The organism is Streptomyces sp. SAJ15 (assembly GCF_007595705.1).
In the GTDB taxonomy this organism is placed as follows: Bacteria; Actinomycetota; Actinomycetes; order Streptomycetales; family Streptomycetaceae; genus Streptomyces.
On sequence record NZ_NISY01000009.1, the window covers coordinates 171,578 to 229,248 of the forward strand.

The window sequence follows — 57,671 nt, forward strand, 5'->3', positions numbered from 1 at the left end:
CTGCCGGTGAGCCGCCAGCCCTCCGGGAGCCTGTCGTCGGAGTGGGCCTGGGGGGTGGACGATATGGGCTCGGCCGATGGCTGCGCGTACGCGAGCACCGGCAAACCCACGGCCAGCGCGAGTGCCGCCGTACCGGCGGTCACCAAGCGCGGGACACGGATCACAGTCGTTCTCCTTGCTTTCTGCCTTGCTCAGGCACCCCAGAGATCCCTGGGGGCTCCCCCGCGTCCCCGATGACGGGGAACGAACGCCAGAGGTTGCCTCAATTCGGGCGCGATTTTTCTCATGTTGAGCAGGAAGAGACTTCCGGAGTCGATATCGGTCAGGAGGGCCACGGCGTCGGGCCGGCACACTCTGGACGCACGGGGTCCGGCGACACACACACGGGGCGCACGGACACGGTGCACACGGACGTCGGGCACACGGACGTCGGGCACACCGACTCAGGACACGGACTCCGGGCATGCGGACGCCGAGCGCATGGACTCGGGAGGGGCGAGCTCCAGCCGCTGACCGCTGAAGGCGGCGCGCAGCCGCCGGTCGTGGGTGACCAGCACCACCGTGCCCGGGTAGCGCGCCAGGGCGGCCTCCACCTCCTCCACCAACGCCGGGGCGAGGTGGTTGGTCGGCTCGTCCAACAACAGCAGGTCCAGCGGCAGGGCCACCAGCCGGGCCAGTTCCACCTTGCGGCGCTGGCCGGCCGAGAGGGTGCGGACGGGTCGGGCCAGGTCCGCGGGGGTGAGCAGGCCCAGGGCCACGACCTGTTCGGCGTACGTCTCTCCGTACGCCTCCACGACGGACCGTCGCTCCGCCCAGCCCCGGTCGTCCTGACGCAACAGGCCGACCCGGCGCGGGGCGCTCACCGTCCCGGAGTCGGGGGCGAGTTCGCCGGCCAACACCCGCAGCAGGGTGGACTTGCCGGCGCCGTTGGGGCCGGTGACGAGCAGCCGTCGTCCCGGCTCGACGCGGAGGCGGTCGAGCGCCAGCCGGCCGGAGACCCGCACCCCCGCCAGCTCCACCGCCGTGTCGGTCCCGGCGGCCGCGAACCGACCCTGGAAGCGCAGCGGACGTGGGGGCGGCGGAACCGGGTTCTCGGTGAGGCGCTGGAGGCGTTCCCGGGCGTTGCGGACGCGGCTCATCGCGCCGTGCGCCCGCGAGCGAGCCCGGAAGGCCCCGGCCCCGCTGAAGGCGGCGGGCGCCTTGCGCGGAATCTCGGCCAGCCGCCCGATGGCGCCGTCCGCGAGCCGCTCCGCGCGGGCCGTCTCGGCCTGCCACTCCTCGTACTCCCGCGCCCAGCGGGCCCGGGCCGCCGCCTTGGCCGTGAGGTATCCGGCGTAGCCGTTCCCATAGCGGTGGACGGTGCGCAGATCGCCGTCGACCTCCAGGACGGCGGTGGTGATCCGGTCCAGGAAGGCCCGGTCGTGCGTGACGGCCACCACCGTGCCGCGGTGGGTCCGCAGGCGCTCCTCCAGCCAGGCCACGGCCTCGTCGTCGAGGTCGTTGGTCGGCTCGTCCAGCAACAGCAGTTCGGGGTCGGCGGCCAGGGTGGCCGCGAGCGCCAGCCGGGAGCGCTGTCCGCCGGAGAGCGTGCCCAGCGGTCGGTCGAGTTCGAGGGCGCGGCGTTCGCCGAGCCGGTGCAGGAGGGTCCGCACGCCGCGGTCGGCGTCGCGGCCGCCGCGCGCCTCGTACGCGGCGACGAGCGCCCCGTACGCGTGGATCTCCGCCGCCCCGGCCAGGTGCAGTCGGCTCTCGGCCGCCCGGATCCGGCGCTCCATCGCGCGGAGTTCGGCCAGCGCGAGATCGATCGCGTCCCGGACCAGGGCGGTGCCGGGGAGGTCCAGGGTCTGGGCGAGGTGGCCCAGGCCGCCGGGGGCGCGGACGGTGACCGTGCCGTTGTCCGGAAGCTCGCGACCGGCCAGGAGCCGGAGCAGCGTCGACTTGCCGGAGCCGTTGTCACCGACCACGCCGACCCGTTCGCCGGGCCGCACGCCGCAGGTGACGCGATCGAGGACGACACGGTCGTCGTATCGCTTGGTGACGTCGGTCAGAACGATCTGGGTATCGGCAGGGGCAGTGCGCAAGAGCGCGCTCCTTCGCTGGGAAACGGGGAAAGTGAGTGAGACGATACGATCCGTCTCGTTCACGAGCGGCAACACTACCTCGCACCCGAGCCTCACGCAAGACGTCTCGTCTCGCCACCGCCCGCCGACACGGACCTGTTCATCAGATCATCGACTCCATAAGGTTGTTGATCATCAGTCAGTGAAGCGGCGGCCACGCGGCCGCCGTGCTCGGGGGTTTCTTCTGTGTCGCTACGCTTCCTGCCGCCCGCCGGCGCGCCGCGCGTCCTCGCCGCGGCGCAGCTGGCCAACTCCATCGGCGACGGCGCCTTCTATGTGTGCTCGGCGCTCTACTTCACCCGCGTGGTCGGCCTCTCGGCCACCCAGATCGGCCTCGGTCTGACCCTGGCGTGGGCGGTCGGCTCCGTGGCGGGGGTACCGCTGGGCGCGCTCGCCGACCGCCGGGGGCCGCGCGGAACGGCGGTGCTGTTCGCGCTCGCCACCAGCGCCTCCGTCGCCTCGTTCCTCTTCATCCGGTCCTTCGTGCCGTTCCTCGTCGCCGTCTGTCTGTACGCCACCGCGCAGTGCGGTCTGGCCGCGGCCCGTCAGGCGCTGCTCGCCGGGCTCGTGGAACGCTCGGCCCGCACCGGCGCCCTCGCCCACCTCCAGTCGACGCTCAACGCCGGGTTGGCCGTCGGCGCGGCCCTGGGCGGTCTGGCCCTGCACGAGGGCACCCGGCGGGCCTATCTCGCGGTCTTCGCCCTGGACGCGGTGGCCTTCCTGCTCTGTGCGGCGGTGCTGCTCCGGCTGCCGGCCGTCGCCCCGGTCCCGACCCGGACGGGCGGCGAGCCGCTGTTCGCGGTGGTGCGGGACCGCCCGTACGCCACGCTGACCGTCCTCAACGCCGTCCTGTTGCTGCGGATGCCGCTGCTCAGCCTGGGTATCCCGCTGTGGATCGTGGAACGTACCGAGGCGCCGAGCTGGCTGGTCTCGGCGCTGTTCATCCTCAACACCCTCGGCGTGATGCTCTTCCAGGTCCGGACCGCCCAGGCGGTGACCGACCTGGGCACCGCCTCCCGGGCCGTGTGGCGGTCCAGCCTGATCATGCTGGTGTCGTGTGGCGTCTTCGCGCTGACCGCCGCGGAGATGCCGGTGTGGGCGGTTGCCGTGGTGCTGGTCGCGGCCGCGGTACTCCAACTCGTGGCCGAGATGCTCCAGTCGGCCGGCTCCTGGCAGATCAGCTTCGACCTGGCGCCGGCTCACCAGGTCGGCCAGTACCAGGGCTTCTTCGGCACGGGCGTCCCGGTGGCGCGCACCCTGGGCCCACTGCTCCTCACCACGCTCCTGGTGGCCTGGGGTGTCGCGGGCTGGCTGCTGCTCGGGGCGCTCTTCCTGGCGGCCGGGCTGGCGACGGGGCCCGTGGTGCGCTGGGCGGAGCGGGACCACGCGCGGCGCGGCGGTCCGGTGACGGCCGCGGCGGAGTCCCCGTCACGGTAGGCAGCGTCGTGGGGGCTCACTACGGCTCCTCCGCCCACGTCTCCGGGCCGCCTCCCCGCCACTCCACACACCTCGGGTCGGTCAGGTCCAGGTCCTCCGCGCCCGTCCTCCCGGCGGCGGCCGCGAAGGCGGCGACATCGGAGGGGCGTTGGGCCACCCCGACGTCGCTTCCCTCGTAGCGCACCCGGCGCCGCCCGTTCTCGTCGGGTGGGTAGACGACCAGTTTGGCGGACATGAGGCCAGCCTCCACCCCGCTCCCGCCGCCGGCACCCCGCCACACCCGTACGGGTGGCCCGGTGCCGTGGGCCGACGCCCGGCGGGAGTGGTACCCGGGTGCGCGGGCGATCCGGACGGGCTCCGTGTCGCGGCCGCGCGTCAGCGCGTCTTCAGCAGGCGGCACGGGCCGGCTCGGCGGGCGAGACTCCGGCGGGTGAGGCTCCGGCGGTCGCGGGGGTCACGGCGGTCGCCGAGGGCGAAGGCACCTCGACCACCTCGTGGGCGGCGGGTGCCTCGGCGGCAGCCGGCGCCCCGGGGACGGCGGTGCGCCGGGCGACGGCGGGTGCCAGGGCGCCGAGGGCGAGGGCGGCCGCCACTCCGGCGACGGCGCTGAACCACCACACGACGGCCGGGCCCACCGTCGCGTAGACGGTCGTGCCGAGCGCCAGCGCGGTGAACCGGGCGGCGCCCCACGTCCACTGGTAGCTGCCCTGGTAGCGGCCGCGGGCGTCCTCCGGGGCCAGGCTCGCCACGATCGAGCCGGCGACGCCGCCGACCATCGCCTCACCCAGCGACCAGAGCACGACGGTTCCCGCGTACGCCCACACGGTGGAGGCGACACCGGTCAGGGCCACGCCGAGCGCGACCAGGACGCTGCCGCCCATCTGCACGGAGAGCTGGGGAAAGCGGCCCAGCAGGGTCGTGGCGAGCGGCTGGAGGGCGACGACGAGCACCGCGTTGAGCGTGGCCATCAGCCCCAGCGCGGTGGTGGGGAGGCCGTGGTCGCGGATGGCCAGCGGCAGCGCCACCTCGGTGAGCGTGTAGATCACCATTCCGACGTAGAGGAGCGGCAGCAGCGCCCGCATCAGCGGGTCGCGGAGGACCACCCCGTATCCGCCGCCGCCTCCCTTTCTTTCGGCGGCCCCGCCCTCGGCGCGGGCCGGCGTCTCGCGCCCGGCCGGCAGCAGGAGGGCGACGATCAGGGCGTAGCCCAGCGAGGTCACCACGTCCACCGCGAACAGCAGCCAGTAGCCGCGCTCCGCGAGGAACCCGCCGAGCATTCCGGCCACCGCGGTGCCGATGTTGATCGCCCAGTGGAACAGCGAGAACGCCGAGCGGCGGCGCTCCGGTTCGACGGCGTCGGTCAGCAGCGCGCCGGCCGCCGGGCCGACCATGGTGCCGGCGGCGCTGAGGAGCACGGCCGCGGCCGCCAGCAGGGCGATGTTCGGGGCGGCGAAGAGCAGGCCGTGTGCGGCGGCGGTGCCGACCAGCCCGGTCAGCATGGTGCGCCGGCGGCCCAGTCGGTCGGCGAGCAGGCCGCCGACCATGGGGCCGATGAGGTTGCCGGCACCCAACGCGCCCAGCACATAGGGGATCTGCGCGGTGGAGAGTCCGCCCGAGCCCAGGTAGAAGACGAGGAACGGGGTGACCAGGTAGCCGAGTCGGTTGACCACGGTCCCGGCGAAGACGATCCAGGCGGTGCGCGGAAGCCCGCTGAAGGTGGAGAGCATGGCGCGATCCTGCGCGCGCCGTGAACGGCGGACCATTGATTAAGCTGCACCTTAATCAAACGGATGACGGGGGTTGTCGGTGCTCTCCGAACTGGCCTTTTCCGCTGACGATCTGGCGCTCACCCGCTTCGCGATCTCGCCGATGTGGGAGGTGGCGACCAGCTTCCGGCTGCTCGTCTCCGGCGTGGCCCACCCGGTGCACCGCGGCTGGGTCGAGCAGGTGCGGCCCCGGGTGGCCGCGGCCGGGTTGGACTCCGGCTGGCTGTCCGAGCTCATCCCGCCGGACCGCTATCTCTGCGACTTCCTCACCCCCTTCCCGAGCGAGCCGACCCCCACGCTCGCCGCCGAGTTGGCCGCGATCCGCGCCACCCCGGCCGAGCGGGTGCGGGCCGATCTGGACACGCTGGGCCGGGCCACCCCGCCGTGCGCCGCCCTGCGCTCCGATCCGGAGGCCGGGCTGGCCCGGGTGGCGGAGGAGATCGAGACCTACTGGGAGCTGGCCCTCGCGCCCTACTGGGCGAGGATCCGGGCGGTGCTCGACGCCGAGGTCTTCCACCGCGCCCGGCAGGTCGCCGAGCAGGGGGCGGGACAGCTCTTCAACGACCTGCACTCCACGGTGAGCTGGGACGACAACACGCTCCGGATGGCCCGCCGGCACTGCGGCATCTCCCGGGAGACCGTGGGAAGCGGACTGCTGCTCATCCCCTCGGTCTTCGTCGGCCGGATCCTGACCTGGACCAGCCCGCCCAACCCGCCGCAGCTCGCCTACCCCGCGCGCGGCACCGGCACCCTGTGGGAGCGCCGGCCGATGCCCCGGGCCGAGGCGATCAGCGCCGTCCTCGGCCGTTCCCGGACCCGACTGCTGACCGAGTTGGAGGCCCCCGCCTCCACCACCGAACTGGCCGGCCGCACCGGCATCTCCGCGGCCGGCGTCTCCCAGCACCTGGCCGCGCTGCGCGGCGCCGGCATGGTCAGCGCCCACCGGGCCGGCCGCTCGGTCCTCTACGCCCGTACGGCGGTCGCGGAGACCCTCCTGACGGCTTCCCTGTGACAACCCTCCTCACGACTGCGCTGCGACCACCCTCCCCACGCCCTCCCTGCGACAGCCGTCCTCCACGACTCCCCCGTCAGCCCGGGCGGGGCGGGTCCGCGGCCGTCACACCCCTCCGGCATGATCGATCCCGCCCGAGAACCACCGGAGAGAGGTACGCCCTTGTCCGCGTCCGTCGCGTCCCTGACCGCCGCCATACCCGCCTTCGCCCCGTATGTGCGGTCGGCGACGCTGCTGCGGCCCACGGAGGGCGACCCCGGCCTCCACGACAGCTCCGTGGGCGGCCCGCTGCTGTGGCCCGAGGACGAGCCGTGGCCGCTGTGCCGCGCCCCCCATCTGGTGGTGGTGCGCGAAAAACTGACGGAGGAGGAGCGCGAGACCTGGCAGCGCATCGACCGGGACATGAAAGAGCGGCGCCGGCGGAACCCCGGGCGGGCCTACGAGGTCACCGAGGAGGAGGCCCGCGTCCAGCGGGAGATCATGGACGGCGCGTCGGGGCTCGACCTGATCGCCTGGGAGCGGACGCGCTATGTGGAGGACACCTCGGGCCCCGGCGTGCCGATGGTGCCCGTGCTCCAGCTGCACGCCCGGGATGTGCCGGACTCCCCCTGGCCGGGCGGGGCGGACGTCCTCCAGATGCTGTGGTGCCCGAACGACCACAGGGAGCCCCCGGGCCAGCCGCGCTACTGGGGGCCCACCGTCGAGCTGCGGTACCGCTCCGCGTCCGCCGTCGGCGCCGTGCTGGACCCGCCGCGGCCGGACCACGCCCACGACGGCTATCTGCCCCGCCCCTGTCTCCTCGACCCGCTGGAGGTCGCCGATCTGCCGGCCGTGGACGAGATTCCGGAGAAGCTGTACGACGCGGGCTGCCACTGGGCGGAGGCGCGCGGCGTCGAGTACGACCGCGGTCTGGCCTGCCGGCCCGGCTGGAAGCTCGGGGGCTGGCCCAGCTGGCACCTGACCGACCTCACACCCGTCGACTGCGGCTCCTGCGGTGTCCGGATGCGGCTCTTCCTCACGGTCGACAGTAGCAACGACGGCCCGGAGGTCACCGTGGGACGCTTCGGCGAGCTCCGAGTCTTCGTCTGCCCGACCGATCCGGCCCACGCCATCCGTCTGAACATCCAGTGACTGCCGGGGATCGGTAGGCCGTCGCGGGACGGGCCGGGTCCCGCGGCGGCCGATCGTCGCTCACGTCTGGCCGGCGAGCGCCGTCACGAGGTCGGAGGCGGCCAGCAGGCGGACCGTGCGCGGGTCGAGGTCGGCCGGGTGGAGGGCGTACGCCTCGGCTCCCCGCGGCAGCGGGATGTCGCCGCGCAGCAGGTAGGCGAGGTGGGCAGTGGCGAGGTCCGGGGCGGGCGTCCCGTCGGTGGCGGGTGTGCCGATGCGGGCGGCGAAGGCAGCGGGGTCCTCGGCGGCGCGCCGTCGGTAGACGCTCCGCGATCCGTCGAGGTGCCGGACGACGACCGTGCGCGCGCGGGCCGCGGCCTGCCAGGTGGCGAGCTCGCCGAGGCCGACGCGGGCGCCGGAGGTGAACAGGCCGGTGAGGCCGTGGCCGAGGGTCGTCAGCTCGTCGGCGTGCCGGTGCACCGCGTGGTGGTCGCCGGTGACGCCGCTGGCGACGTCGAGCCATCGCATGGTGCCGCCGGCCACGTCGACGACCATGGGGACGCTGGTGTTGGACGGGCTGGTCAGGTCGAAGCGCTGCTCGACCTGGCGGGGGTCGAACGCCGGGCCGGTCGCGCCGGGTTGGTCGCGGACCATGAGCCCGGCGAAGGCGTCGCCGAGGAGGTCGAACGGCACGCTGTTGTACGAGAAGACCACGGTGACCAGGTAGCGGACGCCGGCCGCGGCGAGCTTGTCGAGGTCCAGGTCGACGAACTCGGTGGAGCCGTCGGGCGCGGGGGCGCTGGTGAGGTCGCCGGAGTGCACGGCGGCGTCGTCGGCGTACCGGAGGTTGGTGTAGTCACAGGTCCCGATGTACTTCCAGGCGGCGTCGAAGAGCGCGACGGAGAGGTCGAGGTCGGTGACGCCGGACGTGTCGCTCTCCGTCCAGTGGAGGAAGAGCCGCAGGGTGCGGCCGGCGGGGACGGGCAGTTCGCTGCCGCGGGGCAGCGTCACCAGGGCGCGGGAGGCGGTGCGCTCCGCGAAGGGCGCGACCAGGCCGTCCAGGGCGGCGTCGACGACGGCGAGTTCGACGGGGGGCAGCGTGCCGGCGCGCCGGAGCACCTCCGCGGTGAGGGTGTCGACCGCGCGGGTCACCGTCTCGGCCGGCAGCGGAGCCCGCTCCTCGGGGACGATATGCGTCTGCGCGCGGCCGCCCTTGGGGAAGAAGACGCGCTCGTCGCCCTTTCGGGCGCGGGTGCGGAGCGCGCCGAGGGCGGACAGCAGCACCGCCGGGGAGACCCGGCCGGCCACCTCCCGCACGGCGGTCAGCACGGTCTCGACGCCGTCCTCGTCCGCCAGCCGCAGCAGGTGGTCCAGACGGCGCAACAGCTGTCCGGGGCGCCGGGTCAGCAGCGCGACGGCGGTGTCGACGTCCGCCGCGGCCAGGGCGGCCTCGACCCGGGCGGGCCAGTGCGGGAGGCGCAGCCGGTCACCGTCCGCCCGGGCCGACGGGGTGTGCGCGGCGGTGGCGCGCAGTCGGGCGGAGAGGGCGTCGTCGGTGAGGCGTATGTCGCGCAGCGCCGCGACGGCGAGGGTCGCGTGGGGGTAGCGCCGGGCGTACTCGAAGGCGTGCAGCCGCTCCGCGAGGTGCTTCCACTCCCGTGGGTGGCGGCGCATGTCCTCGACGGCCAGGGTCGGGTCGAGTCGGTCGAGGGCGGCCAGGAGTGCCCGGCGCAGGGGGCGGGCGATCGGGCCGAAGCGACCCACCGCGACCAGGCCGGCGTCTCCTCCGGAGAGGGCGACCGCCAGTCGCAGGATGTCGGTGGCCGTGTCGATGAGCGCGGTGGCCGCCGGGATGGTCACCGGATGCGCGGCCGGGTCGGCGAGCAGCCAGGCGAGGACGCGGGCCTTGGTCTCGCGGGCCGGGATGGCGGTGGGCAGCCAGGAGAGTTCGGTGCGCTCCCGGGTGGTCAGCAGGGCGTGCAGGTCGTCGGTGTCCTGCGGGCTCAGTGCCCCGGTGCGGCCCAGCAGGGTGGTCAGTTCGCGGCCCGCGTCGGCCGTCCGGACCATGTGGTCGCCGCCGTGGTGGAGGACGCGCAGCCGGGCCGGCAGGGCGCGGTCCGGGTGGGCGGGGCGGCGGGTGCGCTCCGGACGCAGAAAGGGGTCCCGGGCGTCGATACGGCGGTGGCACAGGGGGCAGGCGGAGAAGTCGGCGCCGTCGAAGCACGCGGCGCACACCAGGTGTGCGCACGGCGACAGGGCGCGGACGGTGGTCTCGGCGCCGCAGAGCACGCAGGGCTGCTCGGGGGCCTGGAGGAGGAGGGCCAGCACGCGGTCGGCGTAGAAGGCCACCGTGTCCGCGGGCGTGGACTCCGGGAAGTTCCGGAAGAGCGGGGTGTGGTCGCGGTCCGCGCCCAGGGCGTGGTCGAGGTCGGCGAGCAGGGCGCGGCCCTCGGCGGCCAGGGTCTCGGGGTCCAGCGCGGTGAGGGCGTGGCGCAGTGCGGGGGCGGTCAGCCAGCCGCGGTCGAGGAGTTCGAGCTCCAGCAGCGTGACCCCGGCGGCAACGAGGGGGTGGGGCGCGGTGTCCGGCCGTGGGCCGGCGGCCGCGGGCAGGTAGACGGCGCCGCGGCGGGCGAGCAGCGTGGCCGCGAGGCCGCGGCGGGCGCCGGTGGTACGGGTCGAGGCGGTCGCTGCCGTCATGGCCTTCCCTTCCTGGTCCCGGCGGTCCGCCGAGGGGTGGCGCGAGGTCGGCGGCTCCGGGCCGTACGAACCGCGCGGTGCGGGGCGAGGGGTGGGGTGGTCGCCTCACGTGGGGGGAGCCGACGGTCGACCGCTCGCGACGCGCAAGGTACCAAGTCGAACGGACGGCCGCATGCGCATTGTCCGTGCGGGGAGACGGACGTGTCGGCGGGGTCCGACCGCGCGGGGTGGTGGTCGGGGAGTGGGTCGTGTGCGCCCGTCGGGGCGTCAGGACGACAGAGTGCGGGGCGGGAAGTGAACGCGCTCGGTTCTTTTAGGAGAAGAAGTGAGAAGGAAGCACATTGCGGAGCCGCCCCGCGGCGGGAGATTACCACGCTCGACTCAGGCCGCGCTCTCCAACAGCGGGTGGGAGGCCAGCCGCTCGAGCAGCTCGCGGAGGTGCTCCCGGTCCCCCGGATCGAGGGGCAGCAGCGGGGGTCGCGGCGGACCGGCGGGGCGGCCCTGGAGTTCGAGCCCCGCCTTCACGGCCCGGGGCAGGCCGTGACGGACGATGAACCTCAGGAAGGGCAGTTGGGTCACCCACAGGGCGTCGGCCCGGTCCGGCGCGCCCCCGCGCTCCGCGGCGTGGAGCTCCAGACACCATCGGGGCAGCAGACAGGGTGCGGCGGTGCACCAGCCGACGGCACCGGCTCGGAACGCGTCGAGGGCGAGGGTGTTGCTGCCGTTGTAGACGGAGAGGGCATCCCCGGACAGCTCTCGGATGGCGCGGATGCGGGCGGCGTCGCCGGAACTCTCCTTCACCATGGTGAGGTTGGGGATCTTCTCCGCGATCGCGACGATGGTGTGCGGCAGCAGGTCGACGCCGCTGGTGCCGGGGTTGTTGTAGAGCATCACCGGCAGGTCGGTGGCGGCCGCCACCGTCGCGAAGTGCCGTTCGAGTTCGGCGTCGGTCAGCTTCCAGTAGGTCGGGGCCAGCACCATGAGCGCGCTGGCGCCGTTGCGGGCGGCGACGCGGGCGCGGCGCACGGTGGTCTCGGTGCTCCAGTGCGCGACACCGACGAGCGTCGGCACCCGTCCGGCCACGGTCTGGAGGGTGGTCTCGCAGACCGCGTCCCACTCGTCCTCCCGGAGGTAGGCGCTCTCGCCGGTGCTGCCGAGGGGGGCGATGGCGTGGCTGCCCGTGTCCACGAGGCGGTCGACGAGCCCGCGCAGCGCCGGCAGGTCGAGTTCGCCGGTGTCGGGGCGGAAGGGGGTGACGGGGTAGGAGATGATCCCTGCGAGCGGGGGCACGGACATCACACGGCCGTCCCTTCGGTCAGGCAGTCGGGGTGGTTGCGCAGGGCGCGGCGCGCGTAGTAGGCGAAGTTGGCCTGGTTCCGGCGGTCGGTGGAGGTCCAGTCGTGCGCCTCGCGCGCCAGCGCCGGCGGCAGGGGTCGGATCGTTCCCGCCGCCATGGCCAGGAGTTGCAGCCGGGCGGCGCGTTCGATGAGGATCGCCAGGTTGCACGCCTCTTCCACGGTGCGGCCGACGACGAGCTGCCCGTGGTGGGCGAGGAGGATGGCCCGCTTGTCGCCGAGGGCCGCCGAGATGATCTCGCCCTCCTCGTTGCCGACCGGGACGCCCGGCCAGTCCTTCAGGAAGGCGCAGTCGTCGTACAGCGGTGTGGTGTCCATCTGGGAGATCTCCAGCGGGACCTCCAGCATGGCGAGGGCGGCCGTGTGCAGCGAGTGGGTGTGCACGACGCAGTCGACGTCCTCGCGCACACGGTAGATCCAGGAGTGGAAGCGGTTGGCGGGGTTGGGCATGCCCTTCCCCTCCAGGACGTTCAGGTCCTCGTCCACCAGCAGCAGGTTGTCCTCGGTGATCTCGTCGAAGCCGAGGCCGAGCCGCTGGGTGTAGTACGTTCCGCGCTCCGTCCCGCGGCCGGTGATCTGGCCGGCGAGTCCCGAGTCATGACCGCCGTCGAACAGGATGCGGCAGGTCAGCGCCAGCTTCTGACGGGTGGTCAGGGTCGAGTCGGCGAAGTGTTCGCGCATCTGTCGCTCGGCGCGGCCGACGAGCGCGGCCTTCGCCTCTCGCAGTGTCGTTGCCATGGTCTGCTCCACTTCCGGGCGCCGGTCCTCCGGCCACCCCGTCGGCCGGCGGCAACGCTCCACGGCGCCACACCGGCAGGAAACTTGCATCACTATATGACACAAGGTTTCCTGAAGGAAGGTCGCCTCCTCGGGCGCACGGCCACCACTCCCCCACGTTCGGCCAGGAAACGACCGGAAGAGGGCGTATTAGGATGCACGCCTGACCGCTCACCGCCGACGGGGCGGCGGGGCAGCGGGCTGGCACGAAGGGACGACGCGGTGATCAATCGGGTACGACAGCTGCGCAAGGAACGGCTGATGACCCTCGAAGTCCTCGCGGAGCGCGCCGGAGTGACCAAGAGCTATCTGTCCAAGGTCGAGCGCGGCCAGAGCACGCCCTCCATCGCCATCAGCGCCGCGCTGGCGCGCGCCCTGGACGTCCCCCTCGACACCCTCTTCGCCGACGCCGAGGAGCTCACCGACGTCACGGTGACCCGGGCGCACGAGCGCCAGCCGCTCACCCCCGACCAGGAGGTCGGCTCCCACTACGAGGGCATCGCGCTCCAGGCCAGCAACAAGCGCATGACGCCGTTCATGCTGCGGCCCCCGCATGACGCCGGCCCCGTGCCGTTCCGGGACCACCCCGGCGAGGAGTTCCTCTTCGTCCACGAGGGCCGGGCCGAGCTGCTCTTCCCCTCGCGCTCGATCGAGCTCGGACCGGGGGACTCCGTCTATTTCAGGGCCACGGCCCCGCACAAGGTCCGCTCGCTGAGCGCCGAGCGCGCCGCCGTACTGCTGCTGGTCTGCGACGACCGGAGCGGGCCGGAGACCCCGCACCCCCATCTCCCCTGACCGGCCCCGCCCACCAGGCCCCGAAGGATCCGCTCACATGGCGGCGACGGGGAGGTCGCCGGCGTGCACGACGTTGGTGAGCCGCACGGCGCCGCGCAGCACCCGGGCCAGCGCGACGGCGTCGTCCACCGCCCAGATGTGGACGAAGAACAGACGCGGCTCGTCCGTCAGGCCGTGGTTGTGGAGTTCGACGACGTTGACGCCGCCCTGGGTCAGGGCCCTGAGGACGCTCTGAACCTCCTTGGCGACCATGGCGAAGTCGCCGTTGAGCGCGGCGCGGCCGCCGCCCAGGGGCTGGAAGTTGAAGGCCGTGGTCGATCCCAACCCGGGTGGCAGCACCATGCCGTTGTCGGTGATCTGCTCGCGCCGGACGAAGAGGCACTTGTAGATGCCGTCCTCGACATAGCCCTTGGCCTCCAGCGCCGCGTCGATCCCCTCGCGATCCAGGTCCATGCGGGCGGAGGGCTCCACGGGGACCGGCGGCGGGGTGGCGGTGCGGTCGAGGGCCGCGCGCAGTCCGCGGGCCAGGACCAGCGGGTCGCCGCCGTGGGCGTGGACATGGGTCCACCAGACGTCGGGCACCTGGGAGAGCAGGTGCTTGTGGATCGCGGTCTGCTCGATCCCGTGCTCCTGGAGGGCCGCGGTCACCTGTTGCAGTTCTCCCTCCTCGACCACCACGTCGCCCATCATCAGGGTGTGGCCGTCGGCGTAGCGCACGAAGCCCACATGGGTTCCGAGGGCGAGCGCCGGTGCGACGGCGACGCCGTGGGAGGCCACGCTGAGGTCCCGGCGGGGGAAGCCCGTGTGGTAGACGGTGCCGCGCATCATGTTGCCGGCCCGGCCCAACGCGCCGGCGACGCCCTTCCAGTCGGCCTCGGTCGTCGGCACGGGCTCGATCAGCTTGCGACGGCGCGCCCCAGCCGACTCGCCCGCGTCCGCCCGGGACGACAGGGCCGTCCCGGCCGCGGCCCCGGCGGCCACCGGCGCCAGGGCGGCGGCCACCACCCACCGCCGCGAAGCGAACCTCCGGGCATCGGCGTCCCGCTGTCGGTCTCCACTGCTCACCTGGCCACCTCCGTGAGGAGATGAGATCACGCCGAGGGGATGAATCATGACAGACATGGCCGAAAACCCCGACGATCGACCGGGTCGGACGTGGGCGTAGCCGGCGGCCGCGGCGCCCCGGGCGCGATCAAGGCCCGGGGGCCGGGGTTCCGGGTTCGGGGCCGGGGGCCGAGTCCGGGGCCGGAGGGCCGGGGTTGACCCCGGCCTGGACGGCGAGCACATTGGAAGAGAAGGCATTTATCCCAATTTGCCGTATTTTTCAACCACTTTGCCGTATTTTCAACTACCACGCACCAGTGACCAGTGAGGTGGGCATGATGCGCCAGTACTACCACCGTGACCGTCTGGTCGAGGTGGAACAACTGGACGACGTGATCGCGGTCCGCGTCGACGGAGACGCCCGCGGCGCCGCCGCCCCCGGGGCGGACCTGGGGACGAGCGCCCGTGGAGCGCTGCGCGAGGCCCACATCGACGAGGAGACCACCGCGGCCTTCGCGCGGGCCCGCTGGCAGTTCATCACCCCCAGTGCGCGCGCCCGCGAGACGCTGGCCGCCGGTGAGGGTCTGCCCGGGGCGACGGCGGTCGGTACGGTGATCCGCCGACCCAACGGCAGGGTCGGCATCGCCACCGACCTGTTGAACGTCCAACTGGTCCCCTCGCTCTCGCCGGCCGAGGCGGAGCGGGAGATGGAGGCGGCCGGCCTCCAGGTGGTGAACAGGCTCACCTTCGCGGAGAACCTCTACGAGGTGCGCACCACGACGGCCGAGGACGCGCTCGCGGCGTCGACCGCCCTGCACGAGAACGGGAGTTTCGTCTTCGCCGAGCCCTCCTTCGTGGAGCATGTGCCGCCGCGGTCGGCCCCGACCGACCCCCGGTACCCGGAGCAGTGGCAGTGGCACAACACCGGAGCCGCGGGCGGCACCGCCGGGGCGGACGTCAACATCGAGCCGGCCTGGGACCGCACCTCCGGAGCCGGCCTCCGCGTCGCGGTCATCGACACCGGCTTCGACACCGGGCACGAGGACCTCGCCGCCGGAGTGGGTCCGATGTCCGGCTTCTACCGCAGCGGAGTGGCGGGAGCGACCTTCCGGCAGGGCACCGCGGACATGCCGGACAGCGACCACGGCACCTTCTGCGCCGGCATGGTCGGGGCGCGGCGCGACAACGGACTCGGCGGCGTCGGCGCGGCCCCCGAATGCGAGCTGACGCTGCTGGCGTGCCTGGAGGACCAGGTCGACACCCAGACCACGCTCGCCCGCGCGGTGGCCTACGCGGCGAACCCCGCGACGGAGCTCCCCGGGGCCGACCCGGCGGATGGGGCGGACGTCCTCGTCTGCAGCCTGGGGCCGAACGGCGCGGACTGGGATCTGACCAGCACGCTGGAGCTCGCCCTCGAGGGCGCCGCCGCGGGCGGCCGCCAGGGGAAGGGGCTGGCGATCTTCTGGGCGGCGAGCAACGGCAGGAACGTCGATGTCATGAAGGACGAGGTCGTCTCGCATCCCGATGTGATCGCCGTGGTGCGGTCCACCCGCAAGGACCTCGAGGACAACGCCGCCCGGGGTCCGGAGGTCGAACTGATCGCCCCCGGGGTCGGCGTGTTCAGCACCGAGTCGGGCGACGCCTACGCCACCGACACCGGCACCAGCTACGCCGCGCCGTGCGCGGCGGGCTGCGCCGCGCTGGCGCTGTCGGTCAACCCCGAACTGACCCGAGATCAGCTGCGCGCGATCATGCGCGACTCCGCCGACAAGATCGGCGGGGTGGCCTACCCGGCCGGGCACAACGACGACTACGGCTTCGGGCGCGTGAACGCGTGCGAAGCCGTGCTGCTCGCCGCCACGGCCGTGTGACGGGCGGCGCGCACCGCCGCGGCGTGGCGGGCGCGCCCCCGTAGTCGAGCACGCCGACGAGTGCACACAGGGACATGACCATGAGCGAAGAACCTCCGGCGGAGGAGCCGGTCCTGCGATGCCATGTGGTGGCCCGGACCACGGAGGAGCTCCGGGCGTTCATCGACGAGGTGCGGCCCGACGTCGGCTGCCGGGCCGTCGCCCGGGCCTCGGGGGAGGGCGTCGGCATCGATCTCTACCTGAAGCAGGGTCAGCTCGACCGGGCCCGCTCGGCCCGGTCGGCGCCGGCCGTGACCATCATGCCGGTGGAGAACGTCACCGAGAACTGGACCGCCCGCAAGGGGGAGGTCGGCCACGGCGACCGCTACGCGCGCCGCGGGGCGGTTCCGCACGGCCTGGGACGAAAGGAGTGAGCGGTGTATCTCAACGTGGCCGAGATCGAATCGGCCATCACCAGCCTGGAGGGCGCCTACCCCGGGATGGCGGAGATCGTCGTCCCGCCGTATCCCACCCATGAGGGGCGTACGACCTCGCTCCTGCGCGTCGGCGCGCACGCCGCCGAGGCGGTGGACGGCGTGTTGATGCTCGGCGGGGTGCACGCCCGTGAATGGGTGCCGCCCGACGCGCTGGTGTCGCTCGCCGCCGACCTGCTGGAGGCGCGGGCGAACGGCACGGGGCTCTCCTACGGCGGGTCGTCGTTCACGGCGGGGCAGATCGAGGGGTTGCTGGACACCCTCAACCTGTTCTTCTTCCCCTGCGTCAACCCCGACGGCCGGGCGCACAGCCAGACCACGGCGGGGATGTGGCGGAAGAACCGCCGGCCCGCCCCCGCCGGGCACACGGCCCCCTCCTGCGTGGGGGTCGACCTCAACCGGAACTTCGATTTCCTGTGGGACCACGTGGTGAAGTTCGCCGCCGACTCGGGCGTCCGGACCTCGGCCGACCCCTGCGACCCCCAGGTGTACCGGGGCCCTTCGGCCGGTTCGGAGCCCGAGACGCAGAACGTCGGCTGGGCGCTCGACGCCTTCCCGCGCGTCCGGTGGCTGATCGACGTCCACAGCGCGGTCCCGGTCATCCTGCACATCTGGGGTGACGACCAGAACCAGAGCACCACTCCCGGCGACAACTTCACCAACCCGGCCCTCGACGGGGTCCGCGGCCGGCCGAACGACGGCATCGGCGAGTACCTCACCACACAGAACCTCGACATCCTCGGACGCCTGGGGAAGCGGATCAACGACGCGGTGTTCGCGGTGCGCTCGGTGGACTACGGCGTGGAGCAGGCGTACGGCCTCTACCCCACCTCCGGCACCAGCGACGACTACGCGTTCAGCCGGCACATCGCCAACCCTGGCGCCACCAAGGTGTTCGGGTTCACCATCGAGTGCGGCTCCAGCTTCCAGCCGCCGTACAGCGAGGCCGAGCACGTGATCCGCGAGGTGTCGGCCGGGCTGGTGGCCTTCGGGCTCGGCGCACAGGAGATCACCGACGGTCACGCGACACGGGCCGCTGGGCTGGCGGGCAGCGGCCGCTCCACCGCGGAGTGATCCGGCCCCCGCGCTCGCGGAGGTCGCCCCCGCGCTCGCGGAGGGATCCGACACCCGCCCTCGCGGGGGTGGTTCCGGCGCCCACGGACGCCCGGCCGCGGGCGCCGAGTGCCGCCGAGAGGGCCATCGCGGTGATCGTTCAGCGACCCATGGGCACCGATTATCGGACAATCAAGCAACCGCCCCCAGATCGCCGGATTGAGTCGTTTGAGACGCCGAAGGACCCGTGAGCCGTGAATCACTGCGGGTGACGTTAACGTTACAGGTGTGCGCGGTTCGCTTTTCGGTCGACGGAAGTTGCCCGGATCGCGGGCGTAAATGACCAAAAATATCCGTCATTTTTGACTGGTCCCGGCGTCATCCCCAAATGTCTGTCAAGTGTTGTTAATAAAGCCTCGGGACGGCAGCCCCTTACGGCATCTCGACTTCCGGTTGTTGCTGGCAGGCGCCGCGGTGAGCCAGATCGGCGCCCAGGTGACCCTCGTGGCGCTGCCGCTGGTCGCCGTGGTCGAACTCGACGCCTCCCCGATGGAGGCCGGGCTGCTGACCGCCTCCGAGACGGCGGCGTTTCTGCTGGTCGGATTGGTGGCGGGGGCCTGGGTGGACCGCGTGCGGCGGCTGCCGGTGCTGCTGCGCGCGGATGTCGTCCGGGCCCTGGCGATGGTCAGCCTGCCGATCGCCGCCTGGGCCGGGGCCCTGACCATGGCGCAGCTGTACCTGGTCGCCCTGGTGACGGGTGTGGCCACCGTCTTCTTCGACGTCGCGCACCAGAGCTACCTGCCGACGCTGCTGCCGCGCGAGCAGCTGGTGGCGGGCAACGGTGCGCTGGAGGCCGCGCGTTCGGCGTCGCAGGTGGCGGGCCCGGGGCTGGGTGGCGGTCTGGTGCAGCTCCTCGGGGCGCCGTTCGCCCTGCTGGCCGACGCCCTCGGCTATCTGGCCTCCGCCCTCTTCCTGCGCGGCATCCGCACCCGCGAGGCGGCGCCCGCGCCCGCCGCGCAGGCGTCGTTGCGCGCCCAGATCCTCGAGGGGCTGGCCTTCGTCTTCCGGCATCCGGTGCTGCGCATGATCGCCTGTGCCACCGCGGTCGCCAACTTCTTCACCGCGATGCTCGTCGCCGTCCAGACGGTGTTCCTGGTGCGCGTGCTGGAACTCGCGCCGGGTGCCATGGGGCTGATGATGTCCGTCTCGGCGGTGGGCGGACTGGCCGGCGCGCTGTGCGCGGGTGCCCTGGCCCGCGCGGTCGGGCAGGCACGCGTCATCTGGCTGTCGACCGTCCTCAGCGGGCCGTTCGCCCTGCTGTGGCCGCTGGCCGGCCGGGGCGCCGCCGCCGTCTGGTTCGCGCTCGGCTCCGCGGTCGTCTTCTTCGGCGCCGTCGTCTACAACGTCGCCCAGGTCAGCTTCCGGCAACTGCTCTGCCCCGACGAACTGCTCGGCCGGATGAACGCCACCCTGCGCTTCGTGGTCTGGGGCACGATGCCGCTGGGCGCCCTCGCCGGCGGCGCCATCGCCGAGACGGCCGGGCCGCGCTCCGCCGTCTGGGTCTGCGCCACCGGGATCCTGCTGGTCCCGGTGCCCCTCCTGCTCTCGCCGCTGCGCCGGCTGCGCGACCTGCCGACGGCGCCGGCCGCCGCGACGGGCTGAGGTGCCCGTCGCCGCGTCTCTCCTCCCACGATCTCCTCTCCCCCTCGGCGGTCCACCGCTTCGCGAGCGCCCCCGCCCGGCATTCGGGTGCCCGTCCGCTCGCCCCTCACGCGTGTCACGCCTCGCCCCCCCTCGCGTCCTTCTTCTGTCCACGAGCCGTCGCGCCATCCGGCGCGCGGGAGGTCATCGTGCAGCCCACGAGCATCACTTCGTCCTATCTCACCCGCTTCGAGGCCCTTGATCGAGGCGCCGGCGCCTTCGACGGCACGCCGTTGCCGGTCACCGGCGCACAGCGGCGATTCGTCCTGGCCCAGCGGCTCCACCCGCAGGGCCGCCCCACCCTGGTCCCGCTGTTCTTCACCTTCCCGGCGGGGACGGTCGACCCGGAGCGGCTGCACGCGGCCGCCGGGCATCTGGCCGCCACGCACCCGGCGCTGCGGGCCCGCCCGCTGGTGCGCCGCGGGGTGCCGGTCCAGGTGATCGGCGCGCCCGACGCCGAGGTGCGCCGGGTGCGGCCGCGCCCCGGGGAGGGTGCCGCCGGCGCACTGCTGTCCGCCCTGGGCGACTGGCCGGCGGCGGGGCCCCCGCTGCGGCTCTTCCTCGCCGCCGACGCCGAAACCACCGGGGCCGAAACCACTGGGGCCGAAACCTCCGGCACCGGCGTCGAACCCGAAGCCGGCGACGGCGGCCGGGGGCGGGAGATCCTGGCGATCGTCATGGACCACACGGTCTGCGACGAACAGTCGCTGGGCCAGATCATGGCGGATCTGGGCGCCGCCTACCGCGATCGCCTCGGGCCGCGGGACGTGCCCGCCGAGACCCTGGCCGACGGGGTGTCCGCGTACGCCGAGGCCGTGCGGCTCCAACTCGCCGCCGAGGAGCGGGCGTCCTCGGCGGCCTCCCTCGGATACTGGGCCGAGCGTCTGGCCGCGCTCCAACCGCCGTCGGACCCGCCCTCGGTCCAGGGGGCCGCGCCCGGAGGAGGCTCGGGCGGCGCCGCGGACACCGGGGCCGCGGGGCGCCGGCTGGCGCTCGACGGCGACGCTCGGGCCGCGGCCTTCCCCACCGTGCTCGACGCCTGCGTCTCCGCCGCGCGGACGCTCCACGGACGGCGTTCGGTGCCGGCCCTGGGCTATCCGTGGGGCGGGCGGCCGGCCGCGGCACCGCCGGTGCTCGGCTGCTTCCTCAACACCGTCCCCCACCCGGCCGACGACCTGGGCCGGACCGAGCGCGCCTCCGCCTGGTGGGACGACCTCGACCACGCCGACGCCCCGTTCGACGAGGTGGTCCACGCGGCCCGGCGGGCCCGGGTGCCCTGGTCGGGGCGGCTCGACGGGCTCGTCACCTTCGAGGACCTGCACCGCCGGCCGCCGCTGCGGCTCGGCGGCGTCGTCGGGCGCGAGATCCACCTCGACGGGCGCCCCCTCCAGGCTCCGTTCGCCGTGTCCGTCTCCTACGGAGCCGACCTGCTGGTCCGCATGGCCTGGGACCGGGCGGTCATCCCCGACCACCGCGCGGAGGACGCCTTCGAGGCGCTGGTCGCCGCGCTGGGCCAGCACGGGGCCGGGACTCCCGAGCGCCGCGACCCGGTGCCGCGCGACGACCGCGCGGCCCCACCGTCCCCCTCCCCCGCCTCCGAGCCCGATCCCTCCGACCCCCGCACCACCGCGGCGCCCCTGACGGCCGCCGCGCCGACGCGGCCGAACTGAGCCCACCGGCCCACTCGCCGCACCGCCCCTCCGGCCCGTGCCGTCCGACCGACGCGCGGCGTCCGGAACCCCTACCGACGACCTGCCGACCGGAAAGGTTGACCATGTTCGGACTCTCCACATCCCAGGAGATCGTCTGGCTGCACGAGCAGATGCTCCCCGGCAGCCGCGCCTACAACTTCACCGCCACCATCGATCTGCGGGGCGCCCTCGACGAGGCCGCGCTCCGGGACGGGCTGGCGGCCTCGCTGGAGCGACACCCCGGGCTGCGCCTGGAGCTCGTCGACTCCCCCAGCGGACTGCCCGGCCAGCGGGTCCGGGAGAACTGCGCGCCCCGGCTGCGCACGCTCGACCTCGGTGACGCCGAGGACCCCGAGGCCGCCTTCGCCGAGCTGCTGCGCTCCGAGGCCGAGACGCCGCTGGACACCTACGAGGCGCCGCTGCTGCGCTGGTGCCTGGTCCGCCTCGGCCCCGAGCACCACCGGCTCATCCACGTCGAGCACCACCTCGTCCACGACGGGCACTCCTTCGCCATCCTGCTCCGGGACGTGTTCACCGTCTACCGCGGGCGCGTCCTCGGCGAGTCGGTCGCCCTGCCGTCCGCCCCCTCGTACACCGACCACGTCGCGGCCGCCGACGGCGACGACCGCGCGGCACGCCGGGAGGCCGGCCTCGCGCACTGGCGGCGCGAGCTGGCCGACGCCTCCTTCGACCTGCCGCTGCCGGGCCTCGCCCGACCGGGGGCGCGCCGCCGGCACGCGGGCGGCCAACTGCGGCAGACCATCGACGCGGAGCTCGCCGAGCGGCTGCGCGCCCACAGCCGCGCCCAGGGCCACACGCCCTTCTCGACGCTGCTGACGCTCTTCGCCGAACTGCTGCGCCGCCACAGCGGACGCGCCGACCTCGTCGTGGGCACGGCCGTGGGCAACCGCCCGGAAGGGTTCGAGCAGACCGCCGGCATGTTCGTCAACACCATCCCGCTGCGGTTGCGGCTGGACCCGGCGGCCGGGGCCGACGAGGCGGTGGACGAGGTCACCGACGGCCTCATCCGCGGGCTGCCGCACCAGGACGTGCCCGTGCAGCTGCTCACCCGTGAGCTGGGCCTGCACACCACGGGCGCGGACAACCCCCTGTTCAGCGTGATGTTCAGCGCCCATGACGCGGCTCTGCCGGAGATCGAGGTGCCGGGGCTGGACGTCTCGCTGTTCGAAGGGTTCAACACCGGGACGACCCGCTTCGACCTGGACCTCGTTCTCATCCCCGACGACCGCCGTACCGTCGGCCCGCGCCGGGGCGTCGCCGGCATGACGCTGGTCTGGGACTACGACCGGGATCTGTTCGACGAGGGCGCCACCCGGCTGCTCTCGGAGCGCTTCCTCGATCTCCTGGGCGCCTACCTGGACTCCCCCACCGCGCCGTTGGCCGGCCTCGCCCCCGCGCCGGTCGCCCCGCGGGACGCCGCGGCCCCCCTCGCGAGCGCCGCCGCCACCGCCCCGGGCGCCGCCGCGGCGTCGGGGAACGACGCGGCGGCCGAGGTCGACACGACGCCGGAGGTCGACGCGGTCCTCGACCCGGCCGCCCGGGCCGAGTCCGGTCTCGTCGCCCTGCTCAGCGGCGCCCGGAAGATCACCTATGGTGAACTCGATCGACTGGTCGAGGAGTTGGCCGGGCGGTTGCGTGCCGCGGGCGTGCGGGCCGGGCAGCCCGTGGCGGCGGTGCTGCCGCGCGGGGTGGACACGGTGGTGTCGCTGCTCGCCTGTCTGCGCACCGGGGCGGTCTACAGCCCGCTGTCGCCGAACGACCCGACGAACCGGCTGGAGACGCTGCTGCGCCGGCTGCGCCCGGCACTGGTCCTGACCGACCGGCAGAGCGCGCTCTCCCTCCCCGCCGAGGGGCCGGTGCCGGTCGCGCTGCTCGACGCGGACGGCGCCTTCCCCGCGGCCGCGCCCGCCGACGCCGTGGAGCGCGTCGACGGCGCCGCGTACGTCATCCACACCTCCGGCTCCACGGGGCTGCCGAAGGCCGTCGCCGTCGGCCGGTCCGCGCTGGCCCACCACGCCACGACCGTGGCCGGGCGGTTCGCGCTGAGCCCTGGGGACCGGGTGCTGCTGTTCGCCCAGCCCTCCTTCGACGTGGCCCTGGAGGAGGTGCTGCCGTCGCTGCTGGCGGGGGCGTGCCTGGTGGTCCCGCAGCGCGAGGTCCCGACGGCGGCCGAGCTGATCGCCGTGCTGGCGGCCCGCCGGGTCACCGTCGCCAACCTGCCCACGAGCTATCTGCTCGCCGTGCGCGAGGAGCTGTGCGAGGCGCTCGCCGACGGGCTGTGGGAGCCGCGGCTGCTGGTCGTGGGCGGCGAGCGGCTGCCCGCCGCGGCGCTGCGGGAGGTGCTGGCCGCCACGGACGCGACGGTGCTCAACGCCTACGGGGTGACCGAGGCGACCATCACCTCCACCGTGCACGAGGTCTCCGCCGTGGCGGCCGAGGCCGAGGCGGAGACCGAGGTCCCGTTGGGCACCGAGCTGCCGGGCATGACGGTGCACGTCCTGGATACGGGGCTGCGCCCGCTGCCACCGGGGGCGGTCGGCGAACTCGCCGTGTCCGGGGCCGGGCTCGCCCGGGGCTACCTGGGCGGCGCCGAGGCGGCCGAGGCCACCGCGGCCCGGTTCGTCGCGGTGCCGGCGCTCGGCGGTGAGCGGGTCTACCTCACCGGCGACCTCGGCTACCGGGACCGCGACGGCCTGCTGTGGTTCCTGGGCCGCCGGGACCACCAGATCAAGCTGCGCGGGTACCGCATCGAGCTGGAGGAGATCGAGGCCGCGGCCTCCGCCGAGTTCGGCGGCCGGTCCTGCGCGGTGGTCCTCGACCGGGACGCGGCCGGCGGCCCCTGCCTGACCGGCTTCCTCGACGGCGGCGCGGAGCCCGACCAGGCGCTGCTGCACAAGACGCTGTCCGCGCGGCTGCCCGCGGCGCTCGTTCCCGCGCGCTGGATCCGGTTGGAGACCATGCCGCTGCTCCCGGGCGGCAAGCCGAACCGGGGCGCGCTGACCCGCCTCGCCGCCGAGGCACGCGCGGAGGGCACCTCCGCGGCGGAGGGCGGGTCGGCGTCGGCCGCCGACGGCTCCGACGGCGGTCCCGCGGACCCGGCCCTCGCGCTGTTGAGTGAGGGCTGGCGGGATGTGCTGGGCCATGACCGGTTCTCCGCGTCCTCGCACTTCTTCCAGGTCGGCGGGCACTCCCTGCTGGCCGCCCAGCTCGCCGCGTGGCTGGAGCCCCGGCTGGGCGTCCGTCCCCCGCTGCGGCTGCTGTTCCAGAACCCCGTCCTCGCCGACCAGGCCCGCGCCCTCACGGAGACGACCCGATGAGCCTGACCAGCACCACGCCGTCGTCCGTCCTGGAGACGGAGCACCGTGAGATCGTCGACGCCTTCACCGCGTTCGTCCGCCGCGAGCTGGTGCCGCTGGCGGCCGAGCTGCCCGAGAGCGGCGACCTTCCCCCGGCCGACCTGCGCGGCTATGTCCGCCGGCGCTCGGCGAAGCTGGGCTTCTACGCCGGCGACCACCCCGAGGAACTCGGCGGTGCGGGCATGCCGTTCAGCGCCGTGGTGCAGCTGCACCACGCCGCAGGCCGCAGCGGCTGCCCGCTGGCCCCGTACGCGCTGGCCGGGTCCGACGGCCCGAGCCCGCTGCTGCGCCAGGGCACCCCGGACCAGATCGAGCGCTATCTGAAGCCGCTGGTGCGGGGCGAGGCCACCCGCTGCCTGGCGCTGACCGAACCGAACGCCGGGTCGGACGCCTTCCACCTCACCACCACCGCCACCCGTCAGCCGGACGGCGGTTGGGTGCTCTCGGGCCGCAAGACCTTCGTGAGCAACGCCGGACACGCGGACTTCGCCATCGTCGTGGCGCGCGCGGACGACGCCGCCGCGCCGGGCGGGCCGACGGCGTTCGTCGTCGACATGGACCACCCCCGGATGCGGATCGGCCAGCGCTACGACGGCATGTCCGGCGAGGAGCTGTTCGAGCTGGTGCTGGACGAGGTGCGACTGCCGGCCGAGGCCGTCATCGGGGGGCCGGCCGGGGTCGGCGCCGCGCTCGGTCACGGCATCGACAGCCTCTCGCGCGGCCGGCTGGTGGTGGCCGCCATGTGCAACGGCCTCGCCGAGTACGCCCTGGAGCTGGGGGTCGAGTACGCGCGGGAGCGACGGGCCTTCGGGGAGCGCATCGGCGCCTACCAGCACGTGCAGGAGCACCTGGTGACCAGCCGTGCCGAGATCGAGGCGGCCAAGCTGCTGACGATGGCGTGCGCGCGGTTGGTGGACGAGGGCGCGGAGGTCCCGGAGAACGCCGCGCTGGCCAAGCTGACCTCCTCCGAGACGGCGGTCCGCATCGTGGACCGGTCGCTGCGCGTGCACGGGGCGACGGGGTGGGTCCGCGGCCACCCGCTCGAGTTCCTGTACCGGTACGTCCGGATGATGACGATCATCGAGGGCACCTCGGAGATCCAGAAGGTGATCATCGCGCGCGCCATGGGCCTGGGCTGAGCCCGCGCCATGGGCCTGGGCTGAGCCCGCGCCGTGGGCCTCGGCTGAGCCCGCGCCAGGGACATGGGCCGCGCCCGTGACACGGGCGCCCCTGCCTTCATGAGCCGAGCCCGTGGGCCCGGGCCGAACCCGCGCCCGGGTCCCGCGCGCCGTCCGACGCCCCGTCGTCTCCGGCGTCGCGCCCCCCCCGCGACGCCGCCCCTCCCTTTTCCCGGCCTCACCCTTCGACGCCGCCTTCCGGCGTCGCCCATAGAGGAATCATGACCACTTCACCGCACACCCCCCTGGCCTCCGTGGCGTACGGCGGCTCCGCCACCGCGGACGGCTGGGACGACGTCCTGGCCCGGTACACCCACTGGGTCCGGCACGCCCCGCACGCGCCCGCCGTCGAAGACGGCGCCCTGAGCTGGACCTTCGCCGAACTCGACGCCCTGGCCGAGCGGACGGCCGACGCGCTGCGCGACCGGGTGCGCCCCGGCGACCTGGTGGCCGTCTGTCTGGACCGTTCCGCCGCGCTGGTCGCCACGGCCGTCGCCGTGGCCCGACTGGGCGCCGTCTACCTGCCGCTGGGGCCGCGCCCGGGTGAGCGCCGGCTGGCTGTGGTGACCGGTGGGCTCCGCGTCGCCTGCCTGGTCACGGCGCCCGACACGCTCCCCGAGGGGTACGCGACCGGGGCCCGGCTGACCCTGCCGCTGCCCACGGCCGGCGCCAACGCGGCGGCGGAGGTCGTCGCCGCCTTCCCGGCCCCGGCCCCCGCCGCCGACCCCAGCCCGGCCTTCGCGACCGGCGCCGCCGCCGGCCCCGCCACGGCCGCGGCCACCGACCCTGCCGCGGGCCGCGCCACCGACCCCGCCGCGCCCGGTGCCGAGCGTCCGGCGGTGCCGGAGGGCACCCTCTACGCGATGCTCACCTCGGGTTCGACCGGAGTGCCCAAGGCCGTCGCGGTGCCGGGGACGGCGCTCGCCGCCCGGATCCGCTGGTACGCGGCGCGCACCGGCTGCCGGCCCGGGGACCGGCACAGTCTCCTGGTCGGCGTCTCCTTCGACCCGCACATCCTGGAGCTGTGGACCGCGCTGACCAGCGGAGCCACGCTGGCCGTCGCACCGGACGAGGTCCGCTGGGACCCACAGACCCTGACCTCCTGGTGGCGCCGGGCGGGGGTGAGCGTGGCGATCCTGCCCACCCCGCTGGCGGAGATCGTCCTGGAGCGGCCCTGGCCGGAGCTCCCGGCGCTGCGTCACCTCACCATCGGCGGGGACCGGTTGCGCCGCCGGCCCGCCCGGGATGTCACCGCGCGCGTCGACAACGCCTACGGCCCCGCGGAGGCGTGCGTGGTCGCGACCACGCACGCCGTGGAGCCCGCGGACGGGGCGGCGGCCGTCAGCGCCCCGCCGATCGGCGCGCCCCTGGACGGCACCGTCGTCTGCGTCACCGACCCCGCCGGGCGGGTCGTCCCGCGCGGTGAGCCGGGCGAGCTGCGCATCGGCGGCGGGGGGCTGGCGACCGGCTATCTGGACCCGGAGCTGACGGCCCGCCGCTTCGTGGCCGCACCGGCGGAGGTGACCGGCACCGACCGCGTCTACCGCACCGGGGACCGGGTGCGGATGCGACCGGACGGCGTGCTGGAGTTCCTGGGCCGCCTGGACGACCAGGTCAAGGTGCGCGGCGCACGGATCGAACCGGCCGAGACCGAGGCCGCGTTCGAGGAGGACCCGCGGGTACTTCGCGCGGTCGTCGCGGCCGAGACCCCGGCGGGCGGCGACACCCGACTGATCGCCTTCGTACGGCCGGTGCCCGGCGCCGAGCCGCCGACCGCGGCGGAGCTGCTGGACGCGGTGCGCGATCGGCTGCCCGAGCAGGCGCAGCCGTCGGCCGTCCGGTTCGTCGACGCCTTCCCGCTCGACGCCAACGGCAAGGTGGACCGGGCGGCGCTGCTGGCCGGGCAGCGGGCGGAGCGGGAGTCCGCTCCGGCGGCCGCCGCCGGGGCCGGCGCCGCGGCCGGCGCGAGCACGGGCACCGAAGCGGTGGTCGTCGAGGTGTGTCGGACCCTGCTCGGCAGGCCGGAGCTGGGTCCGGGCGACAACTTCCTGGCCTCGGGGGGCGACTCGCTCACCGCCGGGCGGCTCCTGGTCGCCCTGGAGGAGCGGTTCGGGGTGCGGCTGCGCGCCCCGCAGGTGCTGCGCCAGCCCGATCTGCGCGGCCTGGCCGCCCTGGTGGACTCCCGGGTGGAGCCCCGCCGGGAGGACCGGGGCGGCGCGGAGACGCCGACGCCGGCCGCGCGGGGTTCCGAGGCGTCGACGCCGGCCGCGCGGGGTGCCGGGGCGTCGACGCCGGTCCGGGAGGGCGCGGTCGCGGTCGCGGACGTTCCCGGCGCCGCTGCCGCCTCGCCCGAGCCGCGCGGAGTCCTCGCCCGAGTGCTCGACCACGCCGGCACGACGCCGTCCGCGCTGGCGGTCACCGACGGCGGGGTGACCATGACCTACGCGGAACTGGCCTCCGCCGCCCGCCGGCTGGCCGGGGCGCTGCGCTCGCGCGGCGTGGGGCCGGGCACCGCCGTCGGCCTGCTGCTGCCGCACTCGGTGGGCGTGGTCGTGGCCGGGCTCGCCGTGTGGTGGGCCGGCGGCCACTATGTGCCGCTGGACGCGGCGTACCCGCGGGCCCGTACGGACGCGATGCGCGCGGACGCCGGGGTCACCCTGACCGTGGGCCACAAGGAGCTGCTGGAGGGGGCGGGCATACCGGCCGCCGAGGCGCTGGTGCTGACGGCGTACGGGGTGCCGGAGGACGGGTCGGCGGAAGAGCGGTCGGCGGACGGGGCGCGGGCGGACGACGAGCCCGAGCTCGCGTCCGAGGATTTCCCGAGCCCGGTCGCCACCGACCCCGACGCGCTCGCCTACGTGATGTACACCTCCGGTTCGACCGGCCGCCCCAAGGGCGTGGCGATCACCCAGCGGGGCGCGGCGTGGCTGGCCTCCGCGCCCGGCGGGCTGACGGTCGGCGCACGCGACCGGGTGCTCTGCCACTCGGCGCTGACCTTCGACGGCTCGTCCTTCGAGCTGTGGATGCCGTTGGCCAACGGCGCCGCGGTGGCCGTCTCCACCGGCGGCCGGCAGTCGTCGGAACGCCTGGCGCGGGATGTGGAACGGCTGGGCGTCACCGTGGCGTTCCTGACCACCGCGCTCTTCCATCACCTGGCCGCGCGCCGCTCGTCGGTCTTCGGCGTCCTCCGCGCGGTGGTCGTCGGCGGCGAGGCCATGGCCGCCCGCCACGCGCGTGCCGTCCTGCGCGCCCACCCCTGGCTGGAGCTGGTCAACGCCTACGGGCCGACCGAGACCACGACCTTCGCCACCGGCCATCGGGTGCGCGACGCGGACTGTGACGCCCCGCCGCCGATCGGCCGCCCGGTGGCCGGTGCCACGGCGCGGGTGCTGGACGAGCGCGGCGAGCCGGTGCCCCCGGGCGTCCGGGGTGAGCTGTGGGTCGGCGGCCCGCGCGTCGCGGCGGGCTACCTCGGGCAGCCCGAGCGCACGGCCGAGCGCTTCGTCGCGCACGCCTCCGCCGGCCGGCTCTACCGGACCGGCGACCTGGTCTCGGCGCGCCCGGACGGCACGCTGGACTTCCACGGGCGCGTCGACGACCAGGTCAAGATCCGCGGGTTCCGGATCGAGCCCGGTGAGATCGAGCACGCCCTGCGCACCCACCCGGGGGTGGCGGACGCCGCCGTGGCGGTGGCGCGGCCCCGTGACGACGACGCCCGTCTGGTCGCCTTCGTGGTGCCCGCCCTGCCCGACGGGCTGGAGGGGCCCGCCGGCTCCGGGCGTCCGGCAGCGACGGAGCTGCGCGACCACCTGGCCGCCCGGCTGCCGGCGCATCTGATCCCCAACGCGTGGTCCGTCGTGGACGCCCTGCCGCTGACCGGCGGGGGGAAGGTGGACCGGCGGGCCCTCGCCGAGCGCGCGGTGCCCGGCTCCGCGCAGCCGACCGAGGACCCCGGCCCGCCGTCCGCGCCGGAGGAGCTCACCCCCGTTCAGCGGGCCGTGGCCGACGCCTGGGGCCGGGCGCTGGGGTGCGAGGTCACCAGCCCCGCCGCCGACTTCCTCGCCCTGGGCGGACACTCGCTGCTGGCGCTCGGCGTCGTCGACGACCTGCGACAGGAGCTTGGCGTCGAACTGACCCTCGCCGCCTTCTTCGCGGCGCCGACCGTGGCCGCACACGCGGTGCTGGTGGAGCGGGAGCTGGTCGGGGCGTACGGGGCGGAGGCGGAAGCCGCCGAGGAGCAGGCGCCGGTCGCCGCGGACCCGATGGGAGACGCACGATGAGCGGCACCGCCGCCGAGACCTCCCGGCAGGAGGCCCTGCTCCGGCTGGCCCGCCGGCGGAGCGCCGACGCCCGGGCGCGGCTGACGAACGACGGCGCGGCACAGGCGAACGACGCCCCGGCGCGGACGACGGATCCGACGGCCGCGCCGACGACCCCGGACGGCCCCGCGCCCGGCGTCGCGCCGCTCTCCCACGCACAGCACCGGATGTGGCTGATGGAGCGCCTCGGTCAGGGCGGCGCCGTCTACAACGTGCCGCTGGCCACACGGGTGCGCGGCCCCTTCGACGCCGAGGCGTTCGCCCGGGCTCTGACCGGGTTGGTGCGGCGTCACGAGGTGCTGCGGACGCGCTACGGCCAGGGGCCGGACGGCGAGCCGTACCAGGAGGTCACCGCCGCACGACCGGTGCCGGTACGGACGGTGACGGCCTCCGGGGACACGGCGGAGCGGCTGCTGCGAGAGGAGGCGGCGCGCCCCTTCGATCTGGCCGCGGGCCCGCTGCCGCGGGCCCTGCACCTGCGGCACGCCGACGACGACCACACCGTGCTGCTGACGTTCCACCACATCGCGGTGGACGGCGGCTCGGTGGAGATCATCGCCCGCGAGCTCGACGAGCGCTACCGCGCGGAGCGGGAGCGGCCCGCGGCCGACGCGGGGACCGGCGCCGCCCACGGGAGTGCGGACGCCCACGGCGGTGCCGGGACTCGCGGCAGTGCCGAGACCCACAGCAGTGCCGAGGCGCACGGTCGTGCCGAGGTCCATGGGGCTTCGGAGGCCCGTGGCGGTGGGGACGCGGACGAGTTCCCGGCACCGCGCTACGCCGACTTCGCCCGGCGCGAGCGGGCCGGCTCACCCGCGTTGGAGACCGGACTGGCGTACTGGACGGAGCGGCTCGCGGGCGCCCGCCCCGTTCCACTGCCCCGCGCGGCGGCGGCCGACGGCCGGGGCGAGGCGCGGCTGCTCGCCGCGCCGCTGGGGGCGACGGCCCTGGACGGACTGCGCGCGACGGGCCGGGCGCACCGCGCCACGCTGTTCACGGTGGTGCTCGCCGCGGCCTTCGCCACGCTGCTGGAGGCGACCGGCGAGGAGGACCTGGTCATCGGCTGTGCCAGCAGCCACCGCGATCTCGCCGGGGCGCGCGACCTGGTGGGGCTGTGTGTCAACACCCTGCCCATCCGCCCCGAACTGTCGGGCGCCGCCGACTTCTCCACCCTGCTGTCACGGGTGCGCGACGCGCTGCTGGAGGCGCAGCAACACCGCCACGTCCCCTTCGACCTCATGGTGGAGCGGCTCGACGCCGCCGCCCGCGACAGCACCGGAGAGCCGCTGGTGGGGGTGACCGTCGACCTCCTCGGGCCGCCCTGCGGGCTGCGGCTGGCCGACGCCGTGTGCACGCCGCTCGACATCGAGTTGGAGGGGGCCAAGTTCGGCCTGGGTCTCTATGTCGACGAGGGCACGGACGACACCGGGCCGCGCTGCCTGGTGCGGTACGACCGGGGTCGGCTCGACGCGGCCGCCGCGGGGGCGCTGCTGGGTCGTTTCGCGGGGCTGCTGGAGTCGGCGGCGGAGGATCCGGGGCGCCGGCTGTCGCGTGCCGTCGGGTCGCGGGAACCCCTGGGCCCGGACGAGCCGCTCGCACCGGAGCGGGCACCGGCATCGGCAGCACCGACACCGGCATCGACATCGGCGCAGGCGTCGGCATCGACATCGGCGCAGGCGTCGGCACGAGACGGGGAGCCGAGCCCCTCGGTCTCCGTCGTGGCGGAGGTCTTCGGCGAGCTGCTGGGTGAACGTCCCGGCCCCGACGGGGACTTCTTCCTACTCGGCGGCCATTCCCTGCTCGCGGTGCGGGTGGCCGAACGGCTCCGGGAGCGGCTGCGGGCACCGCTGACCGGTCTCGACGTGCTGGAGCACCGCACGCCGCGGGCGCTCGGCGCGCTCCTGGACGGACGGGCCCGGCCGCCGGCGGCCGAGCGCGCGGCCGGACGTGCCACCACGTCCACCGCGCCCATCGCGTCCGCGCGCGCCGGCACGGTCCTGGTCACCGGCGGCACCGGCGGGGTGGGGGCGTTCGTCCTGCGGGAGCTGGCCGCCCGCGGGCGGCCCGTCCGGGCGCTGGCGCGGCCGGAGTCCGCGCACCTGGTGGCGGCCGACGGGGTCGAGGTGGTCGAGGGCGACCTCGCCGACGTCGAGAGCCTGCGCGCCGCGGTCGACGGCGTGGACTCCGTCATCCACGCCGCCTGCACCTTCACCTCCCCGGACGTGGACGTGACGGCGATGCGGGCGCTGCTGGACGGCTGGCGGCGCGGTGCGTTCGTCTTCGTCAGCAGCGTGGACGCGTACGGCCGGCCGTCGGTCGTGGAGGTGGCCGAGGACACCCCCTCGGAGGAGCCGCTCAGCGCGTACGGGCGGGCGAAGCTGGAGTGCGAGCGGATGCTGTGGGAAGCCGCGGGCACGGGTGGCCGGGGTGGGGCGAGCGTGGTGCGCGCGCCCATCGTGTGGGGTGCCCACCCCCGGCTGCGCGACCAACTGCGCTGGGGCGCGACCGGCGCGCTCTTCCAGGCGGCCCGGACCGGGGATCCGGTGGTGCTGCCCGCCGCCGGGTCCGTGCCCGCCTCGGGCGACACCTGGTCCGGGGCGCCGTGGGTGCACGCCGCCGCGCTGGCGCGGGCCCTGGTGAGCTGTGTCGAACGGCCCGCGCACGGCACCGTCAACGCCATCGGCGGGCACGTCGGCTGGGCGGAGTTCGCGCAGGAGCTGATCCGTCTGCTGGACAGTCCGAGCCGGATCGTGCCCGCGCCCGAGTCGGCGCCGGGGCTGACGCACCGGCACCGCTACCGCGCCGAGGCGCTCGCCGAGGAGCTGGTGGCGCGGCCGGGCGAGGACTGGCGCTCGGTGATCGCCGCGATGCTGGAGGTCTGACCGCGGCGTCGGTCGGCCCCGGCGGTCCGTCGGGCCGCCGGGGCCGACCGGGCTTCGGGCCGCCGGGGCCGACCGGGCTTCGGACCGCCGGGACTCGTTCCCGGCGGGACCCGTCCCCGGCGGGACCCGTCCCCGGCGGCCCGACACGACGCCCGCACCCGAACACCACCTCGGTCCGAGCACGCCTGGGCCCGGCTCCCGCCCGCCCGGCCGCTCAGTACAGCGGGTCGGAGGGACGCCCGTCGCCGGCACGGTGCCGTTCACGCAGGCCGTGCTCCATCGCCTCCACCCGCTCGGTGAGTTCGGTCAGCCGCCGGTCGAGCCGCCCCAGCTGGAGCTGGACGGAGCGCACCGCCCGCATGGTGGTGTGGACGTCGGGGTCCAGCTCCGGATCCGCGACGAAGTAGCCCGGCTCCAGCAGCCCCTCGACCAGCACCCCTTCCTCGACGAGCCGCCGGTACGCGGCCTCGACGGCCTTGGTGAGCTTCCGTAGCTCCTCGGCGAGGCTCTTGGGGTGGGGCAGCCGGTCGCCCGGCCCGTACCGTCCCTCGGCGATGTCGTCGCGGATCCGCTCCACGACCTCGTCCGACCTCAGCGTCCTTCGCATGCGCTCCATGCCGGGAACCTATCGTCGGTCGTCGGCGACGGGCTTGCGGGCGAGCAGGAAGCCCTGCGGGGCGGTGTCGCCGATCGTCTCGTCGAGCTCGCGCCGCTGCCGGGCGAACACCGTCAGCCCGGACTGGTGCAGCAGCTCGGCGATGTGGTCCGGTTGCCGCCGGTGGAAGTCGAGCGCCACGGGGTGCCCGAACGGCCGCTCCAGATGAAGCGGTTCGTCGCCGATCTGGAAGCCGAGCAACAGCCGTCCGCCGGGAGCCAGTACACGATGGAACTCCGCGAACACCTCCGGGAGCCGGTCCAGCGGGACGTGGATGATCGAATACCACGCCACGAGGCCGTCGAGGGTCCCGTCCGGCAGGTCCAGCGCCGTCATCGAACCCTGCTCGAAGCGCAGCTCTGGATGGGCCTGTCGGGCGAGCGCGACCATCCGCGGCGACAGGTCTATCCCGAAGACGTTCAGCCCCAGCCCGTGCAGATGCCCCGTCACCAGGCCCGGACCGCATCCGACGTCGGCGACCGGGCCCCCGCCGGCGGCCCGTACGAGCTCGGCGAAGGCGGCGAGCAGCGCCCGCTCCAGGGGCCTGTCGGCCAGGACGTCCCGAAAGTGGTCGGCGTAGTCGGTCGCCACGGTGTCGTAGAAGGTCTGGGCCGTGCGGAGGAAGTCGGGTTCGGTCATGGACGGCCACGCTACTCCGGTCACCCGGCCGGAGCGGCCGGGGCCGGGCGGTGCGCGGGCCGGACGGCCGGGGTAGACCCCAACGCCTCCCGGAGCGTGGGAGTTTTGCGAGGTACGGACAGGGTCCGCCCCGTCCAACCGGGGCACCGGGCTCCGGAGACCGCGTCCGCCCCGCGGCGGGCCGGACGTACCATCACAGGGTCCGCACGCGATCACCTCGGAGGCCGAACGACCATGACGGAGCAGCGCGTCTTCCTCGTCACCGGCGGTGGAACCGGCATCGGAGCCGCCACCGCGCGGCTGTTGTCAGCGGCCGGGCACCGCGTCGTGGTGTCCGGGAGGCGGCCGGAGCCGCTGCGGCAGATCGCCGAGGAGACCGGGGCGCTGGCACACCCCGCCGACGCCGGCGACCCCGCGGCGGTCGCCGGGCTCGTGGACGCGGCCGTCACCGCCTACGGACGGCTGGACGGGGTCGTGCTCAACGCGGGCGTCGGCCGCGGCGGGGCGGTGGGCGACCTGACGGACGAGGACTGGGAGACGGTGCTGCGGACCAACCTCACCGGCCCCTTCCTGCTGCTGCGCGCCGCGCTGCCGCACCTGTTGGAGGCGCGCGGCTCGGTCGTCGCCGTCGCCTCCGTCTCCGCGTTGCGCAACGGCGTGGGCAACGCGGCGTACGCGACCTCCAAGGCCGCGCTGCTCCAGCTGTGCCGCTCGCTCGCCGTCGACTACGGCCCGCGGGGCCTGCGGGCCAACACCGTCTGTCCCAGCTGGGTGCGCACCGAGATGGCCGACCGGCGCATGGCCCGCTTCGCGGCGGAGACCGGCCGGGCGGACGACGGGGTCGAGGCGGCGTACGAGGAGGCGACCCGGCTGCTCCCGGCGGGCCGCCCCGGCGAGCCGGAGGAGGTCGCCGAGGCGATCTCCTGGCTGCTCTCCCCCGCCGCGTCCTTCGTGAACGGCGCGGTGCTCACCGTCGACGGCGGGGTGACGGCGCTGGACCCCGGCACCGCCGCCTTCGGCTTCCGTATCGAACCCCGCGGCGCGGAGGACTGACAGCGGTCAGACGGCGGTCAGGAGGAGTCGCCGGACGACCTGCGCCCCTCCGCCGGCGGAGCGACCTCCATGGGAGCGGCCTCCGAAGGAGCTGCGGGCTGCGCCCTCGTACGCGCCTGCGCGGTGTTGCTCACGGCCCGGATGCCGAAGTACGCCGTGGTCATGGTGCTGATCGCGGTGAACGCGCTGCTGAGGATGGCCACGGACTGCGCGCTGTCGACATTGTCGACCCCCCAGACCGCGGCGATCGCGATGGCCAGGTCGCCGAGCGCCACCACCAGAAACCCGGCCCACGCACGGGTTTTCTGGACCTCGTATTCCGATGCGCTGTCCTTTGTCACCATCGGTCCTCCCTGCCGCCGGTACACCCGAATACGTGAACGTGCGGACCTCATTAGGGGCGCCTAGTCTCAGAGTATGAGCAATCAAGACACCTATTACACCGTCAAGACGGGTGACACGCTCTGGGGCATTGCGCAGCAGTACGGCACCACTGTGGAACAGCTGCAGGCCTGGAACAACATCCCTAATCCGAACGTCATCAAGGTGGGCCAGCGCCTTCTGGTCAGAAAGGCGTCCACCGGCTTCATACCCTTCCCCGGCGGGGACTGGTTCAAGGGTCTACCGAACAGCCCGATCATCGGCATGATGGCCACTCGGCTGATGGAAGAGGGGTGCTCCGCCTACGGTCCGTACGGCGGCCAGACGCAGTGGAACGAGGAACACCGCAAGTCCTACTCCCTGTGGCAGCGGAAGCTGGGCTACACGGGCGCGGACGCGGACGGCTGGCCGGGACGGACGTCCTGGGACAAGCTGCGGGTGCCGTACCCGTACTTCGACGCCAAGGCGGCGTGAGGTCGACGGGAGCGGCGACCGCTCCATGCGACGTCACTGCTCCATGCGACGTCACCGCTCCATACGACGTCAGGGACAACAGCATCATTCACCGAGAATCGGAGATCGATCGCCGTGGCCACCGAAATCTGCAACCACACCAAAACCCGCCCCACGATAAAGCGGGGCTCCTCCGGTCCGGCCGTCATGCAGGCGCAGTGCTATTTGAACAATTCACTGACGAACACGAACCTGGCCACCGACGGGGTATTCGGGCCGGTCACCGAGCACGCCACCCACCGATTCCAGACCTGCGCGGATATCACGGTCGACGGCGTCATCGGTGCGCAGACCTGGTCCCACCTGGCGTTCTGGGCCAACAGCCCGGACTTCGTCTGCTGACGTCCCCTGTCCCGGGCCTCCGGGCCGACCTCCCGCCCCCGACGAGGTGCCCGTACGGTGCCGTTTCCGGCATCGCACGGGCACTCGACGTGTCGGCGCTAAGCTGAGTCGGAGCCACACCGTGGGCCGACCGGTCGCGCGACCTCATCGGCCGCGCGATCGCGCCGAGCGGGCACAGCGGCACGGCACGCATACGGCAGGCAGACGACAGACAGACGGCGGGCATACGACAGACGCGCGGACCGGACGCGCGCCAGGGGACGGGAGGCCGGGTGAGCGACCGCACCCGGCGGACCCCTCCGCGGCTCGTCTCCCTGGCGCTGGCCGGGGTGTGGGCCCTGGTGCTGCTGTTGACCGGAGCGACTCCGGGCACGGCGGCCGGCGCCGCGTCAGCCCCGACCTCCCCGCCCTCTCCGACCTACCCCGCCTCCCCGCTCTCCCTGGTTCTCCGCCTCGCCGAACCCGCGTCGCCGCACGACCGGTCCTCGGACACCCGGCCCTCGGACGCCCGGCCGACGCACGCCCAGCCGCCACACGCCCGCCTCTCGTCGTCGGAACACCCGCGGGCCTCGGCCGCCGACGCCCATCTGACCGCCCAACACCAGCGGCCGACCGGTCCGCCGGGAGCGCTGCCGGGGCCGGTGGCGCGTGCCGTGCCGTTCCCGCTGGTGCGCGGCGAGGTGGTCGGGCCGCGCCGGGAACGCGCGCCGCCCGCCGCGCACTTCTCCCCCCGCCGCCCCCGCGGCCCTCCCTTCACGCGGAGCAGCTGACGCCCCGAGCGTCGGCCTCCGCCCCCCGGCATGCCCGTCGGCGCGCGACCGTGCGCCGCCGGACCGCCGGCGCGTACCGGTGGCCGAACGCTCCGCCTCCGTATGTCGTGAAGTGGAGAACCCATGTCATCTCGCGCCTCGTTGTGGCGTGCGCTGGTCGCGCTCGCCGTCGTCGCCGCGTCCTTGTACTTCGCCCTGACCACCCCCGCCCGCCTCGGCCTCGATCTGCGCGGCGGCACCCAGATCGTGTTGGAGACCCGGGACGCGCCGGACTCCCGCGCCGACTCCGCCGCCACCGACCGCACTCTGGAGGTGCTGCGCCAGCGGGTCGACGCGCTGGGGGTGGCCGAACCCTCGTTGGCCCGCTCCGGCGAGCGCCGTATCGTCGTCGAACTGCCCGGGGTGCGGGACCCCGAGAAGGCGGTCGAGGTCATCGGGCGCACCGCCCGGCTGACCTTCCATCCGGTGGTCGGCTCCGCCCCGGACGCCGGCGGCGGGGCTCGCAGCGCCCCCGGCGGAGAAGCGGGCGCGACCGGCCGGGAGGCGGCCGCGCCCGCCGGTGCGCGCTCCCTGCCCGACCCCGACGCGCCGGGGAGGCTGCTGCGACTGGGCCCCGCGGCGCTCACGGGCAAGGACGTGAAGGACGCCGAGGCCGGCTACGACGCCCAGGGCGGCAACGGCTGGACGATCGACCTCGCCTTCCGCGGCTCCGGCGAACGGAGCTGGGCCCGGGTGACGGGTGAGGCCGCGTGTGCCGCGCCGGGCGACCCCGCCCGACGGGTCGCCATCGTCCTCGACGACCGGGTCATCTCGGCACCGGCGATGCAGCGGAGCGTGCCGTGCGAGACCGGGATCCGCGGGGGCGGTACCCAGATCACCGGCGGCTTCGGCGGCGGCGAGGCCCGCGAGTTGGCGGCGCTCATCAAGGGCGGGGCGCTGCCGGTCCCGGTCGAGGTCGTTGAACAGCGCACCGTCGGCCCGACGCTCGGCGCCGAGGCGATCCGGGCCAGTGCGACCGCGGCGGTCATCGGCCTCGCCTGCACGGCGGTGTTCGTCACGGTGGTCTACCGGCTGCTCGGCGCGCTGGCCACCGTGGCGCTCGCCCTGTACGGGTTGATCTCGTACGCCGCCCTGGTGGCCGTGGGGGCCACACTCACCCTGCCCGGCCTGGCCGGCTTCGTGCTCGCCATCGGCATGGCCGTGGACGCCAACGTCCTCGTCTTCGAGCGGACCCGGGAGGAGTACGCGCGGCGGGCCACCCGCTCGCGGGGGCGGCCGGATCTGCGCGGCCCGCTGCACCGGGGTTTCGACAAGGCGTGGAACGCGGTCCTCGACTCCAACGTCACCACACTCCTCGCCGCCGGGCTGCTGTTCTTCTTCGCCACCGGCCCGGTGCGCGGATTCGGCGTCACCCTCTCCATCGGGGTGCTGGCGTCGATGGTCTCCGCGCTGGTCATCACGCGGGTGCTCGCCGACTGGGCGCTGCGGCACGACGCCGTTCGGCGCCGGCCGGGCGGTCTGGCCGGCCTCGCCTCGACCGGGCGGGTGCGGGCCTTCCTCGCCCGCCGTGGGCCGCGTCCGACGCGCCACAGGCGCCGCTGGCTGGCCCTGAGCGGTTGTCTGCTGGCGCTCGCCGCCGCCGGCATCGGCGTGCGCGGCCTTCAGCTCGGCGTCGAGTTCACCGGCGGTCGCATGGTCGAGTACGCCACCAGTCGTCCCGTGGACGTGGACCGGGCCCGTGCCGCCGTCAGCGGTGCCGGCTTCCCGCGGGCCGTCGTCCAGACGTCGGGCGACGGCGACATCATCGTCCGCACCGGCGAGATCACCGACCGCGAACGGCAGCGGATCGAGACGTCCCTCGCGACGCACGGCGGAGAGGTCACGGTCGAGCGCGACGAGCGGATCGGGCCCAGTCTGGGCAGCGAGCTGCGCGACAAGGCCCTCATCGCGCTGGGCGTCGCGGTCGCGGCCCAGCTCGTCTACCTCAGCGTGCGCTTCCGTTGGACCTTCGCCGCGGCGGCGGTGCTGGCGATGGTCCAGGACGTCCTGCTGGTGGTCGGTCTCTTCGCCTGGTTGGGCAAGCCCGCCGACAGCGTCTTCCTCGCGGCGCTGCTGACGATCGTCGGTTACTCCGTCAACGACACCGTCGTCGTCTTCGACCGCATTCGCGAGACACGGCGCGCCGCCGCGGCACGGAAGCCGGCCGGGGCGAGGGGCTCCACGGGCGGGCGGGGTACCGCCGGCCCACAGGGGTCCGGCGGAACGCAGGGATCCGGCGGCACACGGGAAACCACCGACGGGCGCCGTTCCACCGCCGCGGGGGAAGCTGCCGGCGAAGCCATGGGCGAAGCCGTTGGCGGTCCGGGGTCCGCCGGCACGCGGGACGGCGTCGGCGCGCTGGAGGCCGCCGCCGACGGCGCGATCCTGCAGACCCTGCCGCGTACCGTCAACACCGGTATGGGCGTCCTGTTCGTCCTCGCCGCGCTCGCCGTCCTCGGCGGCGACTCGCTCGCCGACTTCTCGCTGGCGCTGCTCGCCGGGGTGGTGTTCGGGGTGTGCTCGACCGTCATGACGGCCACGCCGATCGCCGTGGCCCTCGAGTCGCGCCACCCAGGCCCGGCCCCGACCCCGCCCGCACCGCGCCGGCGGTCCCGCGCGGGTTCGGGCGCGGTGGTCTGACAGGGTCTCAGGCGGGCGGATCCGCCCTGTCCACGGGTCCACCGTGTCGGCGGGTCCACCGTGTCGGCGGGTCCACCGTGTAGGCGGGCCCGCCAGGTCCGTGGGCCCGCCATGTCCGTGGGGCGGCCATGTCCGTGGGGCGGCCGAGACCGTGGGCCCGCCATGTCCACGGTCCGCGGCGCCGCGCCGGGACGCTCCCCGGCGCGGCCTGGCGGCCCGTCCGCGAGCCGCACGGCCTTCCACCGCGGTCACCGCGATCACGGCGGTCCACCGCGCCCCGTCAGGATCCGCTCGCTCGCTGACAGTTCGTCGATACCTCCGCGGAAAAGTGTTATCAACGCACACCCATCCGCTCTCCCATACGCCGGACCGACCGGCGCCGTGCGGGCTCAGCCGCACGCAGGACCCGTACGGACGAACCCCGTACGGCGGAGAGCGGAGCAGCGTTGCATCACGACCACAACGATCACGACGAGCACACCCGGTTCCTGGAGCCGGTGGCGGGCCCCGACACCGCTTCGGCCGGGACGGGCGGCCGGCGGCGGGCCACGGGCGCGGGCGGCCGGCGCGGGCGCCGGGGCGGGCGCCGGCTGGGGCTCGGGCCGATGGTGGCCGGGGCCCTGGCGCTCGCCGCCGTCGGGGGCGGCGCCTACGCGGTGAGCGGCACGGGCGGCTCGGACGACGAGAGCCCGGCCGCGGCCTCCGTACGGGACGCCTCCGACGGGGTCCCGGCCGCCGGGCGCCCCTCGGCGACGGCCACCGTCCCGTCGAAGCCCTCGCCGACGGCCTCGGCCACCCGCAAGGCGACGAAGAAGCCGAAGAAGCCGTCGGGGAAGCCGTCGAAGAAGCCCTCGACGAGCGCTCCGGCCACGCCCTCCCCGAGCGCGGCCGCGCCCACGGCCGCGCGGACCCGTGACACCACGCGGGGCGGCACCGGCGGCAGCGGCTCCCCCGGCACCTCACAGCGTAAGAAGAAGACTCCGGCGCCCCGTCCCACGAGCTCGAGCCGGCCGCCCGCGGGCAAGGCCGCGCGGTATGTGCAGCGGATCGTCACGCTCGCCAACGCCGAGCGGGCGAAGGCCGGGTGCTCCCCGCTGCGCGTCAACAGCCGGGTGCAGGCGGCGGCCCAGGCGCACGCCGACGACATGGCGGCCCGCAACTACTACGACCACACCAGCCCGGACGGCAGCAGCGCCGGCGATCGGATGAAGCGGGCCGGCTACCGCCCCGGCGCATGGGGCGAGAACATCCACAAGAGCCCGAAGGACCCCGACACGGCCATGCGGGACTGGATGAAGAGCCCCGGTCACCGCGCCAACATACTCAACTGCGGGTACAAGGACTTCGGCGTCGGGGTGAACCTCAGCGGCAACGGTCCGTGGTGGGTGCAGAACTTCGCCACGAAGCTGTGATCGGCGTCGGGGCCGACGTCCCGTGATCCGCGCGGCGGCGGTGTGGGCTCAGGCCGGTCCGGCCAGGTCCTGGACCCACACCGTGCCGTCGGGGCCGGACACGGCGGCGACACCGGTATCCCGGTAGCGGCAGTTCAGCATGTTCTCCTGGTGGTACGAGCCGTCCATCCACTGCTCGACGGCCGCGGCCGGCTCGGGGCTGCCCTGGGCCAGGTTCTCGGCCCAGGACGACCACGCGTACCCGGCCGCCGAGATCCGCGCGTCGGGCTGGGTGCCCTCGGGGCTCGCATGGTCGAAGTAGCCGCGGGCCACCATGTCGCGCGCGTGCTTGCGGGCGGCCTCGCTCAGCCGCGGGTCGATACGGAGCGGGCCACAACCTGCCTGCGCCCGCCGGGCGTTGACCAGGCTGGTGAGCCGCTCCTCCGCGGAGGCGGGCGTGGGCTTCGGGGTCGGGGTGGGGCGGGGCTTGGGCTTCGCCTTCGTCGCGGCCGGTGTGGGCTTCGGCTTCGGTGTCGCGGTCTTGGAGGGGCGAGGGCTGGTGCTGGGTTTGGCGGCCGTGGTCCTGGCCGGTGTCGCGGAGTGCTGCGGAGCCGCCACCGGGGCACGCTCGGCCGGGCGCTCGTTGACCGGCCACAGCAGAGCGAGCAGCACACCGCCGATCACTCCGCCGCCGACGACCACCGCGGACGCCTTGAGCCGGCCGCCACCGGACGCGGCGTGGACGGCCGGGCTTCCGTCGGCCGGGGCTCCGTCGAGTGTGGCCCCGGTGGGCGTGGCCCCGGTGCCCCCGATGGATGACGCCCCGTCGGTGGCGGGCCCCGTGGGCGTGGCCCCGTCGGTCGCGTTCCCGATGGGCGGGATGCCGTCCGGCGTGGTTCCCGTGGGCGTCACCCCGTCGGTCGCGGGCCCCGCGGGCGGGGTGCCGTCCGTCGCGGCCCCGGCGTGGGTCGGAACCCCGCCGTGGGTCGGGGCCCCGGCCGGGACGGGGGCGCCCGCGAGGTCCGCCGACGGCAGCGTCGTCTGTTGGGCCGCCAGCGCGGTCGGGTCGGACAGGCCGGGTGGGAAGCCGAAACCGAGGCCGGTGACCGGGACGACCAGCGCCATGCCCACCAACAGCCCTTCGGCGGGGACGAGGTTGGACCAGTGGCCGGAGCAGGCTACGCAGGCGCGGGCGTGACGCGCGATGCGCTTACGCCACACCGGCTGGGGGCGGCCGTCCCAGGGGGCGATCAGGGAGGCCAGTTCGGCGCAGCGGGGCTCGGTGGCGAGCGCGCGTACCACCACCCTGCCCACTTCGAGCTGGGTCTTCATGCGTTTGACGCGTACGGCGGTGTGTTGTGGGGTGACACCCAGGGCCACCGCCAGTTCCGCGCGGGTCAGCCCGCCCGCCGCCTCCTGCCACCACAGCGCCAGCAGGTCGCGGTCATCGTCGTCCAGCCAGCGGGTGGCCTCGGCGACCTCGCGGCGCTGGCCGGACAGGCCGAGTCGGAGGATCGTCAGGTCGACGAAGTCGCCGGTGGGGTCGGGGGTCTCCGTCACCTTGTCGAGGGAGGCGGCGGCCGCCTGCTGTCGGTCGGTCCAGCGGCGGCGTATCTGGTTCATCGCTATCGCGACCAGCCAGGACCGGAAGCTGGACGGCTCGCGCAGGCCGGCGAGTCCGTCGAGCGCGCGGAACATCGTCTCCTGCACCACGTCGTCCACGTCCGCGTGGCCGTCCAGAGCCCGGCCGACGATGTTGTAGACGAGCGGGAGGTACTCGGCGACCAGCCGCTCCCGCGCCCGCTGGTCGCCGGCCTGCGCCGCGGTCACCAGGTCCGGTGTGTATGCGTTGTCCCTGTGCATGATGTCGTTTCCTCGCCCACTGCCGTTCGACCCCCGTCGTCCGGAGACCTCTCGACATCGGCCGGATGACAGAAACTGATGAAAGTCGCGCCGATCGCCGACTTGGCATGGCCACTTCCCCCAGTGGGTCAGGGACTCTACCCCACGGCCTCTCCGCCCTCTCAGCCCCCGTGACCTGGGACGCGCGCCGCGCGACTCGGCGTCATCCGCGAATGGGGCGTGGGTCGGACATCTCGACGCCCGCCGCACGGTCGCCATCGCAGGGACATCGCACCCGGCGTGGTCCCGAGCGGCCGGAAACCACCCGTTTCGACCGACTCTTCGCACGAACCCGAGTCACCCCATTTCATGCCTGAATACACCCACCCCGCCACATCCGGCTTTAGGGGGCGTTGCGGGCTGGGAAGGCACCAGGGTTCGCCCCTGCGGCCGCCGACCTGACGAGCCGTCACAATGCTTCGACCGCGTCGTCTCGCTCGAGTCCGCCATGCACTACCGCCCGCGCACGCGGTTCTTCGCGGAGGCGTTCCGGGTGTTACGGCCCGGCGGCGTGCTGGCGACCGCGGACGTCGTGCCGATGCCGGGGACGCGCGCCGCCGAAGGTGGTGGTGACAGGACCAGGATTAGCCGACCCTGTCAACGGCGCGGGGCTCGTTCGAAGATCACGACATGAAGCGATTCGCAGACAAGACCGTCCTGATCACCGGCGGCACCAGCGGCATCGGGTTCGCCACCGCCCGCCGACTGCTCGACGAAGGCGCGTACGTCGTCATCACCGGACGCCACGAGACGCGCCTGGACGCGGCCCTGGCCCGCCTCGACGCCGCGCCGGAACGAGTCCTCGCGGTCCGCGCGGACGTGGCCTCCCTCGCCGATCTCGACAGGCTCATGGAGCGCGTCGACGCCTGGCGCGGCGGCATCGACGCGGTGTTCGCCAACGCCGGGGTCGGGGTCTTCAAGCCGAGCGAGGAGATGACCGAGGCCGACTTCGACCACACCGTCGACGTCAACTTCAAGGGCGTCTTCTTCACCGTCACCAAGGCGCTGCCGCTGCTCCGGGACCGCGCTTCCATCGTCCTCAACGCCTCCTGGACGCTGCACCGCGGGCTGTCCGTCGCATCCGTCTACTCCGCCAGCAAGGCCGCGGTGCACAACCTCGCCCGCACCCTGGGCGCCGAACTCGCCCCGCGCGGCATCCGGATCAACTCGGTGAGCCCCGGCTACATCGACACCGAGATGTACCGCGAGTTCAACACCGATCCCGAGGTGGAGGCCCGTATCGTCGCCGACATCCCGCTGGGTGCCCTCGGCCACGCCGAGGAGGTCGCGTCCGCCGTGGCCTTCCTGGCCTCGTCCGACGCCTCCTACATCACCGGTCAGGACCTGGTCATCGACGGTGGAGTCCTCGGTTCCGTCCCGTCCCAGGACCCATCCGAGGACCCGTCCCAGGACGCGGCGCAGGACGCGGCGCAGAACCCGGCCTCGCCCCCGTCCCAGACCCCGGACCCGGACCCGGCCTCGGCCTCGGCGAGTTAACTGACGCATCGTCGGCCACGGGGGCCGTCGCCCACCAGGCGAGGGACCGTGGGAACTTCGCACTCAGGGTGGCCTGAGGGACGGCGACCGCCGCCCTCAGGGCCCGCCTCGCTACCCGGCGAGGGTCCGCGGCGCTACGACGGCGTCCGGCACGGCCACGCCGCCGTCCCGCCCCGCGAACAGCCGCTCTAGGACCACGGCCACCCCGTCCTCGTCGTTGCACGGCGCCACCTCGTGCGCGACGTCCCGCAGGTCGGGGTGGGCGTTGCCCATCGCCACGCCGTACCCGGCCCAGGTCAGCAGCGGGATGTCGTTCGGCATGTCGCCGAAGGCGACGGTCTCCGACGGTCCGAAGCCCAGCCGCTCGGCGGCCTTCTGCAGCCCGGACGCCTTGGTGGTTCCGGCGGGCAGCACCTCGACCAGACCCTTCTCCGAGTGGGTGACCGACACCTCGGCCCCGCCGATCCGCCGCGCCGTCGCGGCCACCACCTCATCCGGCAGCTCCCGGTGGCGCAGCAACACCTTCTCGATGGGCTCGGCCCACAGTTCGTCGCGATGCCGCACCGTTCCCCAGCCGGGCCGGGCCGCGTCGGCGAAGTCCGGGGTGACGACGAAGCGGTTGACGGGCGCGGCGGTGACCACCGCCAGTTCCAGTCGGACCCCGCCGAGTGCCTCCTGCGTCCGGTCCACCACCGAGCGCGCCAGACCTCGATCGAGCGCGGCGCTGGTGAGTATCCGGTCGGCGGTGGCGTCGTACAGCTGTGCGCCCTGACCGCACACGGCGAGACCCTGGTACCCGATCGCGGTGAGGACCGGACGGCAGGAGGCGGCGGAGCGCCCGGTGACCACCAGATGGCGCGCACCGGCTTCGACGGCCAGCGCGAGCGCGGCTCGAGTGCGCGTCGAAACGGTCCGGTCCGACCGCAGCAGGGTGCCGTCCAGGTCGGTCGCCACGACCCGGAACCGTGCCCGCGTCACCGGGCGAACCGGTCGCGGTCGTGCCCGTCGCCGTCCAGTACTCTCTCGACGCGACCGGCACCGAAACCGTGCGAGTCGAGCAGCGTCTTGCGGAATAAGCGGAATAACACGTCGGATCCCCTCACCGTACGGGTCGCGCCGGAGGGTCCGACGCGACGCGATCAAGGAACCCTAACAACCTGACGACCGCGCGCGATTCGGCCGCCGTCGGCCATGACATCCGACGTGCGAGTACACACGGGCGGCCTTTCTCCTCCGCCGGGACACCGTCTTCGGTAGGGGTGAGATGGGGGGCGGACGGAGGCGGGGAACGCCGACACCCGCGGAACCCACGCGTCGGGGCGCGGTGGTGTGCTCCCAGCGCTCGTGACGACCGGATTGCCCCACAGAGCCGCTGAGCGTGTCATGGAAGGGCACGTGTCGGAAGGGCACGTGTCACGGACCGTGCCCTTCGCGTCCGGGACCCCGGCCTGCCACCACTTCACCGGGGAGGAGTGACGAGGAGTGCGGAAGCGCGGCTTCGTGGCCACTCGCTCCGGGCGTGACACATGGCCGGAGGAAGGAAGAGTCATGAAGTCGATGCCGACCGCGACCCATCGCTACCCCAACGGCTGGTTCCCCGTCGCCTGCGGCGACGAGGTGACACCTGGTCGGATCTTCACCGGACGGCTCGCCGGTGAGGACGTCGTCGTCTACCGCACGCGCCGCGGCCGACTGCGCGCCGTCCACCCGTACTGTCCGCACCTGGGCGCCCACCTCGGTCACGGTGGGCGTGTGGACGGCGAGACCATCGTCTGTCCCTTCCACGGCTTCTCCTTCGGCCCTGCGGGCAATTGCGTGCGTACGCCCTACGGGCAGCCTCCGCCCCGGGCCTCCCTGACCCATGTCCCCGTCATCGAAGCCAACGGCCTGGTCTTCGCGTGGCATCACGAGAGCGGCGCCGCTCCGACCTGGGAGCCCGTGACGCTCCCCAGCGAAGGGTTCACCAAGCCGACCACGTTCCAGATCACCTCCGCCGGCCACCCGCACGACCTCGTCGAGAACCTCATCGACGTCGGGCACTTCGGGCCCGTGCACAACACGAAGATCAACCTGGTGTCGACGGTGCCCGAGGGCCCGTTCGTGAAGGTGGTCGTGGACTTGTCGGGGGTCGAGGAGCTCGGGTTCTTCAAGGAGCGGGGCCTGCACCGGCTCGGGTCGCTCAAGGAGGTCCGTGGACAGGCGGAGTTCACCTGCAGCGGCGTCGGGATCGTCTCCTCTCTGGTGTCGGTTCCGGAACTCGGCGTCCAGCTGGCACAGGTCGCGGCGCTCACACCGGAGGATCCCGGTCGGATGCGTCTCAGGCTGACGACCTCCACTCGTATCGAATCGCGCATGGGGGCGGCACTCGCGCCGGCCCTCTCCCTCCTGGTTCGCTTCATCACCAAGAGGCAGGTGAAGCAGGACTATGAGATCTGGGCGAACCGACGGCCGGTCGAACGCCCGAAGATCGCGACGGGCGACGGGCCCATCATGCTCATCCGACGCTGGGCCCAGCAGTTCTACGAGTCCGCCGACGCGGAGGCGGGGAACACACCGGAACGCGCGGGAACACGACGCGCCGCCGCAGCCACGATCACATCCACGGGAAGCAACGGACGCGCCCGTCATGATGCGCCCGCCGCACGGAACGAGCGCTGACCCCCACCACTCCCCCCCTGGCCCGTCACCGTCCAGGACCCGTGAACGGCCCGCTCACCGCCACGCGTCTCTCGGCGGTGAGCGGGCCGTTCGCCATGACGGGAGTGAATCGGGGAACCCGTGGGCACTCCCCCTCCCACGACCGAACAACGACCGACGACCGACGACCGACACGAAAGCCGAAACGACAGCCGAATGACAGCCGAAACGAAAGGAGCCGGCGAACCGGCTCCTTTCGTACGGACGCGCGACGGCGCCGCCGCGTGTCGGGATCGGCTTCCGTGCGCCGTCCACCCGACCGTTCAGCCGCCCCCGTCCCCGCCCACCTCCGCACGGTGATGGTGCCGTGTCCGTGTGGTGGCATGGGAACTCGCCACGTCCTCGCGGCGCGACGCGGACTCGGCCAGCATGGTGCGGAGCAGCCGACGGGCCTGCTCCCGGAGTGCCTCCTCCGTCTTCGCGGAGAGCACCCACGGCAGCACGTCCGGAGCGAGCACCGCCGCCCGGTCCGGTTCCTCGACCGTGGGGGCGTCGGGCTCCGGCGGTGCCTGCTCCAGGATCACGTGGGCGTTGGTGCCGCTGATGCCGAAGGACGACACGCCGGCCCTGCGCACCCGTCCGTTCCGCGGCCAGGCCCTCGGTTCGTCGAGCAGCCTGACCGCGCCGGAGGACCAGTCCACGTACGGCGAGGGACTGTCGGCGTACAGCGTCCGCGGGAGCGCCCCGTGGCGGAGCGCCTCCACCATCTTGATCACACCGGCCACACCGGCCGCGGCCTGGGTGTGGCCGATGTTGGACTTCAGCGACCCCAGCCACAGCGGCCGGTCGGCGGGGCGGCCCTGCCCGTAAGCCGACAGCAGCGCCTGCGCCTCGATGGGATCGCCCAGCCTGGTGCCCGTCCCATGCGCCTCCACCACATCGACGTCCGAAGCCGACACCCCCGCATTCGCCAACGCCTCCTGGATCACCCTCCGCTGCGACGGCCCGTTGGGCGCCGACAGACCATTGCTGGCACCATCCTGGTTGACCGCCGATCCCCGCACCAGCGCGAGCACCGGATGGCCGTTGCGCCGGGCGTCGGACAGCCGTTCCAGCAGCAGCATGCCCACGCCCTCGGCGAGGCCGAAACCATCGGCCCCGGCACCGAACGCCTTGCACCGGCCGTCGGGAGCCAAAGCGCCCTGCCGGGAGAACTCCACGAACATGCCCAGCGTGGACATGACGGTCGCCCCTCCGGCGAGCGCCAGCCCGCACTCGCCCCGCCGCAGCGCCTGGACGGCCAGGTGCAGTCCCACCAGGGACGAGGAGCACGCGGTGTCGACGGTGATCGCCGCCCCCTCCAGCCCCAGGGTGAAGGCCAGCCGGCCGGACGCGACGCTGCCGGTGTTGCCGGTCAGCAGATGACCGCCGGCTTCGGAGCCCTCGTCCAGACGGGGGCCGTAGTCCATGGTCATCGCGCCGACGAACACCCCGGTCCGGCTGCCCCGCAGCGACGGCACGTCGATCCCCGCCCGCTCGATCGCCTCCCAGGAGGTCTCCAGCAGCAGTCGCTGCTGCGGGTCCATCGCCAGCGCCTCCCGCGGCGAGATGCCGAAGAACGCGGCGTCGAACTGGTCCACGTCGTGCAGGAATCCCGCTTCCCGCTGGTAGTAGCGACCCTGGGCGGTCGGTTCGGGGTGGTACGCCCCGGCGACGTCCCAGCCGCGGTTGTCCGGGAACGCCGTCACGGCGTCCGTGCCGTCGGCGACCAGCCGCCACAGTTCCTCGGGACTGGACACACCTCCGGGGTAGCGGCACGCCATTCCCACGATCGCCACCGGATCAGCCGTATCGGTGACGACCGCCCGCACCGGCTCCCTGACGGTGTCCGGGCCGACGCCCGTCAGTTCGGCAGAGAGGAAGTCCGCCAGCGTCTCCGGAGTCGGATGGTCGAACACCACCGTGGCCGGCAGCGACAGACCCGCCGCCGCGCCGATCCGGTTCCGCAGTTCCACCGCCGTCACGGAGTCCAGGCCCAGCTCGGCGAAGGAGACGGACCACCGGCCCTCGGGCACCGCGCCCGGCCGACCCAGCACCGCCGCCACCTCCCGCCCCACCAGCGCCCGGAGCGCCGCGCGCCGCTCGCGCGCCGACAACCCGGCCAGCCGGTCCCGCGGCGAAATCCCGGCCGGCCCGCTCGTGGGCTCGCTCGCCGGGCCCGGCTCGAGGGGCAGCTCGACGGCACATCCGCCGTGTTCGGCGAGGACCGCTTCCCAGTCGGCGGCGACACCGTGGGCGCACAGTTCGCCGAGCGAGGTGAGAAACCGCGCGGCGCCGCCCTGGTCGCGGCGCAGCGTCCCACAGACCAGGGCGCGGCCGCCGCGTGCCTCCACGCATGCCTGCATCGCGGAGGTGAGTACGGTGTGCGGGCTGACCTCCAGCAGGATCCCGTACCCGTCCCGCAGCACGGCCTGGGCGGCCTGCTCGAACCGTACGGTGTTACGCAGGTTGCGACACCAGTAGTCGGCGTCGAGCCGCGGGGCCGGGAGCAGCTCGCCGTGGAGGGCCGAGTAGTACGGGACCCTCGCCGTGCGCGACCGGATCGGCTCCAGGTCCGCGCGCAGCCGCGGGACGATGTCGTCGACCTGCGGGGAGTGCGCGGCGAGCCCCACCGCGATCTTCCGGGCACGCACGCCCACGGCGGGGAGCGCCGACAGCAGTTCCTCCGCGGCCGTGGCGTCGCCGGAGACGATCAGCGAGCCGGGGCCGTTGACTGCGGCGATCACCAGGCGACCACCCCAGCGGTCCAGCAACGGCTCGACCTCGTCGGCGGACGCCAGAACCGAGATCATCTCCCCGCGCCCCGCCAGCGTCGCCTGCGCCTGGCTCCACAGCGCGACCACCCGGGCGGAGTCCTCCAGCGAGAGGGCGCCGGAGACGGCGGCCGCGGCCACCTCACCCATGCTGTGGCCGAGCACCGCGTCCGGCCGAACGCCGTAGTCCTCCCACAGTGCCGCCAGGGACACCATCACGGCGAACAGCACGGGCTGGACGACATCCACCCGCTCCATGCCCGGTGCGCCGGGGGCGCCGCGTACCACATCCATCAGGGACCAGTCGGTGAACGTCTCAAGCGCCTGGGCGCAGTCGTCCATCCGACCACGGAACACCTTCGAGAAGCCGAGCAGTTCCTCCCCCATGCCCGGCCACTGGGCGCCCTGCCCGGGGAACACAAACGCCACCGGGCCTCCGGCGCCCTCACCCTCGACCAGTCCGGGCGCCCCGCGGCCCTCGGCGAGCGCCGCCAGCCGTTCCAGGAAGCCCTCGCGGTCGTCCGCGACCAGCGCGGCGCGTGTTCCTCCGTCGAGCGGGGTCCTGGCGAGGGTGCGTCCCACGTCCTCCGGCCGCCAGTCCGGCTCGTGGGTGAGATACCGCTCAAGACGACTCGCCCGGGCTGCCAGCGCGTTCTGGTCCGCGGCCGAGAGCATCCACAACACAGGGGGTATGACGTCGGTTCGCTGCACCATCGCGCCTGCACTCCTCCTTGCCTTCTTGCCTTCTGCTGCCTTCTTGCCTTCTGCTGCCTTCTTGCCTTTTGCCTTCTTACTTTCCAGCTTTCTGGCTTCGCGCCACTCGTGGAGGGGGCGTCATCGGATCCCGTCGAGGGCACACCTCATCGTTTGACAGCGGTGACCATCACATAGACGCCTGGTACATCTGCGGCACCCGGAAGATCCTCCATCGCTTCCTCGCCATAGGTCTCTCGGAGTTGCTGGGCGACGAGTTCGCCATTCCGTTCGGTGTTCGCCTGGATGTCGAGCAGCTCCACGAGATCGAATCCCGCGCCGTCCAGAAGTCCCAGCAGCTCCCCTTGGCTGACAAGGGTGATCATCCACTGTCGCCGCACTTCTTTCATGACGTCGTCCAGCCCCGTGGCGCTCTCCCGCGGCCGGAGAATGTCCGTCAGAGCCAACCGGGATCCGGGGCGCAGCACACGGGAGATCTCCCGCAGCGCGGCGGCCCGGTCCATGTGTGGGAAGCTTTCCAGGGCCCAGGCGGCGTCGAACGACGCATCGTCGAACGGCAGCTTTTCCGTGGCGTCCGCCAGGTGGAATTCCATCCGTTCATGCAGTTGTTCACTGCGCGCCAGCTCCTCGCATGCCGCGATCTGGCAGGCGCTGACGTTCACGCCGGCGAGGTAGGCGCCCGTGGCTCGTACATAGCGCACCGCCGGGCCACCCACCCCACATCCGATGTCCAGGAAGCGACCGGCCGAGGTGAGCGGCACTCGTTCCACCATCATGTCGGTGAGCCTGTCCTGGGCTTCCAGAGGGCTGCTGCCATCCTGCGAGTCCGTCCAGTATCCGAAGTGGATGTTCTTCCCCGCGTAGAGGTGCTCCGAAAAGGACTGCAGCTGGTCGTACATGGCGCCGACTTCGGCTCCACCGGGAGAATGCCTGTGCGTCACATCGATCTCCTCGAATCATCCATGTGGCCGGGGTACGCAGACATAGTGCGAGAACCGGCTCGTCCATGACTTGAGTTCTGGCGGGAATGTCAGCGGCGAACGACGCGAAGAACCCGGCCGCCGTTTCCCTCCGGGGGGTGCACCGAACCGGTTCCTCCCTTTTCGGGACGGATCACGATTCGGAGTCTCCCATGGCGATCTGAATGAGACTGTCGACGTCCATGGAATCGATCACGTCCGACTTTCCCTGCCAGCGCGGAGCGAGGCTCTTCTTTTCGTTGTCAGCGAGTCCCAGCAAGGCTTCCAACAGACCTGCCCGTCGAAGCGTGGACACGGGAATGGAGGCCACAGCCGCGCGGAGCTCGTTTTCCTCGCCCGAGTCTCCGGAATCCGGAATGGAGCACGAGCCGGATCCTTCGGAATCGGTCTCGACGAGATCCGGAAACTCCCCCCGCAGATAGTGGGCGAGTGTGGTGGGGTTGGGGTAGTCGAAGATCAGGGTGGTGGGCAGCGCGAGTCCGGTCGCCGTGCGCAGTCGGTTGCGCAGTTCCACCAGATGGGCGGCGGTGATCTCCCCCAGGGAGTGCCCGGCATAGAAGTGCGGGCTGAGCCCGTACTCCTCGGTGACCAGATGATGGAGGGCGACTTGCAGGGCGAACAGGGCGGGCTGGGTGTATCCGGTCTGGTTCAGGAGCCCAGCCGTCTCATCGGTTCGGCCGAACAGGACGTCTTGTAGCGGATGCTCCAGGTACGGGTCCAGGTGCCCACACGCCTGATCCAGCGCCTCCGCGAACAGCGGGAACGCCTCGTACAGTTCGGCGCCCATCCCGGGGCGTTGGGTGCCCTGCCCGGAACACAGGAACGCCAGCTTCCCGGCACCCGTAGCCACACCGCGAACGACCGATGAGTCCTCCGCACCCGACGCCAGAGCATCCAGCCCACGAAGGAACCCCTCCCGGTCCGGGCCCAGGAGGACCGCTCGGTGCTCGAAGAGAGCACGGCCGGTGGCGAGCGTGTGACCGATGCTGTTCAGGTCCTGCGGCTCGGAGACAGAAGCGAGGTACTGCCGTAACCGCCGCGCCTGTGCCTGCAACGCCGGCTCGGACTTCGCCGACACCACCCACGGCAACACCCACCCCGCACCCGCACCCTCACTCTCGCCCGCCGCGGGCTCCTCCACCACCGGTGCCTGTTCGAGGATGACGTGTGCGTTGGTGCCGCTCACCCCGAACGACGACACACCTGCACGCCGCGGCCGACCCGTCTCCGGCCACGGCACCGCCTCGGTCAGCAGCCGCACCGCGCCCGCCGACCAGTCCACATGCGGCGACGGCTCATCCACATGCAACGTACGCGGCAGCACGCCCCGCCGCATGGCCATCACCATCTTGATGACCCCACCCACACCAGCGGCCGCCTGCGCATGCCCGATGTTCGACTTCATCGAGCCGAGCCAGAGTGGCCGGTCCGCGGGTCGGTCCTGCCCGTATGTGGCGAGCAGGGCCTGAGCCTCGATCGGGTCGCCTAGCGTCGTCCCCGTCCCGTGCCCCTCCACCGCGTCGATCGCGTCCGGCTCCAGCTCGGCATTGGCGAGTGCCTGCCGGATGACCCGCTGCTGGGAAGGTCCGTTCGGGGCCGTGAGCCCGTTGCTCGCCCCGTCCTGGTTGACGGCGGTTCCTCGTACGACGGCCAGGACCCGATGCCCCAGCCGCTGCGCGTCGGAGAGTCGCTCCACCAGGACCATGCCCACGCCCTCGCCCCAGCCGGTCCCGTCCGCCGCCGAGGAGAACGCCTTGCACCTGCCGTCCGGAGCCAGCCCGCGTTGCCGGGAGAATTCGACAAAGGCCGTGGGCATCGACATGACGGTGACGCCGCCGGCCAGGGCCATGGTGCACTCGCCGGAGCGGAGCGCCTGACAGGCCAGGTGCAGCGCGACCAGCGACGACGAGCAGGCGGTGTCCACGGTGACGGCGGGGCCTTCCAACCCGAAGGTGTAGGCGACACGCCCCGAGGCGACGCTGCCCGCGCTGCCGTGGACGATGTACCCCTCGAAGCCCTCCGGAGCGGTGGGGAAGCGCTGCGCGTAGTCGTGGTACGCCACTCCGGCGAAGATCCCGGTCCGGCTTCCACGTACGGATGAGGGATCGACACCGGCCCGTTCGAAGACCTCCCAGGAGGTCTCAAGAAGGAGCCGCTGTTGGGGGTCCATGGCAAGGGCTTCGCGCGGGCTGACACCGAAGAAGTCGGCGTCGAAGTCCGCCGCATGGTGGAGAAAGCCTCCCTGCCGCGTGTACGACGTTCCGAAGTGGTCGGGATCCGGGTGGTAGAGCTCCTCCACATCCCAGCCGCGATCGGTCGGAAAACCGGAAACGGCGTCCTGGCCAGACGCGAGGAGGTCCCAGAGCTGTTCCGCCGACCGCACGTCCCCCGGGTAGCGGCACGCCATGCCGATGATGGCGATGGGCTCGCCCACATCGACAGCCGTTTGGGCGAGGTGGCTCACTGTCTCGCCGTGCGAGCCCAGGAGTTGACTCCACACCAGCTGTACGAGTGCCGTGGGGTTCGGGTGGTCGAAGACGACGGTCGAGGGCAGGGCCAGGCCCGTGGTGTCGCACAGACGATTACGGAGTTGGACAGCGGTCAATGAGTCGAAGCCGAGTTCCTTGAACGCGCGCTCGGCGTGGATGGTCTCGGTGCCTCGGTGCCCGAGAACGGCCGCGATGTGGGAGCGGACGACCTCCAGGAGGGCCTGCCGCTGCTCGTCGGGGGTCAGCCTCGCCAGCTTCCGGCGGAGGGCCGCACTCGCCGACGGGCCCACGGGGGCGGGTGAAGGCGCGGAGTCGACCAGGCCGCCACGTGGCTCGGACGGGTGGATCCAGTAGCGCTGGTGTTGGAAGGGGTAGGTGGGGAGGTCGGTGTGGTGGGGGGTGGTGGGTTGGTGTGTGGGGTGGTGCCAGGTGGTGGGGTGTCCGTGGGTGTGGAGGTGGGCGAGGGCGGTGTGGGTAGTGGTGGGGTCGCCCCCGTCGGGGTCGGCGGTGATGAGAGGGGTGTGGGGTGGGTGGTAGGTGAGGGCGCGCGCGGTGTCGTGTAGCTCGTGGAGGAGTGTGTCCATGTGGGGGGAGTGGAAGGCTGCGCTGACCTGGAGTGGGGTGACCTTCCGGCCTTGGGAGCGGAACTGTTCGGCGATCTCCTCGACCATGTCGCGGTCGCCGCTGATGACGAGGGAGGTGGGGGTGTTGATCGCGGCAAGGGATACCTGGTGCTCTCGTCCTGCCAGGTGTTCTTCGATTTCCTCGGTGGTGGCGTGGATGGCGGTCATCGCGCCGGTTGGGGGGAGGGTTTGCATGAGTCGGGCGCGGGTGGTGATCAGTCGTGCGGCGTCGGGGAGGGTGAGGATGCCGGCCAGGTGGGCGGCGGTGATCTCCCCCAGGGAGTGCCCGGCGTAGAAGTGCGGGCTGAGCCCGTACCCGTCGGTGACCAGACGATGGAGGGCGACTTGCAGGGCGAACAGAGCCGGCTGGGTGTATCCGGTCTGGTTCAGGAGCCCAGCCGTCTCATCGGATCGGCCGAACAGGACATCTCGTAGCGGATGCTCCAGGTACGGGTCCAGGTGCCCACACGCCTGATCCAGCGCCTCCGCGAACAGCGGGAACGCCTCGTATAGTTCCGCGCCCATCCTGGGGCGTTGGGTGCCCTGCCCGGAACACAGGAACGCCAGCTTCCCGGCACCCGTAGCCACACCGCGAACGACCGATGAGTCCTCCGCACCCGAAGCCAGGGCGTCCAGCCCGCGCTGGAATCCCTCCCGGTCCGGGCCCAACAACACCGCACGATGAGCGAAACGTGCACGCCCGGTCTCCAAGGCATGACCGACAGCCGGCAGACTCAGCTCCGGTCGTGCCAGCACATGCTCATGTAACTGCCGCGCCTGTGCCTGCAACGCCGGCTCGGACTTCGCCGACACCACCCACGGCAACACCCACCCCGCACCCGCACCCTTACTCTCATCCGCCGCGGGCTCTTCCACCACCGGTGCCTGTTCGAGGATGACGTGTGCGTTGGTGCCGCTCACCCCGAACGACGACACACCGGCCCGCCTGGGTCGCCCCGTCTCCGGCCACGGCACCGCCTCGGTCAGCAGCCGCACCGCGCCCGCCGACCAGTCCACGTGTGGCGACGGCTCATCCACATGCAACGTACGCGGCAACTCCCCGTACCGCATCGCCATCACCATCTTGATGACCCCACCCACACCAGCGGCCGCCTGAGCGTGCCCGATGTTCGACTTCACCGACCCCAACCACAACGGACACCCCACCGACCGATCCCGGCCATACGTCGCCAACAACGCCTGCGCCTCGATCGGATCACCCAACACCGTCCCCGTCCCATGCCCCTCCACCACATCCACATCCCCACCACCCACCCGCGCACTGGCCAACGCCGCCCGAATCACCCGCTGCTGCGACGGACCATTCGGCGCCGTCAACCCATTACTCGCCCCGTCCTGATTGACCGCACTCCCCCGCACCACCCCCCACACCCGATGCCCCAACCGCCGCGCATCAGACAACCGCTCCACCAACAACAACCCCACACCCTCAGACCACCCCGTCCCATCCGCCCCCGCCCCGAACGCCTTACACCGACCATCCACCGACAACCCCCGCTGCCGAGAGAACTCCACCAGGAGGCGGGGAGTGGACATGATCGCCACGCCGCCGGCCAGGGCCATGGAGCATTCGTCGGCTCGCAGCGCCTGGCAGGCCAGGTGGAGGGCGACGAGCGAGGACGAGCAGGCGGTGTCGACGGTGACGGCGGGACCTTCGAGGCCGAAGGTGTAGGAGATGCGCCCCGAGGCGATGCTCGCGGCGCTTCCGGTGACGATGAACCCCTCCGCCGCCTCCGGGGGGTGTGGGGCGTGCCCGACGGGGTAGTCCGGCGGGTTGATGCCGGTGAACACGGCCGTCCGGCTGCCGCGCAGGGAGGCCGGATCGATGCCGGCGTTCTCGAAGGTCTCCCAGGCGGCCTCCAGGAGCAGCCGCTGCTGTGGGTCCATCGCCGAGGCTTCGCGCGGCGATGTCTCGAAGAAGTCGGCGTCGAAGTCGGCTGCGTCGTAGAGGAAGCCGCCATGGCGGGTGTAGCAGGTACCGGGATGGTCCGGATCCGGGTGGTACAGCCGCTCGGCATCCCAGCCACGGTCGGTGGGGAAGTCGCCGATCGCGTCCGTCTCCGATGCGATGAGGCGCCAGAAGTCCTCGGCCGAGCGCACCCCGCCGGGGAAACGACATGCCATTCCGACGATGGCGATGGGCTCCTGCTCCCGCTCTGTGATCTCGTAAAGGCGGCGCCGAGTCCGGTCCAGATCCGCGGTCACCCGCTTCAGATAGCCGAGGAGCTCGTCTTCGTTGACCACGGGATCACTTCCTTGCGTGTCCTTGGACACGGGCTGGGCGTCTGGGGAGTTCCGAAGGTCGGCCTTGTCGCCTCAGGAGCGAGCTCAGGTCGGGCTTCAGACCGAGGCGCAAGGCACAGGATCAGGGCTGGTGAGATTCAGTTCTGAGATTCAGTTCTGAGATTCAGGTCTCAGGTTCAGGTCTGAGATTCGGGGCTGAGAGATCCGGGACAGAGGCTCAGGGGCGACGCTCGGAACAGCGCTCAGAGCAAGCGCAGAACAGTGCGCGGGGACAGCATCAGGGACAGTGCAGGGACAGCGCTCAGGACAGACCGAGGTCGTTCTTGATGAAGTCCAGGACCTCCAGGGCCGTCGCCGAGGCCAGCCGGTCCGCCCTGTCCGTGTCCCTGTCCGTGTCCCTGTTGTTGTCGTTGTGACTGTCGCCGGGGCGGGCCGTGCCGCCGGACTCGTTCCATCGCAGCAGCAGGGACTGCAGCCGGACGGTCACCCGGGACCGGGCGTCGTCGTCCTCGTCCACGCGGGAGAGAGCCGCTTCCAGGCGGTCCAGCTCCGCCAGCACGGGGGCTACCGTGTCCACGCCGTTGGGCACCACCTGTTCCTTGACGTATGCGGCCAGCTCGGCGGGGGTGGGGTGGTCGAAGGTGAGGGTCGCGGGGAGTCGGAGACCGGT

37 protein-coding genes and 2 pseudogenes (2 of these 39 running past the window's edge) are annotated in these 57,671 nt (G+C 73.4%); 22 read left to right on the plus strand and 17 right to left on the minus strand.

Annotated elements, in window-relative coordinates; translation table 11 throughout:
• Both CD790_RS23145 and abc-f read right to left on the minus strand, forming a co-directional pair.
• Positions 1-164, minus strand: partial view of a S9 family peptidase gene (locus CD790_RS23145; RefSeq protein ID WP_144385232.1) — the start only. It extends 2,620 nt beyond the left edge of the window; only the first 164 of its 2,784 coding nucleotides appear in the window; its start codon is at positions 162-164; its stop codon lies off the left edge, out of view.
• A 279-nt stretch (positions 165-443) separates the two neighbouring features.
• Positions 444-2,081 (minus strand): ribosomal protection-like ABC-F family protein, encoded by a 1,638-nt coding sequence (gene abc-f / locus CD790_RS23150; RefSeq protein ID WP_144385233.1) that lies wholly within the window; start codon positions 2,079-2,081, stop codon positions 444-446.
• A gap of 225 nt (positions 2,082-2,306) precedes the next feature.
• Here abc-f and CD790_RS23155 point away from each other — a divergent pair, with 225 nt between their 5' ends.
• Entirely contained in the window at positions 2,307-3,557 is a 1,251-nt protein-coding gene (locus CD790_RS23155) for an MFS transporter (protein ID WP_144385234.1), read from the plus strand.
• Positions 3,558-3,576: 19 nt separating this feature from the next.
• Here CD790_RS23155 and CD790_RS23160 read toward each other — a convergent pair whose 3' ends face one another.
• Positions 3,577-3,792, minus strand: a complete 216-nt coding sequence (locus CD790_RS23160) for a hypothetical protein (protein WP_144385235.1) — start codon at positions 3,790-3,792, stop codon at positions 3,577-3,579.
• Between the two features lie 151 nt (positions 3,793-3,943).
• Complete coding sequence (locus CD790_RS23165; protein ID WP_144385236.1) at positions 3,944-5,284, minus strand: MFS transporter; 1,341 nt, start codon at positions 5,282-5,284, stop codon at positions 3,944-3,946.
• 73 nt (positions 5,285-5,357) lie between these two features.
• On the opposite strand from CD790_RS23165, the gene CD790_RS23170 reads away from it, so the two are divergent.
• Complete coding sequence (locus CD790_RS23170) at positions 5,358-6,335, plus strand: helix-turn-helix domain-containing protein (RefSeq protein ID WP_399218085.1); 978 nt, start codon at positions 5,358-5,360, stop codon at positions 6,333-6,335.
• Positions 6,336-6,497: 162 nt separating this feature from the next.
• A complete protein-coding gene (locus tag CD790_RS23175) occupies positions 6,498-7,466 on the plus strand; it encodes a hypothetical protein (RefSeq protein WP_144385237.1) in 969 nt (322 codons plus the stop codon).
• Between the two features lie 60 nt (positions 7,467-7,526).
• Here the strand turns inward: CD790_RS23175 and CD790_RS23180 are convergent, their stop codons facing one another.
• The 3 genes from CD790_RS23180 to CD790_RS23190 all read right to left on the minus strand — a co-directional run bounded on the left by CD790_RS23180 (position 7,527) and on the right by CD790_RS23190 (position 12,235).
• Positions 7,527-10,142 carry an MXAN_6230/SCO0854 family RING domain-containing protein gene (locus CD790_RS23180; RefSeq protein WP_144385238.1) on the minus strand — a complete coding sequence of 872 codons (2,616 nt, stop codon included), beginning with the start codon at positions 10,140-10,142 and terminating at the stop codon, positions 7,527-7,529.
• 381 nt (positions 10,143-10,523) lie between these two features.
• Positions 10,524-11,438 (minus strand): dihydrodipicolinate synthase family protein, encoded by a 915-nt coding sequence (locus CD790_RS23185; protein ID WP_144385239.1) that lies wholly within the window; start codon positions 11,436-11,438, stop codon positions 10,524-10,526.
• Complete coding sequence (locus tag CD790_RS23190) at positions 11,438-12,235, minus strand: aldolase (RefSeq protein ID WP_144385240.1); 798 nt, start codon at positions 12,233-12,235, stop codon at positions 11,438-11,440. The genes CD790_RS23185 and CD790_RS23190 overlap by 1 nt, the downstream gene beginning before the upstream one ends.
• 261 nt (positions 12,236-12,496) lie before the next feature.
• Here CD790_RS23190 and CD790_RS23195 point away from each other — a divergent pair, with 261 nt between their 5' ends.
• Positions 12,497-13,069, plus strand: a complete 573-nt coding sequence (locus tag CD790_RS23195) for a helix-turn-helix domain-containing protein (protein ID WP_260867803.1) — start codon at positions 12,497-12,499, stop codon at positions 13,067-13,069.
• Between the two features lie 33 nt (positions 13,070-13,102).
• Here CD790_RS23195 and CD790_RS23200 read toward each other — a convergent pair whose 3' ends face one another.
• On the minus strand, positions 13,103-14,134 hold the full coding sequence (locus CD790_RS23200; RefSeq protein WP_260867804.1) for a DUF1259 domain-containing protein: 1,032 nt from the start codon (positions 14,132-14,134) through the stop codon (positions 13,103-13,105).
• 296 nt (positions 14,135-14,430) lie between these two features.
• Here CD790_RS23200 and CD790_RS23205 point away from each other — a divergent pair, with 296 nt between their 5' ends.
• From CD790_RS23205 to CD790_RS23250, 9 genes are all read left to right on the plus strand, one after another.
• Positions 14,431-15,984 (plus strand): S8 family serine peptidase, encoded by a 1,554-nt coding sequence (locus CD790_RS23205; protein WP_144385242.1) that lies wholly within the window; start codon positions 14,431-14,433, stop codon positions 15,982-15,984.
• An 80-nt stretch (positions 15,985-16,064) separates the two neighbouring features.
• Complete coding sequence (locus CD790_RS23210) at positions 16,065-16,397, plus strand: hypothetical protein (protein WP_144385243.1); 333 nt, start codon at positions 16,065-16,067, stop codon at positions 16,395-16,397.
• A gap of 3 nt (positions 16,398-16,400) precedes the next feature.
• Positions 16,401-17,531, plus strand: coding sequence for a M14 family metallopeptidase (locus CD790_RS23215; protein ID WP_144385244.1), 1,131 nt, complete (start codon positions 16,401-16,403; stop codon positions 17,529-17,531).
• A 381-nt stretch (positions 17,532-17,912) separates the two neighbouring features.
• Positions 17,913-19,172, plus strand: a complete 1,260-nt coding sequence (locus CD790_RS23220) for an MFS transporter (RefSeq protein WP_399218095.1) — start codon at positions 17,913-17,915, stop codon at positions 19,170-19,172.
• Positions 19,173-19,360: 188 nt separating this feature from the next.
• Positions 19,361-20,881 (plus strand): non-ribosomal peptide synthetase, encoded by a 1,521-nt coding sequence (locus CD790_RS23225; protein ID WP_144385245.1) that lies wholly within the window; start codon positions 19,361-19,363, stop codon positions 20,879-20,881.
• 104 nt (positions 20,882-20,985) lie between these two features.
• Positions 20,986-24,240, plus strand: a complete 3,255-nt coding sequence (locus CD790_RS23230; protein WP_144385246.1) for a non-ribosomal peptide synthetase — start codon at positions 20,986-20,988, stop codon at positions 24,238-24,240.
• On the plus strand, positions 24,237-25,418 hold the full coding sequence (locus tag CD790_RS23235; protein ID WP_144385247.1) for an acyl-CoA dehydrogenase family protein: 1,182 nt from the start codon (positions 24,237-24,239) through the stop codon (positions 25,416-25,418). Before CD790_RS23230 ends, CD790_RS23235 begins: the two co-directional genes overlap by 4 nt.
• A gap of 260 nt (positions 25,419-25,678) precedes the next feature.
• Positions 25,679-29,737, plus strand: a complete 4,059-nt coding sequence (locus CD790_RS36115; protein WP_260867805.1) for an amino acid adenylation domain-containing protein — start codon at positions 25,679-25,681, stop codon at positions 29,735-29,737.
• On the plus strand, positions 29,734-32,658 hold the full coding sequence (locus tag CD790_RS23250) for a condensation domain-containing protein (protein WP_144385248.1): 2,925 nt from the start codon (positions 29,734-29,736) through the stop codon (positions 32,656-32,658). The genes CD790_RS36115 and CD790_RS23250 overlap by 4 nt, the downstream gene beginning before the upstream one ends.
• A 214-nt stretch (positions 32,659-32,872) precedes the next feature.
• On the opposite strand, the gene CD790_RS23255 is transcribed toward CD790_RS23250, so the two are convergent.
• Both CD790_RS23255 and CD790_RS23260 read right to left on the minus strand, forming a co-directional pair.
• Complete coding sequence (locus CD790_RS23255) at positions 32,873-33,274, minus strand: GntR family transcriptional regulator (protein ID WP_144385249.1); 402 nt, start codon at positions 33,272-33,274, stop codon at positions 32,873-32,875.
• 9 nt (positions 33,275-33,283) lie between these two features.
• Entirely contained in the window at positions 33,284-33,952 is a 669-nt protein-coding gene (locus CD790_RS23260; RefSeq protein ID WP_144385250.1) for a class I SAM-dependent methyltransferase, read from the minus strand.
• 234 nt (positions 33,953-34,186) lie between these two features.
• On the opposite strand from CD790_RS23260, the gene CD790_RS23265 reads away from it, so the two are divergent.
• On the plus strand, positions 34,187-35,005 hold the full coding sequence (locus CD790_RS23265) for an SDR family NAD(P)-dependent oxidoreductase (protein ID WP_144385251.1): 819 nt from the start codon (positions 34,187-34,189) through the stop codon (positions 35,003-35,005).
• A 17-nt stretch (positions 35,006-35,022) separates the two neighbouring features.
• Here CD790_RS23265 and CD790_RS23270 read toward each other — a convergent pair whose 3' ends face one another.
• Positions 35,023-35,349: a hypothetical protein gene (locus tag CD790_RS23270; protein WP_186319190.1), complete on the minus strand. Its 327-nt coding sequence runs from the start codon at positions 35,347-35,349 to the stop codon at positions 35,023-35,025.
• A gap of 73 nt (positions 35,350-35,422) precedes the next feature.
• Here CD790_RS23270 and CD790_RS34790 point away from each other — a divergent pair, with 73 nt between their 5' ends.
• The 5 genes from CD790_RS34790 to CD790_RS23295 all read left to right on the plus strand — a co-directional run bounded on the left by CD790_RS34790 (position 35,423) and on the right by CD790_RS23295 (position 41,102).
• The gene (locus tag CD790_RS34790) at positions 35,423-35,860 is read left to right on the plus strand and encodes a peptidoglycan-binding protein (protein ID WP_222108296.1); all 438 of its coding nucleotides are present in this window, start codon (positions 35,423-35,425) and stop codon (positions 35,858-35,860) included.
• A 114-nt stretch (positions 35,861-35,974) separates the two neighbouring features.
• Positions 35,975-36,241 (plus strand): peptidoglycan-binding protein, encoded by a 267-nt coding sequence (locus CD790_RS23280; protein ID WP_144385252.1) that lies wholly within the window; start codon positions 35,975-35,977, stop codon positions 36,239-36,241.
• 272 nt (positions 36,242-36,513) lie between these two features.
• Positions 36,514-37,011, plus strand: a complete 498-nt coding sequence (locus CD790_RS23285) for a hypothetical protein (protein WP_144385253.1) — start codon at positions 36,514-36,516, stop codon at positions 37,009-37,011.
• A 123-nt stretch (positions 37,012-37,134) separates the two neighbouring features.
• A complete protein-coding gene (gene secD, locus CD790_RS23290; protein ID WP_144385254.1) occupies positions 37,135-39,690 on the plus strand; it encodes a protein translocase subunit SecD in 2,556 nt (851 codons plus the stop codon).
• A gap of 446 nt (positions 39,691-40,136) precedes the next feature.
• Positions 40,137-41,102, plus strand: a complete 966-nt coding sequence (locus tag CD790_RS23295; RefSeq protein WP_144385255.1) for a CAP domain-containing protein — start codon at positions 40,137-40,139, stop codon at positions 41,100-41,102.
• A gap of 48 nt (positions 41,103-41,150) precedes the next feature.
• Here CD790_RS23295 and CD790_RS23300 read toward each other — a convergent pair whose 3' ends face one another.
• The gene (locus CD790_RS23300; protein WP_144385256.1) at positions 41,151-42,944 is read right to left on the minus strand and encodes a sigma-70 family RNA polymerase sigma factor; all 1,794 of its coding nucleotides are present in this window, start codon (positions 42,942-42,944) and stop codon (positions 41,151-41,153) included.
• Positions 42,945-43,296: 352 nt separating this feature from the next.
• Between CD790_RS23300 and CD790_RS36120 the strand changes: the two genes are divergently transcribed.
• Together CD790_RS36120 and CD790_RS23310 are read left to right on the plus strand one after the other, a co-directional pair.
• Positions 43,297-43,617, plus strand: a complete 321-nt coding sequence (locus tag CD790_RS36120) for a class I SAM-dependent methyltransferase (RefSeq protein WP_260867809.1) — start codon at positions 43,297-43,299, stop codon at positions 43,615-43,617.
• Positions 43,614-44,480, plus strand: coding sequence for an SDR family NAD(P)-dependent oxidoreductase (locus CD790_RS23310; protein ID WP_144385258.1), 867 nt, complete (start codon positions 43,614-43,616; stop codon positions 44,478-44,480). The genes CD790_RS36120 and CD790_RS23310 overlap by 4 nt, the downstream gene beginning before the upstream one ends.
• A 111-nt stretch (positions 44,481-44,591) precedes the next feature.
• Here the strand turns inward: CD790_RS23310 and CD790_RS23315 are convergent, their stop codons facing one another.
• Positions 44,592-45,434: an HAD family hydrolase gene (locus CD790_RS23315; protein ID WP_313956531.1), complete on the minus strand. Its 843-nt coding sequence runs from the start codon at positions 45,432-45,434 to the stop codon at positions 44,592-44,594.
• Positions 45,435-46,028: 594 nt separating this feature from the next.
• On the opposite strand from CD790_RS23315, the gene CD790_RS23320 reads away from it, so the two are divergent.
• Positions 46,029-47,138, plus strand: a complete 1,110-nt coding sequence (locus CD790_RS23320) for a Rieske 2Fe-2S domain-containing protein (protein WP_144385260.1) — start codon at positions 46,029-46,031, stop codon at positions 47,136-47,138.
• A 317-nt stretch (positions 47,139-47,455) separates the two neighbouring features.
• On the opposite strand, the pseudogene CD790_RS23325 reads toward CD790_RS23320, so the two are convergent.
• The 4 genes and pseudogenes from CD790_RS23325 to CD790_RS36125 all read right to left on the minus strand — a co-directional run.
• Positions 47,456-50,644 (minus strand): annotated as a pseudogene (locus tag CD790_RS23325) (beta-ketoacyl synthase N-terminal-like domain-containing protein); the annotation flags it as partial.
• A gap of 146 nt (positions 50,645-50,790) precedes the next feature.
• Entirely contained in the window at positions 50,791-51,543 is a 753-nt protein-coding gene (locus CD790_RS23330) for a cyclopropane-fatty-acyl-phospholipid synthase family protein (RefSeq protein ID WP_144385262.1), read from the minus strand.
• Between the two features lie 214 nt (positions 51,544-51,757).
• Positions 51,758-56,971, minus strand: a pseudogene (locus CD790_RS23335) (beta-ketoacyl synthase N-terminal-like domain-containing protein); the annotation flags it as partial.
• Between the two features lie 331 nt (positions 56,972-57,302).
• Positions 57,303-57,671, minus strand: the final stretch of a protein-coding gene (locus CD790_RS36125) for a type I polyketide synthase (protein WP_260867806.1). Its footprint extends 13,413 nt past the window's final position; the window shows 369 of its 13,782 coding nt (coding positions 13,414-13,782); the start codon falls outside the window, past its right edge — the gene reads right to left on this strand; its stop codon occupies positions 57,303-57,305.

Coding starts and splice junctions, on each gene's coding strand:
- CD790_RS23160 (WP_144385235.1), bottom strand. CDS start 3,792: ATGTCCGCCAAACTGGTCGTCTACCCACCCGACGAGAACGGGCGGCGC.
- CD790_RS23165 (WP_144385236.1), bottom strand. CDS start 5,284: ATGCTCTCCACCTTCAGCGGGCTTCCGCGCACCGCCTGGATCGTCTTC.
- CD790_RS23180 (WP_144385238.1), bottom strand. CDS start 10,142: ATGACGGCAGCGACCGCCTCGACCCGTACCACCGGCGCCCGCCGCGGC.
- CD790_RS23185 (WP_144385239.1), bottom strand. CDS start 11,438: ATGTCCGTGCCCCCGCTCGCAGGGATCATCTCCTACCCCGTCACCCCC.
- CD790_RS23190 (WP_144385240.1), bottom strand. CDS start 12,235: ATGGCAACGACACTGCGAGAGGCGAAGGCCGCGCTCGTCGGCCGCGCC.
- CD790_RS23210 (WP_144385243.1), top strand. CDS start 16,065: ATGAGCGAAGAACCTCCGGCGGAGGAGCCGGTCCTGCGATGCCATGTG.
- CD790_RS23230 (WP_144385246.1), top strand. CDS start 20,986: ATGTTCGGACTCTCCACATCCCAGGAGATCGTCTGGCTGCACGAGCAG.
- CD790_RS23235 (WP_144385247.1), top strand. CDS start 24,237: ATGAGCCTGACCAGCACCACGCCGTCGTCCGTCCTGGAGACGGAGCAC.
- CD790_RS36115 (WP_260867805.1), top strand. CDS start 25,679: ATGACCACTTCACCGCACACCCCCCTGGCCTCCGTGGCGTACGGCGGC.
- CD790_RS23250 (WP_144385248.1), top strand. CDS start 29,734: ATGAGCGGCACCGCCGCCGAGACCTCCCGGCAGGAGGCCCTGCTCCGG.
- CD790_RS23255 (WP_144385249.1), bottom strand. CDS start 33,274: ATGGAGCGCATGCGAAGGACGCTGAGGTCGGACGAGGTCGTGGAGCGG.
- CD790_RS23260 (WP_144385250.1), bottom strand. CDS start 33,952: ATGACCGAACCCGACTTCCTCCGCACGGCCCAGACCTTCTACGACACC.
- CD790_RS23265 (WP_144385251.1), top strand. CDS start 34,187: ATGACGGAGCAGCGCGTCTTCCTCGTCACCGGCGGTGGAACCGGCATC.
- CD790_RS23270 (WP_186319190.1), bottom strand. CDS start 35,349: ATGGTGACAAAGGACAGCGCATCGGAATACGAGGTCCAGAAAACCCGT.
- CD790_RS34790 (WP_222108296.1), top strand. CDS start 35,423: ATGAGCAATCAAGACACCTATTACACCGTCAAGACGGGTGACACGCTC.
- secD (WP_144385254.1), top strand. CDS start 37,135: ATGTCATCTCGCGCCTCGTTGTGGCGTGCGCTGGTCGCGCTCGCCGTC.
- CD790_RS23300 (WP_144385256.1), bottom strand. CDS start 42,944: ATGCACAGGGACAACGCATACACACCGGACCTGGTGACCGCGGCGCAG.
- CD790_RS23310 (WP_144385258.1), top strand. CDS start 43,614: ATGAAGCGATTCGCAGACAAGACCGTCCTGATCACCGGCGGCACCAGC.
- CD790_RS23320 (WP_144385260.1), top strand. CDS start 46,029: ATGAAGTCGATGCCGACCGCGACCCATCGCTACCCCAACGGCTGGTTC.
- CD790_RS23330 (WP_144385262.1), bottom strand. CDS start 51,543: ATGTACGACCAGCTGCAGTCCTTTTCGGAGCACCTCTACGCGGGGAAG.